This is a genomic window from Algoriphagus sp. AGSA1 (assembly GCF_021390545.1).
Taxonomy (GTDB): domain Bacteria; phylum Bacteroidota; class Bacteroidia; order Cytophagales; family Cyclobacteriaceae; genus Algoriphagus.
Genome location: NZ_JAJUWR010000018.1, coordinates 1 through 57671 on the forward strand (window position 1 = coordinate 1; position 57671 = coordinate 57671).

The following is a 57671-nucleotide window of genomic DNA, read 5'->3' on the forward strand; positions in this document are numbered from 1 at the left end:
CTACATTAGAACAGGCAGTCTGGATGAGGTTTTCCTTTTTTTTTCATGATTGATAAGAGTTAATAAATGATCTAAAAAGTTACCTCTTTCTGGCTGCTCTTGAAACTACCGCAGGTTTAGTGCAACAACATGAAACACAACTAATAAACAGGTATGCAATAACAGCGAGCGTCTTACAAAAATCAGGAAGCATATTTTTTAGGGTGAAGTGAATGTTGGTAGAACTGAACATGTATCAAGCTGATGTTAGTGCAATAGAATCTATATAAGCGAAAATCCTGACTTGTACTAAAGCAAGCAAAAGAGACCGCCAATCCCCTTTGCCGTCACTGTTAACAACTAGCACCAATAATAACTAGAGGAATCAGAAGAATCACAGTAGTAGTTATGACAACCACTCGCGGTTGGGGAGTATGTTCCAGTGTCTGTACGCATGTCATTGTCTTGGTGGCAATATCGGGTGCAATTTGCTATATATTCCACTCCATATTCCTCTAGGGTATCCGATATAGCAAGAATGCTGAGATAATGGGGATGGGTGAGGATTTTTTCTTTAAGGTATTTACCTGTATAAGGCACCTTAAATGTTTCCAGTAATCTCTTGCAAATGACCAAACAGTTATCCATTGACTCCTAATAAAAATTCAACTAAAATTTTGATGTTTAAAATGATTCAATAAATTTGAGTATTAAGTTTTTAAAAGACTATACCGTGTTTACTAATTTTCAGTAAATTTTTACTAACCCAATTAACCTTTTACCTGATGAAAATTGGACATAAATTGAAAAAAGCCAGAGAATCCAAAAGACTAAGCCAGCAGGAAGTATCGGATCGCTTAGGGATTTAACAAAAAACACTATCCAATATTGAGAGCAACAAATCTCAGCCGACTGTTGCGCAACTTGCTTTGATGGGAGAGATTTATGGGATGGATATGCTGAAACTACTATCTGAAAATGGAGTAGATTTTTACCCGCCTCCACCAATCTCTCTGAGGCGGATAAAGAATTATAAAATTTAAAGAATGAGTTGAAGTGAATCGTCGTGGAATTTCCAACCTAAAACCCTTTAAGGGTTAATATATTTGAAAATACACTTATTTTGTTGGTGACCCCTTGAAGGGTTGTAAACTTGCTCCCCCTTTTTGGCAGAAATCTAATTGTTTTTCACTTATCCAGCAATCTCCTGTGATAGTTGATCTGTCCCAGGTGGTAGCTGAAATGTCCGAATAAGTGGATTAGGAAGAAGCCATGCGTCATTTTGTAGCCAAATACTTCCAGCGGATAATCCTTCCCTAGCATCTCCTCTCCCATTCCTTCCAGACTGGCGGTTACCATTTTTTGAAGCTTTTCTATACTTGAGATCAACTCAGTTTTTGGGACATGCTTACCGGCAAATTCAAAGTCCCGATCCCGGACGTATTTAAATTTTCCCATCTCCTTGCCCACAAAATGAGACATGTTTCCTATAAGATGCAGGCATAGATTCCCTCCTGAATTGGCTATATTTGGTTCTACTATCCAGAGGTTCTCCTCTTTTGTGTAAGCGTCGATTTCTGCTTTTAATTTCGCTATATCCCGCTCAAAAAGCTTGGTAATTTCTTTTATACTCATTTCTTATGCTTTGAAAATTTAAGGCATGAAGTATCATCTTTTCCTAGTTTATATTTACCATATCCTGAATCGTTCCAGCATCCGGTAAATTTTAACCAGTTTTCACGGCTTTGATTACTTATTCAATCAGGGTCAATAACATTTTTTCTATTACCAAATCTACTTGATTTGGAAGACTGGGAGCTAGCTGGATTTGCTGCTATGTTTTTTTTTGATTCCACTGCTTTCCCTTCTGTTTTCTCTGGTGCTTCGGTTTCTGGATTTTTCCGCTTAGGGAACGGTTTTCTCTTGCCATTAGAGCCGGTATTTTTATTTTTATTGAATCCGGGTTTCTTTCCACCACTGTTTTTTGAATGAAGGTCAGACTTGCGTTTCTGGGGCTTCCCAGTGTATGCAGGGCCTTCCTCAAACCCTTCAGGTAAGGGGTTTTGGGTGATCTTCATACCGATCAGCTTTTCTATGTTGTCAAACTTATACTGGTCTTTAGGGTTGACAAAGGTGATGGCTTCCCCTTCCATATCTGCTCTCGCAGTACGTCCCACGCGGTGAACATAGTCCTCAGGATCGGAGGGCGTGTCGTAATTAATGACCAGTTCTATACCTACTACATCTATACCCCGCGAAATGATGTCGGTTCCTATCAGGATTTTGACGGTTTTATTTTTAAATGCGGACATGATCTTCTCCCGCTCTACCTGCTCCAGATCTGAGTGGAATGCTTCTATTTCGAATTGCTTCTTTAATACTTTATAAAGTGACTTTACTTTATCTTTAGTAGAGGCAAAAATGATCACCGCTTCGTAAGCTTTCTGGGAAAGAATATGTCTGACCAGTTCCTCTTTCTGTGTATCATATACCGAATACATGGATTGTGTCACTCCTGCGGCTGTTTTGCCGATTGCTATGGATATTTCAGCAGGGTTGTTCAGGAATTTCATGCTAAACTGCCGGATTTTAGGAGGCATGGTAGCGGAGAAAAGAACAGTTTGTCGGTTTTTGGGAAGGTAATTGACGATTTTCAGGATGTCATCCGAAAAACCCATATCCATCATGCGGTCAGCTTCATCCAGTATCAGGTGCTCTAGCGTAGTCAGGTTGATTTTTCCTCCTGCCAGCAGTGCGATCAACCGGCCCGGTGTAGCTACAATAATCTCGGCACCTGTTTCCAATGCCTTTTTCTGTTGCTCCCAGACGATCCCATCCCCTCCTCCATAAATAGGTATAGAGCTTATGCCCAGAAAATAGGCAAAGCCCTGGATTTGTTGGTCTATCTGAATAGCAAGTTCACGTGTAGGTGCCAGAATAAGTGTATTCAGGGTACTGGTACCGCTCTTACTTATTTTATTGAGAATGGGAAGTATAAACGCAGCGGTCTTGCCTGTCCCCGTTTGGGCACATGCGATAAGATCCTTGTTTTCCATAATGACCGGTATGGCCATTTCCTGGATGGGTGTTGGTTTTTCGAAACCCATGGCATCCAGGCCTTCCTGAAGCGAGGTTTCGAATTTAAATGATGAGAAGTTCAAAATGTGGTGAGTGAAGTATTGTAAAAAGAGACGTGTTTATTTTCCTACGTCTTCCCAAATATAGCCCTTAATTGTACAGAAATACAACTAGTTATCCGAAAAGCTTCTCCAAAATCTTATAGGTGATCAGGTAAGTAGGCCTCACTCCTTCCATCCCCAGTGCCCCAGACGCCAAGGTACTTCCTGTTTCCAGAGGATTGTCCGAAGCATAGTAGGCGTAAAGTACTTTGACATTTGACCTGATGGATCGGCGTATTTTGGAGGCAGACTGAATGGCTTTCTGGTAGTGGGCACCCTCCATCTCCAGACCTACGGCGTTCCAGGAAGATTCCATAAAGTAAGTGAGAATATCCTTGTTCTGCAATGATGTGCCCAGAACAGAAATCATGGTCCCGGAATACACCCCTAAACCAAATCCCTCAAAATCCCTCTTTTTGAGCTCATTTTTGAAAGGATAATTATCCGCGGTACCCTCAAAGACATGGGCATTTGGGATCATCAAATCCCCTTTTCCTCCATAAAGTATTCCAGCCTTCCCCATGATGGAAGTGGATACTACATCTAATGGGATGGACTTGTCCCCTTTATTATAAGGCTTCAGCAGCTCATCAAAGCATTCGTATGCCTGCTCTCCGAAGGCATAGTCCATCACCACGAACACAGGTCTTTTCCCTTTTTCTTTGGGCAGCTTCACCCCTGGAATCAACTCATCCTTTTCGAGCAGTGCCGTATCAATAATCTGGGCACCAATGTTTGTCCCCGATTCATCTGGGAGATTGATAAATCCATGTTGAGCGGCATATTTTTCTATCGCTGCCCCTTTATTGTTTTTGGCTTTGACAGAAATATCCATAACCACATTTTCCAAGGCTTGATAGTCTTTCAGATGGAGCAGCTGGAACCCATAAACCGTATTGACTACTGAATGGAGATTGGCGGAGATAATATGGATAGGTCGCTTCAGTAAATCGTTTTCATCCAAGGCAACTTTTATTCTTCTTGCCCACATTTCACCATACACATGATGGCCAATACGTTCTCTAAGTGTGGTGGAGAATGATATCTCACGATCCAGATTTTTGGTGGCTTCTTCCTGAGCTAGTTTTCCCATGTGGTAAACGATAGAAAAAAGACTGTTGGAATTGCTGCTTTTTTCAAACTTATCCACTGCCTGAACAGTTTCCTCGTAAGTCCTGCCAATAAGATGGCTCAAATAGGCACTTGCGGCTTCTTTTTCAAATTCCTCTCCCGCTGCTTCTTTCTGCACGAACTCTTCCAGCATTAGCCAATTTGTGGAGATTTTTCCTTTAGGGTCGGTGCTGTTGTTGTAGATTTTATTTGACTCTATATACAGAAATGTAAGATGGGTCAGGATATCATAGATATCAGATCGCCCCCGGGTCATCTCCACATACATGATATGTTCATCCAGCCGATAGCAATTCCGCTTACGTTTGGCGGGTACTATGGCATCCAGCTTGGATGTTTCATAGCCTTCACGACTGATCAGACGGACAAAGCGGCACTCTTCGATGCCCCTAGGGAGACGTTCCATGACATAAAGCAGACCGTCCAACTCGATCTTTTCATTGTCGGTGACCAGACCGTAAATCTCAGGACTGAGAACGCGTAAGGCATCTATCAGACTTTCTCCCGAAACCCCCATTGGTTTGTAGCTTCCTCTGGTAAAAAGGTGCCTCATCGTAATGTACAATCGCTCTATGGCGGCCCTTGACTCGTGTGCTCTGGTTCTTTTCATGTGTTTATAATTGTTTTTCAATGGTCACATGGAATCTCGCAGCGATTATAATCATGCCAGTGTGTCTCGCTTACGTCATGCCTGTCTGCCTCAGGCAGGCTCGATTTCATAATGCAAATGGGTTTTGCAGGACAAAAGTACAGAAATTACCTAAAGTATGCAGAGCGTCATGTCTCAATGGCACTAGAAAGGCTTCCATTGATCACCATGGACTGCGGACTCTGAAAACTCAGCAACTCTCTTCTCGGACACCCAAATCTTTGACTCTTCTTGATAACCTGAGTTCGATTAATTAATCGATAATTATACCGCATGGTATATGTTCTGACTTACTTTAAACAAACCTTTTCCAAAGTTTCAATTAATTTTAAGAGTTTAATGCAACTATAAATTCAGACAGATATTAAGAAATGTCAACTAAACATCAACTTTGGAAAAGTTGATCAATAAATTAAGGCCGAACTCAGGCTGATACTAAATCCACATTCTTGATTCTTAAATCTTGAGCTTTATTACTGAGCACCGCGCCACCGCTCGTGTCCCAAGAACGGTATCTGCGGACTGTTGACCTTGGATAACGGCTTGCCCTATCTCCGGTCTTATCTCTCTCCCGCTCCACTTCTAATTTTTCAACTTTTCAGAAAAGTACTTCTTCAATTTATCCACCTTAGGCTTAACCACGAACTGGCAATAAGGCTGTGTTCCATTCTGATTATAGTAATCCTGATGGTAATTCTCTGCCGGATAAAAATTGGTAAAATGCGTGATCTCAGTCACAATCGGGCTATCAAACACCCCAGATTCATTAAGTTGCTCCTTAAGAGTACGGGCTAGTTTTTCCTGCTCAGGAGTGTGGAAAAAAACAGCAGACCGATATTGCGGGCCTACGTCCCCTCCTTGCCTGTTCAGTGTGGTAGGGTCATGGGTTGCCCAGAAGACTTCCAAAAGCTCTGGTAAACTTAAAACGGCTGGATCGTAATACACTTGAATCACTTCTGCATGTCCAGTGGTTCCGGTACAGATCGCGTTATAAGTAGGGTTTTCCACAAAACCTCCTGAATAGCCGGATACTACTTTCTCCACGCCATTTAACCGCTGAAAAACAGCCTCAACACACCAAAAACAACCCGCTCCAAGTGTAATTAGATCCAATCCTTCGGGTATGATAACTTCTGTGGCAGGAAGATTAAACTCATTTTCCATAGTAAATGCTTTTTATAGTACCCAACCGATATGATACTACTTAAGTTTGTTTGGTGGTAAAATTCTCAAAGCATCGCCGATGTCCTCCTTGCTGTTATTGTTTACTGAAGGCTCTTCTATTTTTATCAGCCCCTCGATGCTTAACAACCTAGTTTCCTTGTTTATCTCTGGCATAAAGTGTTTCCAGTCTTCAGGATACATCTGTTTTACTACTTCAGCGGAAGTGAATCCTTCTCCTTTTCTTTGCCTGAGCATATCCAAAATTGCAGTTCTGAGAATCTCCATACTGTCACCTTATCTGCACACCATCACAAATGCAGGTGGTAGGTTTTTAAGCGTGAAGCTGGTATTCACATGATCAAAGTATTTTTTAAATAATGTCTTCAGCATGTAAGAATAACAAATCTGAATAAAAAAGCCATTCTGATTCAATGCAATCTTACTTTGGGTAAGTATTTGATTCTTTACCTCTTGCGCGATAAAGCTGAACGGAAGGCTCGATAAGACATAATCCACCTTTCTTCCATCGAGGTATTTGGCTATATTTTCCGCAGAATCATTGATGATCCTGACATTCTTCTGGGGAAACAGTTTTTCCATGGAATCGCAGAAGGATTTGCTTATTTCAAAGACCAGAAGTTCAGCATCAGGGTCTAGTCTATCCACTATGCCTTGGGTAATGCTACCGTCACCACCCCCTAATTCAACAATTAATTTTGCATCTTTGAAATCAGCATGTGACAGCATTTTATTGACAAGTGCTTTAGAACTGAAAGACAACGCACCTGTAGTACTTAAGTTGGAATACAGCTCCAACAACAAATCTGATTTACCCATACAATATTTAATTCTATGCTTGAAGATACCTGATTTTACACTATCTTTTCAGTCTTCACCGAAAAAGTTAACGCGTAAATATGGCCCAAAAGGCTGAAATCCGATCCAATCTCCCAGTAAAGATCCAAACTACTCTGAACAACTTTTGGAGTATGTCCCTGATCTTCTCGTCTTTGATGATTTTACTGAGGCTTACTGAATTGATTTTGATCTTCCGGACACAGGTGATCCAGCTGAGGATCAAAGATGTGGTGCTCTTCAGTTTTTTTGAGGATCTAAACTGGATTCTGTATTTCCTAGGCTTACTCTTTATATTCCATACAATTAACAGCCTATTGTCACTGGGGTTGGCCAAACGCTTCACCCAAGTCTTGTTGGTCCTGGCACTTCTTATACACATTACCCTTATCTTCTACTTCCTCAAAACACTTCAACCGCTGGGCAAAGATCTATTTGGATATAGCCTAAATGATATAATCATTACAGTACAATCATCCGGTCAGCTAAATTTAGTTTCCGTCCTCGTAGGTATAGTGATTTGCACAGCTGTATTCCTATTGTTCAATCTGGCAAATAAATACTTCGCATTTGGGCTGAAAACCACGTTGGTTCTCAGCATTGCCATGTATTGGTTTTTGATACTGGTGTACTTTATACCTATAAAAGACCCAGACCACTTAAATGAGACCAAAGCAAATATTCAGCTGAATAAATCAAAACACCTATCAGAGCAGGCATTTGACTTCCTGATCTATAAGGATGAGTATTATTTTGATTTTTATTTAAGAGAGGTGAAAGACGGACTCTTCGTAAAAAAAGAATACACTGATCCATCCTACCCTTTTCTATACTCTGCGGATTACCCAGATGTACTCAGTCCTTATTTTGACAGTTTATCGGCACCCCCAGATATAGTTTTTGTATTGATAGAAAGCCTGGGGAAAGCCTATTCAGGCAAGGGCGCTTATCTGGGGAGCTTCACTCCTTTCCTTGACTCTCTGGAACAACACAGTCTTGTATGGACAAATGCCCTCTCATCCACTGGCAGGACATTTGGACTGCTGCCAGGGATCTTTGCGGGATTACCTTATGGTGAGAGAGGATTTTTGGAGCTTTATGACGATTTTCCCCACCATAACAGTCTCATTAGTGTGTTGAATACCAATGGTTATTCATCTAGTTTCTTTATTGGTGCGGACATCAGTTTTGATCATGAAAGGGAATTCTTGGATTATGCTGGAGTGACCCATTTGACGGACATCCACAGTTTTGAATCAAAGTATAAGAAAATGCCATCTTCTCCCAATGGGTTCAGCTGGGGCTATGGCGACAAGGAGTTGTTCATGCAAGGGCTTTCTTTGTTTCCCAGAAGGGATGGGAAACCACAGTTAGGGATCTTTCAAACCATCACCTCCCACGATCCATACGTGGTTCCTGAGCCTGAAACTTATTCACAGAAATTTGAAAATCACCTGGAAAATTATCTCCATCTCAGTGAGGCTGAAAAAAAAGACTATAGACCCTATAAAAATATATACCAGACAATTCTGTATGCTGATGATGCGATAAAGGCTTTTGTCACTTCCTACAGTGAGAAACCTGAGTTTGCCAATACCATCTTTGTGTTTACAGGAGATCACCGCTTACCGGAAATACCTATGGCTTCCCGTCTGGATAGGTTTCATGTGCCGCTGATTATCTATTCACCCCTACTCAGAAGGCCTGCCTACTTCAAGGGGTTGGTAAGCCACTTCGAAGTGACTCCTTCACTACTCGCAATGATGCAGGCCCAAGTTGGTGTGGAGATACCAGGTAAGAAAATATGGATGGGACAAACACTGGATACCTCGAGCGTTTTTCAGTCAACTATTGTGATGCCGCTCATGCGAAATAAAAGTCAGTTGATTGAATTCTTAAGTGGAGAATATTTCCTGTCAGATGAGCAGTTATTTGTCATCACAGATGGGATGAATATAGATCCCATTGAGGATCAGAGCCTCAGGAATAAATTGACTGGGGAATTTGAGGATTTCAAAAACAAAAACAATTACATCATACAAACAAGAAAGTTGTTGCCGGAGCCTTAATTTGCCGCTGCTTGTTTGTTCTCGTATGACCTATCCAAGATCTGGGATAGCAAGGGATAAAAATAGTTCCAGTAAAAACTCTTTCTATCCGTATAGTCGGTAATCAGATGTAGTCCCCGCCACAGGGCCGGTACCCCTTGGAAGCGGGAAGAGCCTAAGGAATATCGCATATCAGAAAAATCACCAGCCAGGTAGTAATATTGTCCTTCTCCAATATCTTTGACGACGGCGGCCGGGAAGAACCGGGGCAACCCCATTTCCCTGAGTTTTTCTTTTCCCAGCTCAGAAGGGTCAATATCGTAATAGGAAATCACCTGATAATCACGTTGTATAAGCACTATGTCAAACCAATCCGGGTAAGGCACCACTTCAGGAAGTTTAAACCCATGTTTATTGTTTTTTTGGGTTCGGATTTTAGGAATACCACCATAGTAATCCCTATTATTGGAGAAGGCATTCACCCTGCCGTCTTCATGGACAAACACTATCCCCGGCCCTGAAGGCATCCATGTGTTGGCATGCTGCTCACGGTATTGGCTGATAAACCAATCAGGGATGTCATTATTGATGGTAGTGTCCATTTCATCAAAATACCTGGCGATCCACCCTGTCCACTTTATCCCCATTAAGTTTTCGAATTCTGCCCTGATCCCAACCGATGTAGGAGAGGCCATGGTATTGAACTCCGCAATGATGGTCTTATGAAGGCTTGCCGCTTCACGTAGCAAATTAATGTCTCCCCTGTTCAACCCGCCATAAATTTTCTTAGACCTTTCCTCCGAATTGAATTCTTTAAAATCATCTTCATATACTCCATAGGTATCTGCAAAATACAATACATCCAATCCGGCGGCTTTTTCACCGATTTCTATTTCGGATAGGTCTCGCAGATCTTTAGAAGTGCCAAAGGTGGGTGTTTGATCAGGAAAAAAACCATAATAATCTTCTCCGACATCATAGAAATCACCTTTCTTGTTTTGAAATTTCAGATACTCCAGTGCCCAGAATATCCCATGATGCTCCTGATAGCTTTTGGAGGGTACAGTCTTGTCCACGACCACTACCTCAAGATGCCTGCCGGGAAAAAGAAGCCAAATCAAAAAGCTGATCAATGGGATGAAAATAACAACTATAGCAAGCGGCAATAAGCGACTTGTGTATATTCTGAACTCCTGTGTGAATATTCCTCTCATTAAAATCTATACTCTACACCCAAGGAAAGATTGAGGTTATCCCGATATCTATCAGGGCCTAGTTCATCATGACTGTAGCCGGTAAAGCCGTAAATCATAAAACGTTGGGTGACTAGCTGTTGGTAACCGGCTCTAACCCGATATGAATTAAGCAGCTGGGTAGGATCCCGGGTTTCCTCATCCGGGGATACACCAGTGCTCAACTGTAAGGAAAAGAAATCCTCCCCAGTTTTGAAATAATATCGAGCTTGTAAATTAGCCGAAGTCCCCAAGCTGTTACCGGTACCGGGAATCAGGTTTCCACGAATATTCAACCACCAGTTGCCCACATATTTCCCTAAAGAAGCGGTATAAATATGGGTGGGGTCCGAAAACTTCAGATACCTATACCCTGCTTCAATTTCCCATGCTTTAGGTAAATTATAAAAGGCAGAGACACCTAGTCTGAAATTGGGGAAAAAGCTGGCTGATGAGCCTCCTATGTTCAGATAAGCATAAGCATTTTCTCCTAAGGAAGGATAGGCGTCCAACTCCAAAAGAGTTCCACTGTCATCAAATCGGGAAGATTGGGTCACCCTTCCTATCAAGGTCCCTGTCAGATTGGTCCGGGTCCTGCCATAAAGGGAGAAGGTATTCCATGGCGTAATGTCTCCCAGAAATGAATCATAATCATAGGTGACACCTATGGCATTATTACTTTTGAGGCGGCGCAGAGTCTGCATATAATCCAGTAGATCTTCATTCTTATATTTCTTTTCAAAAAGTTCTTCTGCTATTTCATAGGCAGCATTATATTCTTCTTTGTAATACAGTAATCTGGATTCCTTATACCTGAGTAAATCAGGAAGTGGAGAGCCTAGGTTTTCTTTTGCCTTGGCCAGTACTTCATCTGCCTTATCGTATTGGTCAGCCCAGGATAAATTATCCAGATAGGCAGCGTACCCATCTTCATAGTCTGGAGAAGCTACGATGGCGCGCTCCAGATACATAGAGGCTGAATCATTTTTGCCTTCCCAGGCATAGCTTCTTCCCACCAGGATCAAAATATCAGCGTAGTCGGGGTGTTTTGACAGTGCCCGAAATGCGATTTTTCTACCTTCAGCATATTTTCCATCGAGAATCAGTGTTCTGGCGTCCACTAATAATTCATCTGGATCAAAGGAATCCTGAGCTTTTGTAGCAAGGGAAAAAGCCAAACCAGTAATAAGCAGAATGAGGGCTTTTTTCATGTGTTTATAATTTGACTTTTAAAGGCAATATGCCTGCCTGTCTTCGGACAGGGAATCTTTGACGGTTCAAATAATCATTGCACTGTATTATTAATCGTGTTGATTCCATAATCAGAGATTTAGATTGTTAGGCTCCATGTTTTTTTTATCTTCAGATTTTTTAAAGCCGGTACGGATCATCTGGCCCCAGCCGCCTTTCCCCTTGATAAAATCCCAGTGTCCACCTAGTCCCCAATAAACAATCTTGGGGTGGATAAACAGAGGCTCTAGAAGTATAGTGAGAATGAGCTTGTTCAGATCTTTCCTGTCCTTGTAATTGTTATAGGATATCTGCTCATACAGGATGCTAAAAGAAGAAACCAGAAGAGAAAGCAGATAAAGTACAATAAACAATGCAATAAAATAAAAAGCAGAAAAGTCACCGATGATGATGAGAATCAAGGTATATATTAGTCCCATAAGCTCCAAGACTGGAGCCATTTTCTCAAATACATTCCAGTAGGGATAGGACAGCATCCCCATGAAATTGTAATTCGGATTGAAGCGAATGACACGGTGTAGCTGGAGGGTTTCTATAGTACCCCGGATCCACCGGTTTCTCTGTCGGGAAAGTATTTCCTCGTTTTCCGGTACTTCTGTCCAGCATAGAGGGTCAGGCACAAATCCGACTTTATATGGGATATTGCGCTCTTCCATGTATCGCCGCATGCGGACCACCAATTCCATGTCCTCTCCTACTGTCTTGGGGAAATACCCACCTACTTCTATTACCAATTCCCTATTGAAAAAACCGAATGCGCCTGAAATCAGCATTAAACCATTCACCCTTGTCCAAGCCATCCTACCCATCAAAAAAGCTCTACAGTACTCGATCACCTGAAATCTTCCCAACAGCGTAGTAGGAATTCTATACTTGGTCACCGTACCATCCTGAACATCACAGTTGTTGGCAATTCCTATCACCCCTCCTACAGCTATCACTTTCCTGTTGGTCTCCTCCATAAAGGGCCTGACCATCCTGGTCAGTGATTCATGGGAAAGAATGCAGTCCACATCTATACATGCCAGTAGTTCTTTAGAGGAAACATTGATGCCTGCATTGAGTGCGTCTGCCTTGCCACCATTTTCTTTGTCAATAACGATCAACCTGTTGTACGATCGGTTCTTTGATTTATAAATGCCCCGAACAGGATTTGCTATTATCTCCTCATAATAGGCAAAATCCGTGACCTCTAATTCAAAAGCAGCTATCAATTTCGCAAGTGTGTCATCCTTTGATCCGTCATTGATGATGATTACTTCAAATTTTCCATAGTGGAGTGAAAGCAAGCTTTTGACATTCTGTACGATGGTCTGTCCCTCATTGTATGCAGGAGCCAAAATAGAAACGCCCGGAGCCATAGGTGAGGTAATAATGTCCCCATAATCCGAAAATCTATTTCTTCTTCTATGGTCTCGCATTTCCAGCGCACTGAGGATCATAAGAAATAAGTAAACCAATATCACCGAAAAACTAAGGAATAAAAAAATCATTCCCAAAACTTCCATAATAAGATAAAACAAGAAACTATACATCTAACAAAAGGGAATCTGATATGTGCTGGTTAATGCGATAGGTTTCACTGGAATCCTGTTCTTGAATGTATTGGTTATACCGAATAGCATCCAGACTGTGCAAACTTTTAAGTAGTGTCATTTTCAGTCTAAATCCAACCTCTTTAACCAACAGTCCGGAAATTATTTCCACAGAACTTTCATCTCCGATAGAACCGGCTGCCTTTGCCGCTGCTATTACCAATTGATTGTTTTCAGACTTCAAGCTACTGTTTACAAGCTCATTTTGGGCAGGCACTCCCAGATATTCAAAGGTTTTCAGGATTTCTATTTTCTCTTCGTCAGATACAGATCCGAATTTCTCATCCAGTTCCGCTAATAGCTCCACCAGCCCTAGTACCCGAACTAATTTATATCCAAAGAGCCTGATGCTTTTATTTGCTGAGTCAAATAAGGTATTGATCTGGAGGTTTCTAGTGGATTGCAGGTATTTAATGATCCGCAGATAATTCATTTGTTGCCATCGCGAAAGGGGAAAAGTCTGATCCCGGAGAAAAGACAGATCCACACTGTTCGACAGGTTAAGTATGGTGGCCACTGCCTGGGACCGAATATAAAAGTTCGGGGAATTGACATGCTTTTTCACCTCTCTCAGGGCATCATTTAAATCCATTTCATTAATCTCCACTAAACCAGTCACTACCGTGTCCCACTGCTTACTATTCAGTTTGTTCAGTGTGACCTTATCCAGGGCCAGTCTTTTGTAAAGAGCTTTAAGTTTAAGTTTGAAGTCCCCTTTCATTTTTTTGTTTAAAGCGATAATTCGCTCTATCAGGACTTGGTTATAAATTGACTTCTTCCGCAGCTTAGCAGGAAAACTATCGTTCAGCTCCTCCTCACTTATAGACTCCAGTTCTTCGAGGCTTTTAGTAAACAGAATCTCAGTCAATGGGTTTACAACCTGCTCGTCATAGATTGCTAATAGGGCTTCCTTTCTGTTTCTCCTGGTTTTATAGATGATCATAAAAACTATCATTCCTGATGCCACAACTAAAAACAGTAAAATTGCAACTGACACTACAAAAATCTTAAAGTCACTAAAGTATGCACGAAGCCCATTAAACATGGGTGAATAGTGCTCCTTACTGGCCAGTGATATCAAATCCTTCCTAGTCGATCCATTCTCTGTTTTCAGCTGTAAATCCCCGTTTCCAATGAGGATTGAGACATATTCCAGGGTTGCTTCGAATGTAGCAGGTTCATTGTATATGAAAAATTCGACTTCAGGGTGCTTGTTTCCTGACAGCAAGAGACTATCCATACTTCCCAGTACGGCTGAAAAGTCAGTAAAAAAGGCGTAAGACGATGTGTTTTCCCCAGCATTGCCCGAACTGTTTTCCATTCCTGGATCTGACAATCCAAACTGTAAACCGGGAATTTCACCCTGATTTGTCAAAAATTCCGCAAATGAAACGGAATCAGTAAAAACCACCTCTTGCTGACAATAGACTTTTGCTGTTACTAACAAAAAGAACAAAAACACAAGTGTAGCTGCGTTTTTATAGCTCATGGATTATGATCTGAGGACACGTTTGACCCTAATAGCCAGCTCATTGGGATTAAAGGGTTTAGGGATAAAATCCGCCACACCGAGATTAAAGGCTTCCAAAACTATCTTTTCTTCCTCTCCTAATGAGCTTAGTACAATTATAGGGGTTTCTGGTTTTGTTTTCATCACATAGTGGATAATTTCAATTCCATTTTTAAAAGGAATCATCACGTCTGTAATGATCAGATCCAAGCTTTCGGTATCTATGGCATTGATTCCGGCATTGCCATCCTTTACCAAGATAGTTTCATACCCATCCTTTTTTAGACGAAACTGAACTAAGCTGGAAATAAGCAAATCATCCTCTATGATTAGGATTTTTTTCATTCTTTTTTTGGTGACACTATTCTCAAATATAATAGCTAATGCCCAAAACAGAACGGTATTTACCAGTCAAATAAATTTAGAATAAACCGGGTGTTTTTTATAGAGTGTAAATCGAATTTCAGACCTATTATCCTGCCATTGATCAAATAATACGCTGTAAAAAATAATTCCAAATGGATACTGAAATAGCTTTTACTAGCTTGCTTTGATTAAATGAACCACCAACATAGAAGAGGTTCACACGGATGGTACATCTCAAATAAAGATTCAACCGTGCTTCTAAATTTTAAAACCAATTCCACCATATGAAATCGACAGGATTAAAATCATCATTAAAACACACAGGGCAATGATAAGTTTAACAGTCGAACCTGCCTACTGCAGACAGGTGTGACCTCTGAAAATCAAATTACAATCACATGAAAAAAAAATTACTCTACACAGGTGTGTTTTGCTTAGGGGTATTAGGGTTTCTTTCTACTAATCCTACTAATGCCCAGAGTGATCCATCGGGCAAAAAAAGAATCACTGATACATATGCTATCACCAATGCAACTGTATTCACAGCACCAGATCAAAAAGGTATTAAAGCAACCGTGCTGATTAAAGACGGCTTGATCCTCGACATAGGAAGCAAGCTAAGCCTTCCCAAAGAAGCAAAGACCATTGAAGGTGATTCACTTTATATTTATCCTGGCTTCATAGCAGGTGCAAGTGACGTAGGGATCACCAAGCCCAAAGATCCGGACAGACCAGACGACTTTATATCCTCTAATCCTCCAGATGAGATCGCGGGAATCACCCCATGGAGATCGTCAATGGATCAGTTTTCTATTAAAGATGGTAAGATAGATGATCTAAGAAAAGCGGGTTTTACAATTGCCCAGATCAAACCAGAGGGTGGTATGCTGGCAGGTAAGACCGCTGTCATCCTGTTGGGAAATGAACTTTCAACCAATCTTTTAAAAGATAATGCCGCATTGGCCGCCAGTTTCAGCGGTTCTAGAGGAATGTATCCGGCTACGGCTGTTGGGGTCATGGCAAAATTCCGTGAGGTATATGATAATGCCAAACTTACTGACGAACGTTCCCAAAAATATACCACTGTGTCCGGACTGAAACGACCCGAGATCACACCTACTTATAGTGCCATGCAGGAAGTCATCAATGGTCGGATCCCTGTGTTGTTTTCTGCTTCCACGGAATTGGAAATCAGACGGGCAATCAGTTTACAGAAGGAAAAAGGATTCAAATTGATCCTGACTGATCTGGAAGAATACGAAACTGTATTGGATGCGATTAAGGCCTCCGGAGCCCATGTCTTAGTGAAATTAGAAATCCCGGATGACAAAGCTATAAAAGCACAGAAAGATGAGGCAAGCAAAGAAGCCACTGAGCTTTATGCCCGGGTGAAAAAAGCTTATGATGATGCAATTGCGCAAACTGCCAAATTGGAAAAGGCTGGTATTCCATTCGCTTTTACCACAGTGGGCGTGAAATCCAAGGATATCATGAAATCGCTTCAGGTTATGATAGAAAATGGCCTCTCGGAACAGGCTGCACTGGCAGCTCTCACGACTAATCCTGCTTCCATTCTGGGTTTGGACAAAGTGGCAGGTACAATCGAAAAAGGTAAAATGGCTAATTTGATTCTAAGTACAGATTCTATTTTTGCAAAGGATAGTCAAATCAAACATGTGGTGGTAGATGGTTACATCTATGACTATGAGACTAAAGCAAAAAAGAAATCCTCCAAGGAAGGTGAAAACGGCGATACTGTTCAAATTGAAGGGGATTGGGACTATACCTCAGAAAGTCCTGCCGGATCCTCGGGGGGAATCCTTTCAATAAAGAAAGAAGGTTCAGAATATACCGGTACTATTTCATACGATGATCCATCCGGCTCGGACAAGGCTACTTCCCCAATTAAAAATGTGACATTGGAAGAAGGGACACTTTCTTTTTCATTCGACGTCACCGCAAATGGTATGCAGATTACTGTGGACGTTTCCGGAGAAGTCAGTGAAGGCAGCTATGATGCTACTATGACAGTCGGTGAATTCGGATCATTCCCATTCAAAGGCACACTTACCCCAACCCTAATCGCAAATAACTAAGCAGATGAGAAAAGCAAATTATATTCTTGCGGCGCTATTGGGTCTAAGCATTCAATTAGCCTCAGCCCAAGTGAAAAAAGGCAGTGTATTGATAAAAAATGCGACTGTACTGACAGTTACCAACGGAACACTTGAAAACTCAGATGTACTCGTACAAGATGGGATAATCAAGAAAGTGGGTCAGAATCTAAATGCACCCAACGGGATAACCACTATTGATGCTTCTGGTAAATTCCTAATGCCTGGGATCATAGATGCCCACTCCCATCTGGGCTTGGATGTAGTCAATGAAGCTACAGCTCCGATTGTATCTGAAGTGAGGATGAAAGATGTCGTAAACCCCTATGAAGTGGGGCTCTACAGAGCACTTGCAGGTGGAGTGACCATATCACACGCCATGCATGGCTCAGCCAATGTGGTCGGTGGGCAAAATGCAACTCTAAAACATAGATGGGGTTCCATAGACCCCGCGGAAATCATTATGGAAGATGCCCCGCGTACCATCAAATTCGCGTTGGGAGAAAATCCGACGAGAGTTCATGGAAGAGGGAATGGTATCCAACCCCGTACTAGGATGGGAGTGGAAGCGATACTTAGAAATGGGTTCAATGAAGCCATTCAGTACAAGAAAGCCTGGGAGGAATACAATAAAGTTTCCTCTCAAAAAGGAAACACCGCCTCACCTCCTGTTCATAACGAACGGCTTCAGATCCTTTCCGACATCATAGATGGTAAGATAATTATCCACTGCCATTCCTATCGGGCAGATGAGATTTATATGTTGATTAATGTGGCAAAGGATTTTGGTATTACAAAGCTGGTATTTCAGCACACAAATGAGGGCTTCAAAGTAGCTCCTGAAATAGCAGAATACACCATGGGAGCTTCAGTATTTGCCGATTGGTGGGCCTATAAATTTGAGGTTTATTATTCCACGGCATACAATGCTGCTATTCTTACTGAAAATGGTGCCATTACTTCCATTAATTCAGATGATGCGGAACTGATCCGTCACCTTTATCATGAGGCTGCCAAGACCCAACGCTACGGCGGGATGACGGATGAGCAGGCACTTGCCATGATTACTATCAATCCTGCCAAACAACTTGGTATTGATGACAAAGTAGGTTCAATAGAAGAGGGTAAACAGGCTGATTTGGTGGTTTTCGAAGGCCATCCTCTTTCATCCTATGCAGTTCCGCAGATGACTTTTGTGGATGGTGTGAAATACTTCGATAGAATAGAAGATGCGGATGATCAGCGGATCAAAGTGAGTCCTACCCAGATGGTAGAAGATGTCATTCTATATACTGACCATGAGGAAAGATGTATGCAAGGGACTGAAGACCTGTTTGCAACGGCCAATTTCCTATTCCATAGACATTCTCATACACACTGATCACTTTAAATCACAACGGAGACAAGAATAGGCGACATTAAGATAACCTGTCATGGGATATACCACTTCGCTGACTTCATGTAACCGATAATAAACGTCCTGAAAATGAAAATTATAAACAAAACCTTTATCGCCTTTATCCTAGCCTTAATGCCGTTTTTGGCAATGGCACAGATCGATGGAGAAGTGATCAAACCACGAGCGGGAAAGTTTTTATTACAAAACGCAACAGTGGTAACTATCACCAATGGCATTTTAAGCAATACTTCCGTATTGGTGGAAGATGGGAAAATCAAGGAGGTCGGGGCTGATATTTCCGCAGATGGTGCCGAAGTGATCGACTGTACCGGTAAATACATTTATCCAGGCATGATCGACGGAGGTACTAAACTTGGTCTGGTGGAAATAAACTCCGTTCAGGAAACTGTAGATTATGCGGAAATGGGGAATTTTACGCCTAATATGCAGGCTTTGACAGCCATTAATCCAAATTCCGTGGCAATTCCAGTCACCAGAGTATCAGGTGTAACCACAGTACTTTCTGTACCTACGGGAGGATTATTCCCAGGTACAGCGGCCCTGATCAATCTCAACGGTTATACACCGGATCAAATGTATGCCGGTTTCAAAGGAGTAGTAATGAACTTTCCTAGTTCTGGACGCCGTGGAAGATATGATCGTAGATCTGATGAGGATATCAAAAAAGCCATGGAGAAATCCTTGAAGGAAGCAGATGAACTGTGGGAAAACGCAATGAATTATGCCTCATTGGCAGCCAATGGAGCGGAACTGGAATATTATCCCGAGATGGCCCAGCTAGCAAAAGCCACTACAGGGGAGCTGCCACTCTTGATCGAAGTCAACACGGCAGCTGATATTCAGGCCGCACTCAAATGGCTTGAGGAAAAAGAAGCTAAAGTGATTTTTACTGGTGTAGCCGAAGGATGGAGAGTCGCTGAAGAAATCGCCAAAGCTGGAATCCCTGTAATAACAGGACCAATACAGGCACTTCCCACCAGAGAATCTGACCGCTATGATGCTGCTTATGCCAATGCAGGAAATATGGCCAAAGCAGGTGTGAAAGTAGCCATCCGAACCAATGGTCAGGAAAATGTAAGAAACCTCCCCTTCTTTGCAGCCTTCGCCGCGGCATATGGTATGGGTAAAGAAGAAGCTTGGAAGGCTGTGACGATTACGACTGCTGAGATCTTTGGACTGGATGATCAATACGGCTCCGTAGAAGCAGGCAAAGTAGCCAACCTGATCGTGGCTGATGGTGATCCATTCGAGACCAAAACCAATATACTGCATGTATTTATAGATGGCTATAGAATGCCGCTTTCTAACCGACAGATACGCTTATACCAAGAATTTCTGGACCGTTCTCCAGGATTAAAAATGGATTAATATCCAGCTTTAATTGATTATAACCACAAGTAGAGTCTATGAATAGAGCTTTTCTTGTGGTTTTCTTTTATTTTGCCCCAGCTATGAAGTCGAGCCAGCTTGACGCAGACATGCCTGCCTGCCGTAAGAAAGGTATATCGAACGCGACAAAGAAGGATGTTTTTCCTACTTGGGAGATTTCACCTGCCTGCTGGCAGAGATGGCCTTAGAAAAACAATTATAAACAGATGAAAAGAATATACATCCCAATTTTTGTATCTCTGATCATATTTCAATTTTCCTGCAAGCGGGGTGAAAATAACGATCGGGTAACCGAACTCATCGAAGCCAAACGGGCGGAGGTAGCACCGGATAAACGGGTTGCCCTATGGGATTTAAGGTTTGAAAATGATTCCTTAAAAGGAGAGACTAATCAGCTGGAGGCCTTAGATGGACTTATTGATAACTTAAAATCACATCAAATCAGTTTTACAGATGCTGTTTTGCGGTTACCTGATGCCTCTTTGGGTGGACAAACCCGAGCTTTGGTCACCATCTCCGTGGCGAACATACGAAGCCAGCCAAGGCATTCTGCCGAGCTTGCTACCCAAGCTCTTATGGGAACTCCGCTGAATGTACTAAAGGAAGATGGAGGATGGTATCTTGTTCAAACCCCTGACGGCTACCTTTCATGGGTGGATCGAGCAGGCATACATTTGATGACGGAACAGGAAATGCAACTTTGGTATCAAGAACCAAAGGTGGTATTTACATCACTTACAGGACATGTATGGGATAGCATAGCTCAAAAAGAAATGGTATCCGACTTGGTGGCCGGGAATATTTTGACCCTAATTGAAGAGGCCGGTGATCAACTTAAGGTAAGTATTCCCGATGGACGTCAAGGATGGATTCCTTCAGGTCATGTTCAGGATTGGGAAAATTGGATTGCCAGTAGAAGTACATCACCGGAAAAATTAATCAGCACGGCTAAGCAAATGATGGGAACTCCTTATCTCTGGGGAGGGACATCTATCAAAGGTGTGGATTGCAGTGGATTCACAAAGACGATCTATTACCTCAATGGTCAGATCATTCCGAGGGATGCCAGTCAGCAGGTTCATGAAGGGCAGCTGGTGGATTCAGATCAAGACTGGGAAAAGCTCCAGGTGGGCGATTTGTTGTTTTTTGGTGAAAAAGCCACTAAGGAAAAGGAAGAACGGGTAGTCCATGTAGGAATGTGGATAGGAAACGGAGAATTTATCCATTCCAGAGGCTTGGTGAGAATTTCTAGTTTTGATCCAGCCAGCCCAAACTATGATGAGTATGAACTAAACAGGTACTTGCGTACCAAAAGAATTGTAAATGTTCCGTCAGAACATATCTTATCTGTTTCAAAGCTTTTATCAAATAAATAATATGTCAATACAAAAACCATTTTTTGCGGCAATCCTGGCCTTAGGCTTTGGACTCTCTGCAAATTCGCAACAGGTCACCGGATTTTATCTTAAAGACACAGCTGCACAGCGTGCACTGGAAGCCGAATACATCAAAGCTGTAAATTATGGTCAATTTAAGATTCATCTTCAAGAATTGACCAAGTCCCCTCACATAGTAGGAACACCTGAAAACGAAGCTGTTGCTGCCTATTTGACCCAAGTTATGTCTGCTGCGGGAATGGAGGTAACCCCCTACCCTTACGACGTGTATTTGCCAAATGATCCCGGAGAGTCTCTTTTGGAAATCATTACTCCTGACAAAATAACCTTATCCCAGCAGGAAGGCGTAGTTGATGGAGATCCATTCTCTTCGGATCCTAGACTTCACAAAGGATTCAATGCATATTCAGGTTCAGGTGATGTCACAGCCGAAGTGGTGTATGCGAACTATGGGGTAAAAGCAGATTTCGAAAAGCTGGCAGAAATGGGGGTTGATCTCACGGGGAAAGTGGTTATAGCCAGATACGGGGGCAACTTCCGGGGCTATAAGGCTCAGTTTGCAGAGCACTATGGAGCTGCGGCTTTGATCATTTATACTGATCCTAAGGATTCTGGCTATGAAAAGGGCGATGTCTATCCAGATGGGCCGTATTATAATGAAACCACCATACAGCGTGGTTCATTACTGGCTTTGAATTACACAGGAGATCCCCTGACTCCATTTGAGCCCGCCCTTCCTATGGACGGAGATAAGCAGGTGAAGCGTCTGGATCCTAAAGATGTAGCTTTTCATACGATTCCAGTCACCCCTATCGGGTATGGCGCAGCCAAAGAGATTTTAAGTAGAATGAAAGGCTCTTCAGTCCCTGAAGAATGGAAAGGCGGGTTGCCAATTGACTACAGAATTACCGGGGGGGAAGACTTGAAAGTACGTGTAAAAGTAGATCAACCCATTGATTTTGTACGGGCAAATAACATAGTGGGCAAATTCCAAGGCAGTGAATATCCAGACGAATGGATCATATTGGGAAGCCACTACGATGCCTGGAGTTTTGGGGCTACAGATCCTAATTCAGGCACCGCTATGATGTTGACCCTTGCAGAAGCTATAGGAGAATTGGTCAAAAAGGGCGAGCGTCCAAAAAGGTCAATTCTGATAGGGCATTGGGATGCAGAAGAACAAGGTGTGATAGGTTCCACAGAATGGGTAGAACATTTCAAGGATGAGCTACAGGCAAAAGCTGTCGCATACATGAATTTTGATGCTGCGGTTTCAGGAAGAAACTTCGGTGTTTCTGCAGCTCCAACACTTAAGAACCTAATAATTGAAGCATCCAAAGAAGTTGTTTATCCTGATTCATCGAAGACGGTTTTCGAAGTTTGGGCAGGACAAAATGAGGAGCCCAAAATAGGGAATTTAGGTGGAGGATCTGATCACATTGCCTTTTATATGTATGCTGGTGTGCCAAGCTTGAGTGGTGGTACAGGAGGGGTTTCTGCCTATCATTCCAACTACGACAACTTCTATTATTACAGCAAATTTGTTGATCCTACTTTTCAGATGGGAGGAACTTTGGCTTCCGTGATTGGGCTTCTTACGCTTCGTATGGCTAATGCCACTATTATCCCCTATGATGTGCCTAGGTATGCCCAAGATCTGCGTTTACACTTCGATAATGCAGTAAAATCTGTAAAGGAGTTGGACGCATCTTTTAACTTTTTTGGACGAGTGGATGATGCCTTGACCAAGTTACAGGCTACTACTACAGTTTATGAGGCTGCCATCAATACTGCATTGGAGGCAGGGAGGCTTACAGGTAAAGAAGTAAGCTCCATCAATAAAACATTGATTTCTCTGGAAAAGAGTTGGATAGATCCTAAAGGAATGTACTTCGGCAGCTGGTATAGATCACTTTATGTGAGTACAGATCCTTTCTCAGGATACGCCTCATGGATTTTGCCAGGTATAAGATATGAGGTAGAAACCAAATCTACCGACCGACTGGAAGAGTGGGATAAACGCTATTCAAAAGCAATCCTGGATCTGGATAAAAAAGTGAAGAAGATTGTCAATAGTCTGAAATGATAATTTAGATATTAGACAAAAGAGCCAAGAGTCAAGAGCTTCGGGCATCATTGAAATAGAATTAAAGGACTTGGATTTCTATCTGAGTCCTTTTTTAGTGAAACGTCTATCAGATAAGCATTTAAATATTACCTAACCCCCTTGTTTTTCTAGTGTCAAAAAATTAAATTCTGTGGAAAAAGAATGAAATTCAATTGTAATTATCATGGCAAGCATTTACGTAGGTTTACTTTTTATTGGAATAGGGATTTTGGTCAAATTATTCCCAAACCTGATAGCAGGTTACAATAATCTCTCACATAAGGAAAAAGAAAATGCGCTAACCAATGGTTTACCTACGTTTGCCTTTATTGTTTCTGGGATGATGGGTCTGATCATCTTTGCCGGACATTATCTTGGACTCTGGATGGATATGCCTTCTGTGGGCAGAAATCTGTTGATTATTAGCTCTTTGGCGGGCTCAGTGATTTTGATTGTTTTTGGAAATAGGTTTACCGTTAAAAAGAATTCTATCCAAAAAACCAAATAAATCCCTACCTCCGCTACTCTGATGATTGGATTACCTGTATTAGAGCTCTTTCGGCAAAATCTCTTGTCTAACCAAGGCAACTTAACCATTCATGCCTAACCTACATCCGCTCTTCTTTGCTGCCCTCAAACCGTCCCATTGACACATGGCCTTGTTGGGTTATACCTTTTCCGAGAAGCACATTGAATAAGGTTTGGAAGAGGATTCTTACATCCAACAAGAAAGTAAGGTTATCGACATACCAGATATCGTACTTGAATTTAGTATCCCAAGTAATGGTGTTTCTCCCATTGATCTGAGCCCACCCAGTCACTCCAGGTTTTACCTCATGCCGTCTCTCTTGGTTTCTGGAGTATAGATGGAGGTAATCATCCAGCAAAGGACGGGGACCCACCAGACTCATATCTCCTTTCAGTACATTGATCAGCTGCGGGATCTCATCCAACGAAGATTTTCTGATCATTCTGCCCAATCGTGTTATCCGTGCAGCGTCCGGCAAGGATTTTCCGCTTTCATCAGATAGATCAGACATGGTTTTAAACTTAAGAATCTTGAATGAGACATTTCCTTTGCCCGGACGTGATTGGAAAAAAAAGGGACTTCCCTTGTGATGGATGCTTAAAACGAGGAGCAAAACCACAAAAATGGGCGATAGCATCAAAAACATTAAAAAGGCAAGAACTAAATCCAACCCTCGCTTGAGGCAATTTCGGTATATCACTTATTTAAACGTTTTACTTAATTCTTTACGGATTATTTCTACAATGGACTCCTGATCCTGAAGGGTTAAATTAACAGAACTAGGCAAGCAAAGCCCATTTTCAAACAGTCTTTCAGCCAGGCTTCCCCCGTAGTAAGGTGTCATGTTAAATACCGGCTGTGTATGGAGCGGTTTCCAGAGAAACCTACTTTCAATATCATGTTTCAACAGAGCGGATTTTAGCTCTATATTAGAAAATCCGGTAATTTGTTTATCTATCAGAATAGTAGTCAACCAATAATTAGACTGTGAATCCGGTGATTCTGTCTGAAAACTAATTCCAGGGAAATCCTCCAGCAAGATCCTATATCGTTGATTGATAAGTCTTCTGGCTTGGATAAATGTATCCAACTGCTCAAGTTGGGCTACGCCTACAGCAGCTGAAAGATTATTCATTTTGTAATTATACCCTATTTCCAAGTGATGATAAAATGGTAAATCCTCCCTTGCCTGGGTGGAAAGTAATCTGGCATGCTGTACACTGGCAGTATCGTTGGCTATCAGTGCTCCCCCACCTCCGGCAGACATGATCTTGTTGCCGTTAAAGGATATTACACCGATTTTACCGAAGGTTCCACAGGGCTTACCTAAATATTGGCTCCCAAAAGCTTCCGCCGCATCTTCCAAAACAGGAATATTGTATTTATCTGAAATCTCCATTATTTCCTTCAACTTGGCAGGCATTCCAAACAGATGGACAATTACTATTGCTTTTGGCTTCTTCCCTTTAGAAATCCTACTGAGAATCGTGTCTTCCAAAATCTCAGGACAAATATTCCAGCTTTCTTTTTCACTATCCACGAAAATAGGTGTGGCTCCCAGATAAACCACCGGATTGGCTGAGGCACAAAAAGTAAATGACTGACAGATTACCTCATCTCCAGGACTTATGCCTAGGAGAACCATGGCCAAGTGCAGTGATGAGGTGCCTGAATTTAAGGCAACTGCTTCATGTGTCTTTAATCTTGTGGACAATCTCCTTTCAAACTCAGTAATAAACTCTCCGGATGTAGCGATATGCCGAGAGCTAATAGCACGCTGTAAATAAGCATTTTCGTTGCCATTAAATACTGGAAATGATAAGGGGATTTTAAAATCCATGAGCGAAGGTTAACTATTATTTTCAAAATATACCACACATTTTTTAAATGACAATAGTTAATGAGGTTATCTAGAACATTAAAAAAATCAAATTGACTTATACGTTTATTGGAATTGGAGATTTTGGCTTTCAAAGCTTTTGAAAAAAGAGCTATTAATCAAGTAATAAAATTATTTATATTATTCATATAATTGTCTTTAAATCAATATGTTAATAGTAATAACTATAACTTTTAATTTAATTTTTTTTAGCTGTATGTCGTACGCATAACTAAGAATGTTACTAAATAAAATAGAATAAGTAAAATGAATGAAATAAGAGTAACAAGTAAATACAAAATTCAAATTTAATGATGTAAAATATGTTTTTTTATATAAAAACATTCCCGACTAGGTGTAAACCGCATCAAGTAATTTCGATGTCCACGGAAATGATCCTAGCAGAGTTGTATGATAGCTGTGGGAAAATCAAGTTTAGGGCTTACATATAATTTATAGTTCTAAAGTTAGTGGGTTAATCGTTGGTGTTTAAAAAGTGTATTGGAAACTTTAATAGAAAGTGGAGTAATAAATTTCGATCTCACTATGCTATCCGCTTTATCTTTCCTACTGCCTGCACCAAAATCTCATAATTTTTCCCCAAAATCCCATAACATTTCCCTACCCGACTCTTCCTAAGTTTGTAATGTCAATCAAAGACAAACAACTCATGGAAGAATCCACTCAAACACTGCACAAAGAGACTTTCCCTGTCACAGGCATGACCTGCGCAGCCTGCGCATCCAGTGTGGAAACAATTTTGGCACATACAGATGGGGTGAAGTCTGCCCAGGTAAATTTCGCCTCAAGCACCGTGTTGGTAGAATATTCGGATGAAATAAATCCTGAAGGCCTGAACGAAGCGCTTGCAGCAATAGGATATGGGCTGATCACAGAAACTGAAAATGCAGATGAAACTGTCTCTGCAAACCAGGCTGAGCATTACCAAAAGCTAAAGAAACATACGATTGGTGCGACGATTCTTACCCTTCCTATTTTCATCATTGGGATGTTTTATATGCATTGGCATCCAGGGACTTGGATTTCCCTTGTTTTGGCTATTCCTGTGATGACCGTTTTTGGAAAGCGTTTTTTTATCAGTGCCTGGAAGCAAGCCACTCACAAAAGTGTCAACATGGACACACTGGTCGCGCTCAGTACAGGGATAGCTTTTACTTTTAGTTTGTTCAATACGCTGTTTCCGGAATTCTGGGTCAGCCGGGGTTTTGAGCCGCATGTCTATTATGAAGCGGCCACGGTGATCATCACCTTTATTCTTTTCGGAAAATTGCTGGAGGAAAAAGCAAAGTCGAGAGCGTCCACTGCGCTCAAGAATTTGATGGGACTACAGCCAAAAACCTTGAAAACCATTGTAAATGGTCAAGAACAGGAAATCCCCATTTCCGCTGTTCAGAGAGGGGATGAAATCGTCGTGCGTCCAGGTGACAAAATCCCAGTGGATGGTAGAGTAATATCGGGAAATTCCTTTGTTGACGAAAGTATGATCAGTGGCGAACCCATTGCCTTGGAGAAAGCAGAAGGTGATAAAGTGTTCGCAGGGACCATCAATCAAAAGGGCAGCTTCCATTTCAAAGCAGAGAAAGTCGGAAGTGAAACTCTTCTATCCCAGATCATCAAGCGGGTGCAGGAAGCACAGGGCAGCAAAGCCCCTGTCCAGAAATTGGTGGATAAAATAGCCTCGATCTTTGTCCCTGTAGTCATTGGCATTTCGATTCTGACCTTTTTTGTTTGGATGCTTATCGGAGGAGAGGATGCGCTTTCGCATGCTGTCTTGAATGCTGTCGCTGTGTTGGTGATTGCCTGTCCCTGTGCATTGGGATTGGCCACGCCTACTGCTATCATGGTCGGGATTGGTAAAGGCGCCGAGAACAATATCCTTATCAAAGACGCTGAAAGTCTGGAAATAGCCCACAAGGTCAATGCAATTATTCTGGATAAAACCGGGACCATCACCGCTGGAAAACCGACCGTTTCGGATATTGGTTGGGAAAATGAAACATTGAAAAACACTTTTGCCCCTATCCTACTTGCCATAGAGTCAAAATCTGAGCATCCTCTGGCAGATGCAGTGGGCAAAAAGTTAAGAGAAGATGGTTTCTCTGCAGAGTCTGTCTCAGATTTTCAAAGTTTGACAGGGCAAGGAGTGGAAGCCAAAAATCCCTCAGGCCAAAAGTTCTTTGTTGGGAATGCCAAATTGATCCAACTGAATGACATTTCGATTAGTCCGCACTTAAATAAGTTGGCTACAACCTGGAGTAATGAGGCCAGAACCGTGGTATTCTTTGGCAATGAGCAATCAGTCCTTTCGGTAATTGCTATTTCCGATGAGATCAAAGCCAGTTCGAAATCAGCAATCTTAAAGTTAAAAGAGCAAGGTATTGACGTGTATATGCTTACCGGGGATAGTCAACAGACTGCGGCTTCAGTTGCCCAACAAGTCGGATTGACTGATTTCAAAGCGGAGGTGATGCCTTCTGATAAATCAGAGTTCGTCAAAGAACTTCAAGCAAAAGGTAAAATTGTAGCAATGGTCGGTGATGGCATCAATGACTCAGAAGCATTGGCACAGGCAGATATCAGTATCGCCATGGGACACGGCTCGGACATTGCGATGGATGTGGCAAAAATGACCATAGTTTCCTCCGATCTTGAAGTCATTCCCAAAGCCCTCAATTTATCCGGTCAAACTGTACGGGGTATTAAGGAAAACCTCTTCTGGGCATTTATTTACAATTTGATCGGCATCCCTATTGCCGCCGGGGTTTTATATCCTATCAATGGATTCTTGCTCGATCCTATGATCGCGGGTGCCGCAATGGCCTTCAGTTCTGTGTCGGTAGTATTGAATAGCCTTAGACTAAAAAAGAAACGCATCTAAAGTTCATTATTCATCTGTAAAATTCATTATTCGACAATTAATCAAAAGACAAGAATCAAGATTTGAGAACCAAGAAATAAGTATAAAGTAGCTATTGTCAAGACGATAGATACAAAAGTCTAGAACCTAGAAAAAAGTACCAAGTATGAAGAAATAAGATTCAAGAGCCTAGAATCTGAAATAACCCCTCGACTCCCTGCCTACCGGGACAGGCAGGTGCTCAGGGTGATAACTTAAGTATAAAAGACCTTTCAACTTTACCACCTCCAAACCTTTGAACTAATATTTCAATCTTTCAATTTTCAAATTTTACAATCCATAAAATGAAAACTCAAAAATTCAAAACTAATATCGCTTGTGGCAATTGTCTCGCCAAGGTCACTCCTGTTTTAAATGCCGAATCCAAGATCAATTCATGGTCTGTGGATTTGCAAAGTGAGGACAGGATTCTAACTGTGGAGTCTGACGACATCACTTCTGATGAAGTATTTAAAACTGTCCTAAAAGCGGGATTTATCGCAAAACCGGAGTAAATTAATTGTGAGAATTAAAACCTTCGAGGTTTTGAAAACCTCGAAGGTTAAACAACGCATGCATTCTGCTATCTGCAGCACGGGATTTGCAATCCCGTGCTTTTATCCAATTCTAACCTCTAACCCCCCATGTACTTCCTCCATCAGATTTACCTTCCCTCTAACAATAGTTCGATGTTCCCTTATTCTATTAAATCTTTGACTGAATTGGGATCTATGACTTTCGGAAATCCGGTGACGGTTTTTGTTGGAGAAAATGGGTCGGGAAAGTCAACGCTACTTAAAGCACTGGCGATCAAGTTGAATTTACCTGCTATTGGTAGCACTGATTTGGAGCAAGACGAAACACTTGATGGAGTCAAATCCTATGGAGAAAGTATAGTTACCCGATGGAACAATAAAGCATATCGTGGCTTTTTCTTCAGAGCTGAAGATTACTTTGGCTTTGTGAAGCGCCTTCGGATCCTGGACGATGAACTAAAAGGGGACATCGTCGATTTCGAAAAAAGATTGAGCGGATCTGGATTAAAATTGGCTGTGGGAGCTGTACAGGGGCAAAAAGAAGCTCTTCTACGTAAATATGGGAATCTTACCGAAGTTTCCCACGGAGAGGGTTTTCTAAAAGTCCTGGAAGGCCGATTGCAAGCAGAAGGAATTTACCTGATTGACGAACCTGAGGCAGCCCTTTCGCCCCAGCGGCAACTGGCACTTTTCTCCCTGATCAAAAATCTGGCTGAAAATCATGGTTGCCAGTTTATCATAGCCACACACTCCCCTATCTTAATGACTCTTCCCAATGCGACGATATTCCAGTTTGGAGATAAAATTCAGAAAGTTAATTATCAGGAAACAGAGCACTTTACTATTTTGAAAAACTTCCTTAATAATCCAGATGTTTTCCTGCGGCATTTGTAGCTGTATGGAATATGCGATAACATTCTAATACGTACAGTGAAAATCTTCGGGGTTTTAGAAATCCCAAAGGTTAATTACCTTCAGGTTCCAAACAAGAAAACAGTCTCGTAAAGCATCAATGAAAATCCTGTTACTTTCCTTCCTGGCATTAATTTGCAGCCAAGTTTTAGCCCAACAAGCTCCTTTGCTTCCAATTGTAAGATCAGAAATAAAGGGAATAAACATCTATGGCAAAACTGTCGATAACCAGACCCGATGTCAGCACTGGCATTCGGATCTGGATATCATTGCCATCAAATTCAAATGCTGCGGGAAGTACTATCCATGCTTTTCATGTCATGAGGAAGAAGCTGATCACAAGCATGAAATCTGGCCTAAAGCAGAGTTTGGTTCCAAAGCAATCCTTTGTGGAGTATGTGGTACTGAACTGACAATCTCGGAATATCAGTCCAGTGGCAATACATGCCCAAAATGTACTGCCGCTTTCAACCCAGGTTGTAGCAAGCATTATCATTTATACTTTGAGACAGATTCGGATAATTGAACCCATTAAACATTTGATAGCTAATTAATTATCAATAAATTACAAAAAATTCTAATTTATAAGATTCATTAACTGGTTGGAAAAATCAAACCTACTGAACATTAATCCGTAATTTTAACCTGTTGAAATCGAGCATGTCGTAGGCAACACACAAAGAGATGATTATTAACCACGCGAGATTCTCCCGAATCAAGTTCGGGACAGGCTATGTGGCTGATAAAAATCAATTATAAACACATGAAAAAGCAAATTTCCATAGCCCTGGCACTTCTGCTGATGTTCTCAAACATCGGAATGGCCAAGAGCACCCATCTATGCATGGGTTCAGAAATGATGGCGGAATTTGGAATCGCAATTAAGCATCTGGATTGTGGAATGGGCAACTCGCACGAAGAGGAGTTGCCAGACTCAGAACAAAGCATAAACCCTATTGAGTGCTGTCAGAATCAATTCGAGCTGGTTCAAAACGATAAGGATCAAAATCTCAAGGTCCTACAAATCGATGCTGCCCAACTGGTTTTTATAGCAGCATTTACACAATCGTTTATCTTCAACATTGCCGTAACGTCTGATGACAGGCGACCACAACCCTACTTAATCCCCCCCACGATTGAAAAGGACTTTAATGTTCTGTTTCAATCCTTCTTGATTTAATTCTTCCTGGTAGTAGGTCATAAGACCTCTTTTTAGCTAATGGAATAAATCCATAGCTCCTTCTATTTTATTTCTTTATACCAGGATTAAATCATGCTTAACTCGATTATCAAATATTTTCTGGAAAATAAACTTGTTACTTTTCTTCTGCTGATCGCTTTGATTGCCGGAGGAATTGCAACAGCTCCTTTTGGATGGAAAGTAGGCGCCCTGCCTTCTGATCCAGTTCCCGTGGATGCTATTCCCGATATTGGTGAGAACCAACAGATTGTCTTTACCCAATGGCCTGGCCGATCCCCACAAGACATTGAAGATCAAATTTCATATCCCTTAACAACCTATTTGCTTGGGCTCCCTGGAGTGAAATCAATTCGTAGCTCCTCTATTTTCGGTTTTTCCAGTATCTATATCATTTTCGACGAAGGCACCGAATTTTACTGGTCCAGGTCTAGAATCCTGGAGAAACTCAATTCATTACCTTCAGGATTACTTCCTGAAGCGGTACAACCTGCATTGGGACCGGATGCCACTGCATTAGGTCAAGTTTACTGGTACACCTTGGAAGGAAGAGATGCCGAAGGAAACCCAACAGGTGGGTGGGACTTGCATGAGATTCGATCTGTTCAGGATTTTTTTGTGAAGTATGGGCTCAATGCCGTGGAAGGAGTTTCCGAGGTGGCTTCCATAGGTGGTTTTGTGCAGGAATATCAAGTTGATGTGAATCCGGATGCCTTAAAAGCGTACAACATCCCTTTGGACAAAGTGATGCTGGCCGTCAAACAGAGCAACCGTGATGTGGGTGCCAAGACCGTTGAGATCAATCAGGCCGAATACCTGGTAAGAGGCCTGGGCTATCTCAAAAACGTCGAAGATCTGGAGCTGGCAGTAGTAGATGTCAAAGATAATGTTCCCATCAGAATCAAAGATATCGGAGTGGTAAGTCTTGGCCCTGCAAATCGAAGAGGGCTTTTGGATAAAGATGGCGCAGAGGTAGTTGGAGGTGTCGTAGTGGCGCGATACGGTTCCAATCCACTTCAGGTAATCAACAATCTGAAAGAAAAGATCAAAGAAATTGCCCCAGGCCTACCACGTAAAACACTGGATGATGGAAGGGTAAGCCAACTCACAATAGTTCCGTTTTACGACCGCTCTACACTGATCCAAGAAACATTGGGAACCCTGGAAGAAGCACTTTCATTGGAAATCCTTATTACTATTCTGGTAGTGATAGTGATGGTTTACAATCTCAGAGCTTCTATCCTGATATCAAGTTTATTGCCTATTTCAATATTGATGGTATTTATAGCCATGCGGTATGTAGGAGTAGATGCAAATATCGTTGCGCTGTCAGGGATAGCAATTGCGATTGGGACCATGGTGGATTTAGGAATTATTCTTTCCGAAAACATCCTAAAACATATAGACGAAGCACCTGCAGAGCAGAAATTAATTACCACAATCTATAAAGGTTCATCAGAAGTAGCCACCGCCATTCTTACGGCAGTCTCTACCACTATTGTCAGTTTTATACCCGTGTTCACTATGGAAGCTGCTGAGGGAAAACTTTTTGGCCCTTTGGCTTATACGAAGACTTTTGCACTGATTGCAGCGCTGATCGTCTCGCTATTGATCTTACCCATGCTTGCCCATCTTTTCTTTGGCTTTAAACTAACCAGTAAAAGAAGTAAAATAGCAGGCAATGCAGTGCTGGCAATTTCAGGTATTCTTGCCTTGATTTATGGATATTCTTGGTCAGGGATCATGCTTCTGGCCTTTGTAGTAATTGGTCTTTTCAAATACATCGTAGAAACCAAGCCTATTGACCTACCACTACAAATACGGCCTGTCTATAATCGCCTAGAAATCATTTTAGTAATAGCCGGAGTGATATGGCTTCTGGCAAGCTATTGGTTACCCTTAGGCCCAGGCAAATCCTTACTGACAAATGTGATTTTTGTGGGTATTTTGGTAAGTGTGATACTTGGGGCATTCAGTGCTCTCGAAATCTTCTACAAACGCATACTCATCTGGTGTCTGGATCATAAAGCGGCTTTCCTTACTATTCCAACCATCCTGATCTTACTTGGGGGAACCATATGGATGGGCTTTACTAAGATTTTTGCTTTTATCCCGGCAGTCACCCATGTGGTCGGATGGAATATCGAATCAGGCAAATTCTGGTCTAACCTGGATCATATGTTTCCCGGTATGCAGAAAGAATTTATGCCCTCCCTGGATGAAGGAAGCTTTCTGCTAATGCCAACAGCCATGCCCCATTCCGGTATTGCCTTTAACAGGAAAGTAATAGGACAGCTGGACATGCTGCTTACCAGTATCCCGGAAGTAGCACTTACAGTCGGGAAATTGGGGCGGGCGGAATCGGCTTTGGATCCGGCTCCCATTTCCATGTACGAAAACATAATCAATTATAAACCGGAGTATCAACTTAATAAAAAAGGCCATCGACAACGCTTCAAAACGGACAAAGAAGGACGTTTTATTTTTACTAGCGGGGATACACTAAGCAATCAGGAAGCTATAGAAAAAGCTACACCTACAACTGGACTAATTGAGGATGAAGACGGACTCTACTTTAGAAACTGGAGGGAAACTATCCATTCTCCGGATGATATATGGAACGAAATCATAGCGGTAACCAAAATCCCTGGCATCACTTCCGCGCCTAAACTCCAGCCGATTGAAACCCGTCTGGTCATGCTCCAAACCGGTATGCGTGCGCCAATGGGGATTAAAGTCTATGGTCCAGACCTTCAGACTATCGAAGACTTTGGCATACAGGTGGAAAATATTCTCAAAGAAGTGCCTTCGGTCAAGCAGGAAGCAATTTTTGCAGATCGGATTGTAGGCAAGCCCTATTTGCAACTGAATATTGACCGTGAGTTAATCGCTCGGTATGGTTTGAGCATAGAATCGGTTCAGCAGGTGATAGAAACTGCCATTGGGGGCATGAATATCACCAACACAGTAGAAGGCAGACAACGGTTTCCTGTACGTGTACGCTATCCCAGGGAACTCCGGGATGATCCCGAATCGCTGGGGAAAATTCTGGTCCCCACTCCTACCGGAGCACAGGTTCCGCTTAGTCAGCTCGTGAAATTTGAATACCTACGTGGTCCTCAGGCAATCAAAAGTGAGGACACCTTCTTGGTAGGATATGTTCTCTTTGACAAAAAAGATGGTTTCTCAGAAGTAACTGTAGTGGAAGATGCCAGAGAGCTCATCCAAAGCAGGATTGATTCCGGAGAATTGGAAGTGCCACAAGGCGTGAGTTATAAATTCTCTGGAAGCTACGAAAATCAGGTACGTGCAGAGAAAAGACTCAGTATTATTGTTCCGGTGGTCCTTCTGATCATATTCCTGATTTTATATTTCCAGTTCCGCTCCGTGGCTACTTCATTGATGGTTTTCACAGGTATTGCCATGGCTTTTAGTGGGGCTTTTATCTTGCTTTGGTTATACGGTCAATCATGGTTTGGAGACTTCAGCTTCTTTGGGACGAATTTCCGCAACCTCTTTCAAATCCAAACCATCAACCTAAGTGTCGCTGTATGGGTTGGTTTCATCGCTTTGTTTGGTATTGCCACAGATGACGGTGTGCTGATGGCAACCTATTTGGACCAAAGTTTTGCCAAAAACAAGACTGACAATTTCAGAGGTATACGAATAGCGATAGTTGAAGCCGGTCAGCGCAGAATCAAGCCAGCTATTATGACTTCAGCCACCACAATTATTGCCTTATTGCCAATTTTGACTTCTACAGGCAGAGGTTCTGATATCATGATCCCTATGGCCATCCCTGCTTTCGGGGGAATGATCGTAGCGGCTATCACCTACTTTATTGTTCCCGTGCTGTACTCCATCCGGGAGGAACGAAAACTTAAAAAAAGCTGAAAATGAAAATCATCACACTTTCCCTTCTTTTGCTTCTGGGAGTTAGTTATTCAGCAGCTGCGCAAAGCTTAGCCGACTATTTTCAACTAGGTGCCGAAAACAATCCAGGACTAAAAGCTAAATACAAGGCTTTTGAAGCAGCATTGGAAAAGATCCCCCAAGTAGGCTCTTTGCAAGATCCAAGCTTGTCATTTGGCTATTTTATCTCTCCTGTGGAAACCCGTGTAGGGCCGCAAAAAGCCCGTTTTTCGCTGACCCAGCTATTTCCTTGGTTTGGCACCTTAAAGGCACAAGAGGATGTGGCGGCCTTACAGGCCGAAGTGAAATATCAGGAATTTCTTGATGCAAAAAACCAGCTTTACAACCAGCTGGCCGCTGTGTATTATCCTCTTCTGGAGACCCATGAGTTAATTGCTATTGAGGAGGAAAACCTCCGCATCCTTGAAACCTACTATTCCCTTGCCACTTCCAAACTTGAAAATGGAACGGGATCACTCACTGATGCCCTCCGTGCGGACATAATGATCCAGGCCGCCAAGACGAACCTCGAGGTACTAAAGGTTAAAATAGAGGGAAGCAACTCATGGCTTAACTCATTGCTTTCACGGCCTCATGATTCCCCCGTTGAGATCTCAGAAAAGTTAGAAATCAAAGCTGAGGAACGGGTGATTTCACCGGATTCTATCCCGTCCAACCCCTTGTTGGAGGGTGTGAACCTAAAAATTCAATCCAGTGAAGCCAGTAAGCGGGTAGCCCAAAAGCAAGGCATGCCAAAGCTAGGGGCGGGAGTGGATTATGTACTGGTGGGAGAACGAACAGATATGGTCATGCCTGATAACGGCAAAAATGTATTGATGCCCATGGTCACGATGAGTCTTCCGATTTTCCGTGGAAAATACAAGGGGGCTCAAAAAGAGGCTGAACTGACACAGGAGTCCTATAAACTGGAAAAAGAGGAGTTAAGCAATAAGCTTTACGGTTCCTATCACCGCTATTCTTCCGACATGAAAATCCAGGATGACCTGATCTCACTGTATGACAGACAAGTGTTGACTACCCAGCAAAACCTAGATCTTCTTTATAATTCCTATAGCAACTCGGGGAAGGATTTTGAAGAGGTTTTGAGTGTGCAACAGCAATTGCTGGAATTAAAAAAAATGAAACTCAAAGCTATGGTAGCTTATAAAACATCCTTGGCGCAGATCAATTACATAACCGCCAAAACTTACTGACTATGAGAAGTAAGAGCTGCCTGAACATCGCGACAATGCAGAAGATTTCATTTGTCATCCTATATGCAGTGGTGTTTTTGAACCTATACATTCTAGTAAACCCCATACACTATGGACCATTCAGATCACAATCACCAACAGCATGATTCCCATAAAAAGGGAAAACATGCTATGAAAGGAGCGCAAGGCCATGACCATGGCATGCATCATATGCATATGATCCAGGATTTCAAAAAACGGTTTTGGGTTTCTTTGGTCATCACCTTGCCGATAGTAGTCCTATCACCAATGATCCAGAGCCTTGTTGGCTATGAATTCAGATTTGAAGGGGATCGATACCTGCAAGTTGCACTTTCCTCCCTGGTGTTCTTCTACGGTGGCTGGCCTTTCCTGAAAGGCATGGTAGATGAACTAAAGGACAGGAAACCCGGAATGATGACCTTGATTGCCCTGGCCATTTCGGTAGCCTATTCCTATAGCTCCGCGGTAGTGTTTGGTCTGTCGGGGAAAATATTTTTCTGGGAGCTCGTCAGTTTAATCGACATCATGCTTTTGGGACATTGGATAGAAATGAAATCAGTATTGGGCGCCTCGAATGCCTTACAGGAACTGGCTAAGATGATGCCCTCAGAAGCCAGAAGAATTAAGGAAAATGGAGATTCTGAAGATGTTCCTATTGCGGAGTTAAAATCAGGTGACATAATTCTGGTGAGGCCAGGTGAGAAAATCCCCGCCGATGGACAAGTCCTGGAAGGAAGCAGTCATGTAAATGAATCCATGCTTACGGGTGAGTCCAAGCCGGTAGTCAAACAAAAAGACAATGAGGTAATTGGCGGTTCGGTGAACGAGAACGGTGCCCTGAAGATTAAAGTCAGGCACACCGGCGAGGATTCCTATTTATCCAAAGTAATCGGATTGGTTACAGAAGCGCAGAAAACCAAGTCCAAAACCCAGAACCTGGCCAATAAAGCCGCGGGTTGGTTGTTTTACATTGCGTTGGCAGCAGGGATCGTCACGTTGGTAGTTTGGTTAAGTTTAGGTGAAGACTTCAACTATGCGTTGGAGCGGATGGTTACCGTCATGATCATCTCCTGCCCCCATGCCCTGGGATTGGCGGTCCCCCTGGTGGTCGCAATTTCTACTTCAGTCTCTGCCAAGCATGGATTATTGATCCGCAACAGAACTGCTTTCGAAAACTCCAGAAAACTGACCACCATCATCTTTGATAAAACAGGAACCTTGACCAAAGGAGAATTCGGAGTAACCCGGTTCAAAAGCGTAGATGCTGGAATGGATGATCAAGAATTACTTTCTATAGCTGCCACCGTCGAAAATAGTTCAGAGCATCCTATCGCGGCTGGGATAGTAAGAAAATCCAAAGAGTTAGCTCTTAAACTCGGTGAGTCGGAAAATTTCCGGAATATAACTGGAATGGGCATACAAGCTAAACTCAACGGAAAGGAAATCAGTATTTTGAGTCCGGGAGGATTAAAACAAAAAGGCATAGCGCAACCGGAAGGAGCTTTTAAATCTGAAGATGAGACAGTGGTTTTTGTTCTTTCGGACGGGAAACTAATCGGTTTTATCGCTTTGGCCGATGAAATCAGGGAGGAATCCCAGGAGGCCATAGACACACTCAAAAAACAGGGGATAAAAATCCTTATGGCTACAGGCGACAATGAAACAGTCGCTAAAGCAGTAAGTAAAACACTGGGGCTGGACGGCCATTATGCTGAAGTAATGCCGGAAGACAAGCAGCAGATTATCAAAGACCTACAGTCAAAAGGTGAATTTGTAGCAATGACCGGGGACGGCGTCAATGATGCCCCTGCTTTAGCACAGGCAGATGTAGGCATCGCCGTAGGATCAGGCACCGACGTTGCAGCTGAAACAGCAGATATTATTTTGGTGAACAGTAATCCAAAAGACATTGCCAATTTAATCCTTTTTGGGGGCGCGACTTACAAAAAAATGATGCAGAACATCTGGTGGGCGGCAGGCTATAATATAGTGGCCGTTCCACTGGCTGCCGGTGTATTGGCAGGAGCAGGGATAATCCTTAGCCCGGCCATTGGTGCAGCTCTGATGAGTCTGAGTACTGTGATCGTTGCGTTAAACGCTCAATTGTTAAAAGGACAAATTAAATCTTAACTGAAACCGAGAATGAAGAAGAAAGACACACAGCCAGATGATTATCCACCGTGCGAGTTTTCGTGTGACCGATAAAATCAAAATATAAGCAGATGAAAAATATATTCAACAATAAATTTGTCCTGATAGCCATAACCTTGGTGGCAGGACTGGCCATTGGTTGGCTGATTAAGCCTACTCCCGAGCCAAAAAAAGAAGTCGATGAACATGACCATATCGAATCCATTGCGGGAATTCCTATCACTTACACCTGCTCAATGCACCCTCAGATCCGACAGGATGAGCCCGGTGACTGCCCTATCTGTGGGATGGATCTTATTCCACTGGAAAACAATAACACCGAAGCTGATCCTATGTCCGTGACCATGTCTCCTACCGCTATGCAGTTGGCAGGAGTTCAATCCATGGTAGTCGGAAATGCCAGCGCCAGAAAGTCCATTAGGCTAAATGGTAAAATCCAGGCGGATGAGCGGCAGAATTATACCCAATCGGCCCATATTCCCGGAAGAATCGAAGAGCTGCAGATCAACTTTACAGGGGAATACGTCAAAAAAGGCCAAGTGCTGGGGCAAATTTATTCACCGGAATTGGCAACAGCTCAAGAGGAACTTTTTCAGGCGGAAAAAATCAAGGACAGTCAGCCGGCGCTTTTCAATGCAGCTATAGAAAAACTTAAAAACTGGAAACTCACAGCTGTACAGATTGAACAGATTTTGGTTACGGGAAAAGTGACTGAACAACTTCCTATTCTAGCCAATGTCTCTGGATATGTCACCGAAAAAATGGTCAATCTGGGTGATTATGTAAACCGTGGTCAAGCAATCTATCAAATCGCTGATCTGAGCAAAGTCTGGGTACTTTTTGACGTTTATGAATCTGAGCTCCAATGGATCAAAAAAGGTGATCCTATACAATTCACAGTACAATCATTTCCGGGAGAGAAATTCGCGGGCAAACTAAGCTATATAGACCCGGTCATTAATCCCCAGACCAGAGTAGCGAAAGCCCGGTTGGAGGTAAGCAACCCCAATTTGAAATTTAAACCTGAAATGTTTGTTTCTGGGGAAGTTGACAGCAAAACCCCTTCCAACGAAGACAATAGCATTGTAGTACCAAAAACAGCTGTCATGTGGACAGGGACCCGTTCGGTGGTTTATATAAAAAATGTAACTGATCAGGCCGTGACCTTTCAACTTCGGGAAGTTACCCTTGGTGCATCATTGGGCTCGGAATACCTCATTACCTCAGGATTGGAACCAGGGGAAGAAATTGCCGTAAATGGCACCTTTAGTATCGATGCGGCTGCCCAACTGGCGGGAAAACCGAGCATGATGTCACCAGAGGGCGGCGCTGCGATGACCGGACATAATCATGGCGAGATTACTGAAAGTAAAACAAGCACCAAGGTTTCTACCAGTCACACGGAGGTTTCTGCCAAAGCGAAGGATGAGCTGAAACCCGTTTTTGATACTTATTTCAAGTTGAAAAATGCATTGACCAAGGATGAGCTAGCCGGATCCAAATCCAGCGCAGATGACATGCTGACCTTGTTGGAAAAGGTGAACATGGCTGAATTCAAAGGTGATGCCCACACTGAATGGATGAAATACAGTGAAAGAATCAAAGCGGCACTCGCTCAGATCAGTTCCCAAGAAAAATTAGAAGAAATCCGAAAATCATTTGGTTCCATATCCGATGAGATGCTTGGATTGGCAGAGAACTTCAAGCCCTTAACTACCAAAATCTATGTACAGCATTGTCCCATGGCAGACAGCAACAGAGGTGCGGATTGGTTGAGTTTGGAGGAAAAAGTAGTCAACCCATACTTTGGGAATGCGATGCTTACATGCGGTGAGGTCATCAAGACAATACCTTAAAATTTATAGACGTAACAATTAAGAATAGATGCGCAAGAACAATCAGTATTACGCACGCAGGATCCATAGATTTTTGGGAGTGCTTATAGGAATTCAGTTCCTCTTCTGGACCATTTCAGGGCTCTATTTCAGCTGGACAGATATTGATGAAATCCACGGCGATCATTATCGTACCGAACATATGATGCATGAAAATGCAAATGGGCTAATCGATATAAACAGACTTGATACTACCCTAATGATATCATCCCTTGAGCTTAGGTTTGTTAACCACAGACCTTACTATTGGGTAAATCAGAGCAAGTTGTTTGACGCTAAAACAGGGGAACTTCATCCCGGGATTTCAGAAGCAGAAGCAAGAGAAATCTCCCGGATTTATATCAAGGACGATCTCCAAATTAAGGAAATGCAATACCTGACCAAGGCAGGGGCTCACCATGAGTACCGTGGAACTTCCCTACCGGCTTGGGCTGTACATTTTGACCATCCTGAAAATCTTGTGGCCTATGTAGATGCCAGGAGCGGACAGTTCACCAAGGTGAGGCACAGATCTTGGCGTTGGTTTGACTTTCTATGGATGTTTCACACTATGGATTATGCCGGAAGGGATAATTTCAACAACCTTTTGCTGCGGATATTTTCCCTGGCAGGATTGGCAGCCGTGGGTTCAGGCTTCACCTTATTCTTTATGACAAGACGGAAAAATAAAAAACCAAAAAAATAAATACCTATCAAAATGAAAAATCTAAGAACACCTTTTGCAATTTCTCTACTGATTGCCCTTTCAATTGCCTGCTCAGGTAAATCCGGTGAAAATCATTCACAAATGAATGATTCGGACTCGCATGGAATGCATGAGGCTGAACCAGCGGAGAAAATCGCCGCAACAACCTCAACAGTCGCATTCAAAGAAGAGTCAACCACCCAGATTTTCAGTGCATACTTGGCATTGAAAGATGCCCTGGTACAAACTGATGGTGAAAAAGTAAGTGTAGAGGCGAAAAAACTGGAGTCTTTGCTGACTGAAACAAAGTACAATTCTATCAGGGAAGATGCGCAGAAAATTGCAGAAAGCACTGATCCTAAGATTCAGCGAGAATCATTTATCAGTCTTTCGGATCAAATGATAACATTGGCCAAAAACAGTGAGCTGGTAGCAGGAAACTTATTTCTGCAACATTGCCCTATGGCAAATGGCAATAAAGGAGCAAATTGGATCAGCCTGTCGGAAGAAATCAAAAACCCGTATTTCGGGGATAAAATGATGAAATGCGGTTCTGTGAAGGAAAAGATTTGAACAGGCATGGTAGGGGCACAAATCTTTCGCCCCTACCCTTTTTACCCAACAGAAAAGCCCAGAGCTTATTTACGCTCTCCGTGAAACCCATATCATTCTCCGCAATTATTTTCATCAATCTGATACTGTAAACCTCACTCCCAAGAACCCTCTGATTCCCTGATTTGGCGCAAACACATACGTAGGATCAAAGGTGAGCGCATTTGGGTTACCCGGAGTTGGAATCACATTTCCATTTGGCCCAAAAAGCACCCCCTCGTCAAAGGGATCAAATGCCCTGGCTATTGAATTGGCAGGAGGTGTAAAATTCAACAGGTTTTTCACGCCACCATATATTTCCCACTTCTCCCCTATCTTTTTGGTCAACTGTATGTTCTGGAGACTGTACCAACTGGAAAATTCCGGTCTATCATCCAATGGGCCTAGCAAAGGCAAACGCATAGGGCTGTAAACATTTCCTGTATAATCCACCGTCAGCCCGAGGCGGAAAAACTCATAACCAACTGACCAAACCCCGGAAAAACGCTCCGTAAGCAATTGCCGTGATTTGATTCCCTCCTCCTCTATGCTCACATCCATCAGTGTGGCTCCCCCAGTCATATTCAAACCATTTGCCCAAGCAGCATTGAGATTCAGCGAAACACCCTTAGAAACCGCCGAGCCATCAAGATTGGCATAAATTATCTGATTTGGGTTTGACTCGTAGTCAGGGATGATACGGTTTGTGAAGTAAGTGTAGAAAGCTGAGCCATCCAATCCAATAAATGTTCCGTTATCGGTGTAGATTTTCTTCACCAGATTCGCATTTACATTCCAGCTTTGCTCAGGCCTCAACTCTTCTGTGAAGATCACTTCCCTTGCACCCGTCAGTGCAGCATGGTCCTCCGTAAACACATTGGCTACCCTAAAACCATTTCCCGCAGAGAATCTGAACACCATGCTTTTGTCTGTAGAAGAAAGTTTGTAATTCAAACGTGGCGAAAAAATAGAACCATGAATGGAGTTGTGATCGTAACGGACTCCAAGCAGTAAACTTTGATTGACGGTCAGCTTAATTTCATCCTGTAAAAAAGCTCCTGGAAGATGGATGATTGAAGGAGCGTTTTCGTCTGAATCTGACTTAGTGGTAGCGACCGTATTATCATCATAATACGTATATCGATATGCCAACCCGAGTAATAATCCATGTTTTTGAGCCGTTTTTGTCCAGGTCAATTGACTGAAACCTATGTATTGATCAGCGTTATAACGTGTGGTTCCATACGTTGAGTTTTGGTTGTGTCCATTCGCCGAAAACTGAAAGTTTATATTCTCTGTGGTCGGCAACTGCCATGTGCCAAAAGCCTCCCATCTACTGGTATAGATACTCTCTCCATACACTTCCTCTCCACCTCTGTCAGCAGTGGTCCAGTTCATCTGTCCTCCCCAACGATCTTCGTAGATATATCTTCCCGCTAGGGTGAACAACCTTTTTCCCGGTCTCTGTACATTGATTTTCTGAAAAACAGATATTCTTTTTGAAAGGGTCACGTCGGTAAATCCATCCGAGTTATTGTCAATCGGGTTATCGTAGTAAAAAGCATTCATACCGGTAAGTACCTGAATGTTTTTGCCCCAGTTAGAGCGCAAACCTAAATCAAGGTTCATCTCTCCCCAACTGGTACCAAAAAAATCCGTGGATAATGAAGGTGCGTTTTCTGGTTTTTTTGTAATTACATTGATCAATCCCCCCACTGCCTCTGAGCCATATAGTGTGGATGCGGGACCTTTTACCACTTCTATCCTATCTATCAGAGACTGGGGAATGCCCGTCAAGCCATAGACAGTGGCCAAGCCACTTACAATGGGCATCCCGTCAATTAGCACCATGGTATATGGACCTTCCAGTCCGTTTATATGAATATCCCCGGTATTGCAGACATTACAGTTGATTTGAGGTCGTACGCCGTTCACATTCTGCAAGGATTCGAATACGGAAGGTGTAGGATTGGCTCTAAAAAAATTAGCACTGTAAACTTCCACCGGCACCGGACTATCCAACTTTGATACTTCTTGCATCGTGCCACTTACAACTACCTCATCCAAACCTCCATCCATTTCTTTAAGGTCGAAAACCAAATCTGAATTACCGGAATTTAAAAGTTTCACTACCTGCTGGGATGTCTGGAACCCCACCATAGATGCTTGGAAGGTAAAGGTTCCGGTTTCATTCAAGGCGATTGTAAATCTACCTAGAGAATCTGTCACCGCTCCCTTGCCTTGTCCTTTCACATACACATTGGCATATTCTACAGGTTCTCCCTGGAATAGAACCTTACCTTTTATCAACATATTTTGGCTATAACAGCTATAAGGAATAAGATAAAAAAGTGCTATTACTAGTACGATCTGTTTCATTATCTGAATATTAAATTAGAATTAGATACGGCAAATCTACAATGTTAGATTTGTCTAACAAAATTGTTTTTAAAATTATTTTAGCATATTTGAATACTAAAGCAATAGGAAATGGCGTCACAGACCGAAGAGAACTATCTGAAATCACTTTTTAACCTTGCCAATGAAAAGGACGAGGTGAACATCTCCGAGCTTGCTGCCCAGATGCAAGTCAGCATGCCTACAGTAAACAGCATGGTCAAAACCCTTCAAAAGAATGGTTGGCTGATCTACGAAAAATACAAGCCTGTCATTCTTACTGCCAAAGGAAAGAGAGAAGCGGCCCTAATAATCCGCAAACATAGACTCACGGAAATGTTCTTGGTCAATAAAATGGGCTTTGGATGGGAGGAAGTACATGAAATCGCCGAACAGGTGGAGCATATCCATGCCCCCAAGTTCTTTGAGCGTATGGACGAAATGATGGGTTTCCCAACAATAGACCCCCATGGTTCCCCTATTCCTGACAAGCAAGGTAGGATCCAGGAAAGTAACTACATCGCCCTAAGCAAATGCACCAAGGGGCAACAGGTGAAACTTGCCGCCCTGACCAATTCCTCGACTGAATTTTTGGAATTTCTGAATAGTCGGGATCTTCAGCTAGGCACGGAACTTACGATCAAATCTGTAGAGTCCTACGATCAGAGTATGGTGGTTTCCTATCCAGGACATGACTCAGAGACCTTGAGCGAAAAGGTATGCGATCGGCTTCTGGTTGGGGTGGTTGGATAATAATTAGAACGATTATATTAATTCCATCCTGGTCTATGTCCTCACGATCTACTTGGCAAAAACTATCAGAAAATCGGCTTTTGGAGACAGTCACCGGGGTAAGAATTACAATTAAAAGAATAGGCTATGGGAGAATCTAAAAATCAGAGTTTCCTAGCCTCTTGTAATTTTTCCTTTATGGATTCATAACTCCCCTCGTGCTCCCAATAAACAATCCGGCCCCAAAGCTCTCTACAAAGCCAAAAAAAAACACCTGCTGATCGCTCAACAGGTGCTTTAGCTAAAGAATTTCAGCTCAGCTTAGCGCACAGTTTTCTTATAATCGGTGACCAGGTGCTTAATGAAAAACTCCATCATCCGGTCTCTGTTTAGGGCTGTATGCCCACCGTCAGGAGCAACCTGAACTTCTATACTCTTACCTGCATCCTGAAAGGCTTTGATCAGCATAAGTGAGTTGGATGGATGTACATTATTATCCGCTGTTCCGAAGAAGATCAATAATTCACCCTGTAGTTGATCTGCTTTGTTCATCAGGTTAAATCTATTGTAGCCTTCCTCATTATGGTCAAGCGTGCTCATAAAGCGCTCTGTATAGATGTTGTCATACAGTCTCCAGTCAGTTACAGAAGAGTTTGCGACAGCCGCATGGACCAGTTCAGGGAATCTAAGCAGCATGGAAGCCGCAGTAGTTCCACCATACGAAGTTCCGTAAACTCCCACCCTGTCCTTGTCGAAGTATGGACGATCATGCAGTGATTTGATGCCTTCGGCAAAATCATCCATCTCCACCAATCCCAAATTTCCATACAGCTGATCCAACAATTTCTTACCACGGCCTCTTACATTTCTACCGTCAATATTGAGTACCAAAAAACCGTATTCAGTCAAAGGATCAGGCAAAGTGAAGTTTTCTCTGAATGCATTTGTAGCTGGGCCGCCGTAGTTGCTTAGGATCACGGGGTATTTTTTGTTCGGGTCAAAATCTGATGGGAAATGAATCATGCCATGAAGTTCAGTTACCCCATCTTTGGAAGTAAATGTAAACACCTCTACTTTTTTCAGCCCCAACTCCTCAAACTTGCTCATGTCGCTTTTTGCCAGTTCAGCTACTACTTTTCCTTTCGCATCTACCAAATTAGTGAATGGTGCCACGTCATGCTTCTGGGCCACATCCACGAAGTATTTGCCGTCAGGGGAAATCGTCACGCTATGGTTATATGCAGGATCCGTTAACCTTTCATCTTTTTTGCCATCCAATTGTACACGGTGAAGCTGCATCAGCATGTGGTTTTCACCACTTCTACCCATATAGTAAAGCGTCTTGTTATCCTCATCTACTTTCACGATGTTAGACACTTCAAATGGATGGGAAGTAATAGCATTTACTAATGTGCCATCAAAATTATACAGGTAGTAGTTGTTGAACCCTGTTCTTTCGGAAGCCCAGATGAAGTGCTTACCATCTTCCAAAACCTCCATTTCTGGAGAATTCACTACGAAACTTGGAAGCCATTCTTCGCGGATCACGGTTCTGCTCTTTCCTGTTTCTGGATTAGCAGCCCGAAGCTCCAGGATATTCTGACGTCTATTGGTACTGTGATATAGCAATTCCTTGCCGTCAGGAGTCCATGAAATATCATAAATGTAAGTTCCCAGATCGCCGTCACTGTATGGCTTCCCATCCCTGATATCCAGTTCTATCATTTTCTTGGTCTCCAAGTCATAGACCATCAGATCCACTGGAAGATTTGGCTCGCCTACTTTAGGATAAGCTTCAATCTCAAGAGAGTCATACAAGCTCAGTTGATTTAACAGCACATAGTATTTTTTTACATCCTTTTCCACAAATCTGTAGAAAGCGATTTTACTCCCATCAGGAGACCACCACATAGCCGTATTTTGATCCAATTCTTCTCCATATACCCACGTAGCAATACCGTATTTGACTTGATTTTCTTCGTTGCCGTCTGAAGTAATGGCTACTACATTGCTTCCGTCAGCATTGGCTAAGAACATGTTACGATCCTTCGTAAATGCCTTATACTTTCCGTCAGGAGACTCCGCAGAGTCAAACTGGCGGCCGCGGGCAGGTCGATTCCAAGCTCTTCGCTCGGGTGCAGGGGCATCCCCTACTTCGGTCACTTTTTTTGTTTTTAGAGAGAATGACCGCAGTTTCCCGTCCTCTACATATTCAAAGGATTTCCCGTCTTCTGACCAGGTCACATTGAGGCTTCCGGGTTTTACCGCAGATCTAAGTTGGGGAACTGTTTTTTGGTATTGCTCATAGCCAGGCATGTTTTTCAGTTTGTCCTGGGCCTGGGAGGCTGAAATAGTCGCAGCCAAAGCAACGGCCATTGTAAAGAAGAACTTATTCTTCATATAATATTCGAGTTAAGTTTATTCGTGTTGCGATGATACTATTTTTAGCTGTAAAAAACAGGTATAAATCCATATATGGTATGCCAAAGGTTGAAATTGCGCTTGGCTACATTAACTTCATGTTTTCTATCCCTTGATTAGAAAATGCATTAACTATGGACTCTTTGAAATTACCTGAATTTACCCTGATGGGGATCATGCTGTCTGAAACCACCAATGAAAATGAGCAGGCAATGAAGGATTGTGGGGCACTTTGGCAGCGATTCGAAAAAGAATCCATCTATTCCCAAATTCCCGACAAACTTAGCGATGACGTATATGCCGTATATTATGCTTACCAGGGAGACCATACTCAGCCTTATTCTTATTTTATTGGCTGCAAAGTCCGAGATACTGCGGAAACTCCTATCGGACTGCACAAAATACAAGTTCCGTCGGATACTTACCTCAAAAAGACCGCATCAGGCAAAATGCCCGACTGTGTCGCCAATGCCTGGAGGGAAATCTGGAAATCTGATCTGGGCAGGGCATATCATTTTGATTTCGAAGTCTATGATCAGAGAAGCCAAGATTGGGAAGCAGCTGAGGGAGATGTTTTTCTGTCTATAAGGTGAATTTCCCTCCTCACAAAATCTCCATATATTGGTTTGACAAAGTCAACAACCCCGAATAATCTACAATATGGAATATAGAAAGTTAGGAAACACTGGATTGGACTTGTCCATACTAGGATTTGGAGCGTCCCCAATGGGAGATGTATTTAATGTTTCTGACGAAAAAGATGGCTACCGAGCCGTTCGCTATGCGATAGATCATGGTGTGAATTTTTTCGATGTTTCCCCATTTTATGGTCTGACCTTGGCGGAAAAGCGATTGGGAAACGCACTGGAAGGAAAGCGTAACCAAGTAGTTTTGGCTACCAAATGTGGGCGCTATGATCTGAAGGAATTTGATTTTTCAGAAAAGCGGATCCTCAAAAGCGTCGAAGATTCCCTTTCCAGACTGAAAACAGACTATGTGGATCTACTTCAACTCCATGACATAGAATTTGTGGACAAAGAACAAATCCTAAATGAAGCCTGGCCATCTTTAGTCAAACTCAAGGAATCAGGTAAAGCCAGATTCATCGGAATTACCGGTTTACCGGTAAACTATCTGGCTGAAATCACGCGGAATATTGATGTGGATACAGTCCTGTCCTGGGCACATTACAATTTGCTGGAAGATGAAATAAACCGTGAACTTGTGCCACTTTCGAAAGAAAAAGGCTTTGGCCTGATGAATGCGGCGCCATTAATGCAGCGCATACTTTCAGACGCCCCTTTACCTGAATGGCATAGATCTCCGCAAGCCATGAAGGATATGCAAGCTAAATTGCTTAGCCTTTGTGCTACGTACGGAGCCAGGCTTAGCGATGTGGCAATCCGCTATGCCTTGGATCATCCTGACATCACCACGACCATCGTAGGCATGTGCGATCTGGCAACCATAACTCAAAATGTAAGTGTTTTGGATTTTAGTATTCCCGATGGACTTTTGGAAGAAATCGAAACACTCGTCGCACCAGTTAAAAACCAAATGTGGTACGAAGGAAAGCCGGAGAATAATATTTAAGAAAAGACGGGAGACAGAAGACAGATGCCCAATCCAATTCAATAGTGTTTACTGGAAGAAGCCTTGTAATTCCAATATCTCCAATGAGGGGAATAGCAATATAAAATCTGGTAAACTCTAGTTATATGCTACTTCTGTCATCCGTCTTCCAGCCAGGTAAGCCAAGCAATAATCTTAATGGCATAATAAAATCTAAAAACAAATTAAAAACACATGAAAGCACTAGTCCTCACAGATATCGGCAAAACAGAACTCAGAGAAGTCGAAAAACCGACACCGAAAGCCGGGGAAGTCCTACTTAAAGTTGGGATGGTAGGCTTTTGCGGGGGAGATCTGAACAGTTACCGTGGTCTATTTCCCCTGCAGGAATATCCAAATATCCTTGGACATGAGGTTGGAGGTACGATAGAAGAACTGGGGCCTGAGGTGCCTGCTGATATCAAAGTCGGTATGAAAGTCACGGTTTATCCTTACTTGAATTGCGGGAAATGCATCGCTTGTCGCAAGGGAGCTAGGAATGCCTGCAAAGAAAATAAGACGATGGGTGTTCGTCGTCCTGGAGCGATGTGTAGATACATTGTTTTGCCTTGGCAGGATGTCTTTCCTTCAGAGAAATTGTCCCTGCGTGAATTGGCTTTGGCTGAACCGCTCACGGTAGGTTTTCACTCGGTGAACCGTGCAAAGGTCACTTCCACAGATCGTGTCGCGGTAATAGGTTGCGGAATCGTAGGCTTGGGTGCGGTGGCCTCAGCTGTGAATAAAGGAGCTGAAGTAATCGCAATTGATCTTGACGACACCAAACTTGAGATTGCGAGGAAAATCGGTGTGAAACACACCATTAACCCAAAAAGGGTCGATCTGCACCAAACCTTACAAGAATTGACTACCAATGATGGTCCCGATGTGATCATTGAAGCTGTGGGAAGTCCCATCACTTATCGACAGGCTGTGGAAGAAGTGGCTTTTACCGGTAGAGTTGTCTGCATTGGCTATGCCAAGGCACCTGTGGAATTCAATACTTCCCTATTCGTACAGAAGGAAATTGAAATCTTAGGTTCAAGGAATTGTACCACAGAATTCCCAGAGGTAATCAGCTATTTGGAACAAGGTAATTTCCCGGTGGAAGAGGTAATCAGCAAAGTAGTTACGATCGACGAATCGGAAAAGGCACTTTCAGACTGGGCTAAAGACCAGCAGGGAATAATTAAAATAATGATAGATTTTGACAAATAAGAAAATGATAAAATCCTGTGTAACGATTGCTCTTGTCCAACAAATAAAAACAGGGCCATGGATATTTTGGGATGATCTGCAAGCTGGAATGGAAAAAGCTTCCAAATTGGGCTTTGATGCGATTGAGCTATTCACTGCCTCAGCTGATTCGATTGAAATACCTGGATTAAAGGATCTTCTAACCAATTATAACCTGGAACTTGCTGCTGTTGGAACCGGGGCAGGCAAAGTAATCCATGGTTTAACACTTACTGACCCGGATCCAGAAATAAGAGAAAAAGCTGTTTCCTTCATTTTAGGTATGATTGACTTTGGAGCTGCATTCGGAGCTCCGGCAATTATTGGCTCTATGCAGGGAAATGTACTTACTGGAAATGACCGGGGAGAAACTTTGTCTTGGTTGGCAGAAGGTTTAAATAGATTAGGAAAGCATGCCGAATCTAAAGGAGTCATACTAATCTACGAGCCACTCAATCGATACGAGACCAATTTGATGAACACTATTGAGGCTGGGTCAAAGTTTATAGAGACATTGGAAACCAAGTCTGTTAAGCTTCTAGCTGACTTATTTCATATGAATATTGAGGAGGGAAACCTGGAAGAAAGCATTTTGAACTGGGGAAAATACATCGGGCATGTTCACTTCGCTGACAGCAATAGAAGGCCAATGGGATTTGGACATACTTCTATGAAGGAAATTGCAGAAGCACTAAAAACAGTTGGTTACCAAGGTTTTGCGTCAGCGGAAGCTTTCCCCTACCCGAGTCCAGATGAAGCGGCTGAGCAGACGATAGCGGAGTTTAGGAAATGGTTCCGTTGAAATTTTAGAAATACGATTGACGATTTAGGGGTGCATTAGGAATTCCAAACATAGAATTTTTAGATGAGTCAACTCCCCTCGTTAATGTGTTCTAATCTCTTCGCTTCCTTACTTCTTGACCCTTGATTCTTGGTTCTACTTTCTTAAATCTAAAATCTTGATACTTACATCTAGCTATTTGATATTTTAAAAAATGAAACGTTTCGCACTAACACTTGACCTCATTGACGATGAGGAATCAATCAAAGAATATGAGCAGCACCATGCTCCTGGAGCCGCTTGGCCCGAAGTAACCCAACACGATATCGATGCTGGTATCCTGAATCTTGAGATTTTTCGCACAGGCAATCGCATGTTTATGCTGATGGAAACTGTGGATGAATTTGACTTCGAAACAAAAGCAAAGTTCGATGCTTCCAACCCCAAAATTGCTGAATGGGAAGCTTTTATGTGGAAATACCAACAACCTATCCCCTGGGCAAAACCCGGTGAAAAGTGGGTTCTCATGGATAGGATCTTCAAGTCAGGAGAGTAATTAACAAAGATTGACTGTCTTCTTTCATGTGTTTATAATTGTTTTTTTAATGGTCACATAGCCTGTCCCGTCCGCCTCGGCGGATCGGGAGAATCTCGCAGCGTTCATAATCATGCCAGTGTGGGTCGTTATCGACATGCCTGCCTGTCCGGTAGCAGGCTCGATTTCATATTTTATCCCTACTTTACTAGTCAACAAATCTCTTTTCCTCTAATGAAAAACTATATAACAAACCCTCTTTCGATCACTCTGATTTTACTCAGTTCTAGCCTAAGCTTTGGACAAAACACCATTAATAAATATAAAAAATATGATTTATTAGATTATAGTTGGTGCAATACTACCTTTCTTGACGCTAGTTGTTAAAGCTGTTTTTATCAAGAAAAAAATCACGATTTTTTTTATTTCACCTTATTGTAAAATGTTCATCAATTCTAATAAAAGGATATTTTCTTGATTTTTATCATATTTATATACACTTAAAAAAACTATAAAATCTCTGGTAAAATAAAATAACCACTTTAATGAAAAAAATAGACCGTATTACATCATTTTTTCCTTTTGTTCCCTTACCAACAACAATTCTTGGTACTTATACAATGATATATTTTGATGTGCCAATTAGTATTTGGTCATTAAACCTGTCTATTGTTTGTGTTGGTGTTTTTATTGCACTGTTCTTTTTGAAGAAACCGGTCCCACTGAAGGACATCAACCCGATTATCGTACTAGCCACTTCTATGATTTTACTGTTAGGCACTTTTTATGATGAGGGGATTATGAATGTGCATCGCTGGATAAATATAAAATCTTTGCAAATAAATATTGGTTTAATAGCTTCGCCTCTACTGTTGATACAAATTTCAAGGGTTACTAGTCATACTTTTGCAATTGTATCTAGTGTTATAGTAATTATTATTTTTTCATTACAACCAGATTCCTCACTGGTTTCAGCATTTTCAATTTCTGTTTGTATTATTTTGTTTAGGAATCATAAGTCCAAACTTGTGAACATTTCATTCTTTTTATTTGCCTTGATTTCGATTGGTTACTCTTGGTACCATTTAGATAATCTTGAACCAGTTAGCCATGTTGAAGAAATTGTTGATTTAACAAAGAGAATTTCAAAGACTTTGTTTTTTGTGTCAGTGATTTCATTATTGTTATTAGTGATCCCCTTTGTATATGATTATCCTAAGAAAGATGACATGTCTGTTTCATTGGGAATCTATTACTTAATTATACTACTTGCCACCTTCTTAGGACATTTCCCTGTCATGCTTATGGGCTATGGAATCTCACCTATAATTGGGTATTTTATCGGTTTGATTTGGAAAATTAACACCAACACTAAAACAGAAGGTACTACTAAAGAAGATATGGTAAATAATAATACCAGCCAAAATCGGGTCGATTCAAGCAATGGTTCTGTGCTTTGAGCACAAGTTTTCGCTTTGAAGAAGGTCTTATGAGCACCCATTTTCGTCAAGCTATAATGATGGGTTTACCCATGTTTTTTTCGTGATACTTTGCTATTTCACTGCAATTTCAAAAGTCTTTTCAAATGCCAAACCGTTTTTTGTCAATCCCTCGACTCTCAGATTCATACGTTTGAGAGCTTGGGGGATTTTCACTTTGAATGAGTAAATCCCTTTCTTGCTTTCAGCAGTTGCATCCCAATAGAGGGTTGGTTTGCTTTCTACTGGTTGGTTATTTTCAAAACTATTAGGGAAAGGAATTTCGCGGGAAAAACCGCGGACTCTAAACTTCTGGAATTCAGAATGGTTAAAAGCTGTTTGTTCAACTGGGGCAATTCTGTTGCCTTTTTTCGTGGTGATCATAATCACCCCACCAAAACCTGCCATACCAAAGGAAGTAGAGTTAAAGGTGTAAACTTTAATCGATTCCAATTCAGCTGGAATGAAGGTGCCCATTAAGGTCTCAAAGGCTTCATCATTTAAGAATGGATACTGTGTTCCATCTATGATTACTAAAGGATTTGACGCATTGAGGCCGAAATTGTAGTTCCCAATGCTTTTTCCTCCGCGCTTAAATCCAAAGTATCCTGCCAGTGCTTCGGATGAAATAGTTTCCAACCTATCCCCACTTAGTTCCCTATCCGGCGTTCCATAGCCATAATTACGCTCCTCCAAAGTCACCATCTTCGTATCCTCCTTTACAAACTCTTCCAGCAAGACAAAATCGCCGGTAAAGTCAAACTTCAATTCATCATTCTTTCTTTGAAAAGTCTGGTAGTTGAGCTTGGGATAAGACCCTTTGAAAGTTGGCTTGCTCTTTTCATTGATAGTGACCGATCCATAGTGCCTTTGCCTTGAATCCAAGGCGGCAATTGAAATCGTAGCAGTATCTGTGAAATACAGTCCCGTGACCCTGAAATATCCTGAGGAATCAGTGTTGACTATTCCATAATCAGCTAAATCATCTCTGACGACAGTAATAGGATTGACCAATGGGTCACGCTTTTTATCTCTTGTAAACTGACCCTCTATTGTAATTCCAAACTCGATTTGATGATTGCCCATAGCTAGTTTTTTTGGTGGTTCTTTTGCATCAAGCCATTCCATAGCATCCAAAATATTCACCTGTCCATCGAGAGTTGAGACCAAATCCGCATCTGTCAAGGAAACTGTAAACTGAGCGTCTGTCAATTCCTCCGTTTCATCTAAAAATGATAGCTGGAACTCCATTTCTTTATCGGAATCTCTGAAAAACAATGAGTCGGACAAATTGATTGTCAACTCTCCGACAAGATCAGGGTTTACAATGGCGACAGTTTGGATACTCTCTTCTTTTTCCAAAACTGGAAGCGCTCTCAGAAAAATATCCCTGTTCGGAAAATTACGCATCCACTCAGTGTATGCTCTCAGGAAGTAGTCATCGGCTTTAAGTTCATTTGGCAAAATAAATCCCCCTGCAATTCTTCCTTCTTTGATGGGAAAAATTTCAGATTGAATGACTTTTGAGTCTTTATCCATCAAGTCAATATAAACCACTCTGCTGAGTGTATCGGACATAATACTATTTTGATAGAGCATTTGCCCACCTAGCCACACCGTTTCCCCTGGATAATAGTAAGGCTTATTCGTATTGAAATAAGGCTTTTCCCGAAGGTTGTTCCAACGGGAAAATCTCATCTGGGAGCTATCAACTTCCGCCAGGTATCCGTATCCCTCTAAACTCTTTGCTGGCTCATAGTCATGTGGCAAAAATCTACCCATGCGTTGCCTCCCCATGTATCCGGACAAAATAACCTGCGATGGAACTACAGGAATCCCATTTCGATCAATATCGAAATATCCTAGAGGAGCAGAAACCCAGCTTACTGGGTAGTAAAGATCTGTGTAATAGTCATTTAACCAGAATTTCTCAGGGTAATGGATTTCGGCTTTAAACGGCCATATAACTCTATAATTTCCATTTTCCAGGGGAATTCTTTGGATGGAATCGGCAAATACTCTTCTAATGGATTTGTCAACTTCCTCGGTAAATACATTTGTACGCACCCTAAAATGATCATCAGGTAGTACCTCGAAAATCTGGAAATTTTCTTCATGTACTTTAGCCAGTAAAACTGATTTTAACAAATGTCTAATAGACCCCATGTAGCTACTCACCTTATTACTCTCTATTTTGGCAAGTTCAACAGTGTCTGCCAACTCTTGGGAGTCAAAAAACACAAATCCCACATAGCTGGAGCGATTGTGATAATAACGGTAATCCTTCAAATAATAAGTCACATCATACCCCAAGGCGTGGTTTACTATATGCAAAGGTTCCTGAGCAGTGGCACGTACATAATTAGGCCCATCCGCTTTGACAGTTTCAAAATCCAGTACCCAGGGGTTTTTAATGTCAAGTTGGGACGCAAAAGGATCATTCGGAAGAGCCAAAAAAACCTGCTTGAATCTCCGCAAATCCCGCTCCCACTTCTTGTCCCTACGGCTTTTTAGCTCCACCTCAGTGAGGACAGATTCCAAAGGCTTCAGTTTAAAATCGACTTTTGTAGAGCCAGAACTACCGATACTAAGTGTCTTCGTATCCGTCTCAAACCCTACATAGGAAGCAACCAACTCTACATTTCTGGGTAAACTCCCAGAAATGATAAAATTACCTTTATCATCCGTAGTGCTTCCCAGTGTTGTATTGTTGATGAAAACATTGGCAAAAGCCATAGGCTCACCGGTTTTTGCATTTTTGACCGTTCCGGAGATAGTCTGGGAATTTGCCAGAAAAACTGATAGCATAGCTACACTAAAGAGCACGCACCGGATCGGTGATAAAAATGTAATCATTTGGCTTAGATTGGGTTTCGCCTCTTAAGATAACAGTTTTGACGAAAAGGAACATGGACTTTATAGAATTAGGTGAAATACTCAGAACCCTTGTCAGGTAATGTTTGAAGAAGTAAACCCTAGCTAAGAGGCTGGAATTTCTCAAGTGCAGTCTATAAATCTTTGGACAATCATCTAAATGATCTTATTTTGTCTGATTATTTTAAGACAATTTCAAAAGGATGCTGCTCAGTAAGCTGGAGATTAAGGGATTTAAGAGTTTTGGGGACAAAATGGTGATTAACTTCGACAAGGGGATCACCGGCGTCGTTGGGCCTAATGGCTGTGGAAAATCCAATGTAGTGGATGCGATCCGCTGGGTGCTAGGCGAGCAAAAAACCCGTTTGCTCCGCTCTGACAAGATGGAGAACGTGATTTTCAACGGTACCAAAAACCGTAAAGCATCCAACCTGGCTGAGGTATCCCTGACTTTTGAAAACACCAAAAACCTCCTTCCTACAGAATATACCTATGTCACGGTAACCAGGCGCTACTATAGATCTGGTGATAGCGAATACCAGATCAACGGCGTGACATGCCGACTGAAGGATATTGCCAATCTTTTCATGGACACGGGAATCAACTCGAATTCCTATGCCATCATCGAACTGAAAATGATCGATGAACTGCTGAATGATAAGAATAACTCACGTCGGGATTTATTTGAGGAAGCGGCAGGAATCTCAAAATTCAAAAACAGAAAGAAAGAGACGCTGAGAAAACTTCAGGATACGGACGATGATCTGGCCCGTGTGGAAGATGTGCTTTTTGAAATTGAAAAGAATCTAAAAAGCCTGGAAAAGCAGGCAAAACAGGCTTCCAAATATTTTGAAATCAAAAAAGATTACCGGGTAGCAAGTATCAACCTTGCCAAAAAAAGCATAGAGAAATACAGTAAGTCCTTAATAGATGCCAATCATAAAATTCAGGAAGAAGGCGACAAAAAATTACAACTTCAGACGAGAGTAGCAGATCAGGAGGCCTTGCTCAGCCAATTAAAAGCTGACTTGATCCAAAAAGAAAAGTTGCTTTCCAGCCGGCAGAAGGCGTTAAACGAACATGTAAATAAAATCCGCTCTTTCGAGTCTGAGAAGAAAATCAAAAATGAACGCCTGAGATTCTTGGAGGATCGGTCACAAAAACTCCGCGAACAGATCGATACTGACCGCAAGTCAAATGACCGTGCGGGATTCAGCATACGCTCACTTCAGCAGGAAAAAGAGTCAGCCGAAAAAATGCTTGCAGAGAAGGAGATGATCGTATCTGAGCTGCGAGAGGCTTTTGAAAGCCAAAAGCAAATTCAGGCCGAAAAGCAACAGGCTCAAAAGACAATAAACCTAAATTTTGAAACATTAAAGGAAAAGGTATATCAACTAAGTAAGGATATAGAAATCAAACAAATACAGCTCTCCACGCTGAAGCAGGAGCTGGAGCGTACATCCTCGGACGATTCCTCCCAGGAAGCAAGTTTAATGGACTTTGAGGAAAAGCTGATTGAGTTAAAATCAGAGTTGAACGAATCCACCAAAGGTTATGAAGACCTAAAAGCCAAGCAGGAGGATTTGGATCAGAAGATCGAGGAAACCAATCGGGTGATAGAGATGATCCGGGAGGAATTGACTCAATCTTCACGTAAGCTTGACTCCAAAACCAATGAATACAACCTCACCAAATCCTTGGTGGAGAATCTTGAGGGCTTTCCTGAAGCCATCAAGTTTCTGAAAAAAAATCCAAGTTGGGGAAAGGACGTGCCACTCCTCTC

43 protein-coding genes (1 of these 43 running past the window's edge) are annotated in these 57671 nt (G+C 42.2%); 26 read left to right on the forward strand and 17 right to left on the reverse strand.

Annotation, left to right across the window (positions count from 1 at the left end):
* Positions 1–1167: 1167 nt before the first annotated feature.
* The 6 genes from LZF95_RS15180 to LZF95_RS15205 form a co-directional block, all read right to left on the reverse strand.
* Positions 1168–1614, reverse strand: coding sequence for a DinB family protein (locus LZF95_RS15180; protein ID WP_233755948.1), 447 nt, complete (start codon positions 1612–1614; stop codon positions 1168–1170).
* Between the two features lie 122 nt (positions 1615–1736).
* A complete protein-coding gene (locus LZF95_RS15185) occupies positions 1737–3140 on the reverse strand; it encodes a DEAD/DEAH box helicase (protein WP_233755949.1) in 1404 nt (467 codons plus the stop codon).
* A 91-nt stretch (positions 3141–3231) separates the two neighbouring features.
* Positions 3232–4899, reverse strand: a complete 1668-nt coding sequence (locus LZF95_RS15190; RefSeq protein WP_233755950.1) for a hypothetical protein — start codon at positions 4897–4899, stop codon at positions 3232–3234.
* Positions 4900–5520: 621 nt separating this feature from the next.
* Positions 5521–6102 carry a peptide-methionine (S)-S-oxide reductase MsrA gene (gene msrA, locus LZF95_RS15195; RefSeq protein ID WP_233755951.1) on the reverse strand — a complete coding sequence of 194 codons (582 nt, stop codon included), beginning with the start codon at positions 6100–6102 and terminating at the stop codon, positions 5521–5523.
* Positions 6103–6138: 36 nt separating this feature from the next.
* Entirely contained in the window at positions 6139–6387 is a 249-nt protein-coding gene (locus LZF95_RS15200; RefSeq protein WP_233755952.1) for a hypothetical protein, read from the reverse strand.
* A gap of 9 nt (positions 6388–6396) precedes the next feature.
* On the reverse strand, positions 6397–6939 hold the full coding sequence (locus LZF95_RS15205) for a class I SAM-dependent methyltransferase (protein WP_233755953.1): 543 nt from the start codon (positions 6937–6939) through the stop codon (positions 6397–6399).
* 152 nt (positions 6940–7091) lie between these two features.
* Between LZF95_RS15205 and LZF95_RS15210 the strand changes: the two genes are divergently transcribed.
* Positions 7092–9026: an LTA synthase family protein gene (locus LZF95_RS15210; protein ID WP_233755954.1), complete on the forward strand. Its 1935-nt coding sequence runs from the start codon at positions 7092–7094 to the stop codon at positions 9024–9026.
* On the opposite strand, the gene LZF95_RS15215 is transcribed toward LZF95_RS15210, so the two are convergent.
* From LZF95_RS15215 to LZF95_RS15235, 5 genes are all read right to left on the reverse strand, one after another.
* Entirely contained in the window at positions 9023–10219 is a 1197-nt protein-coding gene (locus LZF95_RS15215; protein WP_233755955.1) for a hypothetical protein, read from the reverse strand. The genes LZF95_RS15210 and LZF95_RS15215 overlap by 4 nt on opposite strands.
* Positions 10219–11448, reverse strand: a complete 1230-nt coding sequence (locus LZF95_RS15220) for a YaiO family outer membrane beta-barrel protein (protein ID WP_233755956.1) — start codon at positions 11446–11448, stop codon at positions 10219–10221. Before LZF95_RS15220 ends, LZF95_RS15215 begins: the two co-directional genes overlap by 1 nt.
* Before the next feature lie 111 nt (positions 11449–11559).
* Positions 11560–12981 carry a glycosyltransferase family 2 protein gene (locus LZF95_RS15225; protein ID WP_233755957.1) on the reverse strand — a complete coding sequence of 474 codons (1422 nt, stop codon included), beginning with the start codon at positions 12979–12981 and terminating at the stop codon, positions 11560–11562.
* 34 nt (positions 12982–13015) lie between these two features.
* Complete coding sequence (locus LZF95_RS15230) at positions 13016–14572, reverse strand: HEAT repeat domain-containing protein (RefSeq protein WP_233755958.1); 1557 nt, start codon at positions 14570–14572, stop codon at positions 13016–13018.
* 3 nt (positions 14573–14575) lie between these two features.
* Positions 14576–14938, reverse strand: coding sequence for a response regulator transcription factor (locus tag LZF95_RS15235; protein WP_233755959.1), 363 nt, complete (start codon positions 14936–14938; stop codon positions 14576–14578).
* Positions 14939–15357: 419 nt separating this feature from the next.
* Between LZF95_RS15235 and LZF95_RS15240 the strand changes: the two genes are divergently transcribed.
* From LZF95_RS15240 to LZF95_RS15265, 6 genes are all read left to right on the forward strand, one after another.
* A complete protein-coding gene (locus tag LZF95_RS15240) occupies positions 15358–17055 on the forward strand; it encodes an amidohydrolase family protein (protein ID WP_233755960.1) in 1698 nt (565 codons plus the stop codon).
* A 4-nt stretch (positions 17056–17059) separates the two neighbouring features.
* A complete protein-coding gene (locus LZF95_RS15245) occupies positions 17060–18454 on the forward strand; it encodes an amidohydrolase family protein (protein ID WP_233755961.1) in 1395 nt (464 codons plus the stop codon).
* 105 nt (positions 18455–18559) lie between these two features.
* Entirely contained in the window at positions 18560–19861 is a 1302-nt protein-coding gene (locus tag LZF95_RS15250) for an amidohydrolase family protein (protein ID WP_233755962.1), read from the forward strand.
* A gap of 227 nt (positions 19862–20088) precedes the next feature.
* Positions 20089–21258, forward strand: a complete 1170-nt coding sequence (locus LZF95_RS15255) for a C40 family peptidase (RefSeq protein ID WP_233755963.1) — start codon at positions 20089–20091, stop codon at positions 21256–21258.
* Between the two features lies 1 nt (position 21259).
* Positions 21260–23365 carry a M28 family peptidase gene (locus LZF95_RS15260; RefSeq protein ID WP_233755964.1) on the forward strand — a complete coding sequence of 702 codons (2106 nt, stop codon included), beginning with the start codon at positions 21260–21262 and terminating at the stop codon, positions 23363–23365.
* Positions 23366–23570: 205 nt separating this feature from the next.
* Positions 23571–23894, forward strand: coding sequence for a DUF3784 domain-containing protein (locus tag LZF95_RS15265; RefSeq protein ID WP_233755965.1), 324 nt, complete (start codon positions 23571–23573; stop codon positions 23892–23894).
* 100 nt (positions 23895–23994) lie between these two features.
* Here the strand turns inward: LZF95_RS15265 and LZF95_RS15270 are convergent, their stop codons facing one another.
* Together LZF95_RS15270 and LZF95_RS15275 are read right to left on the reverse strand one after the other, a co-directional pair.
* Positions 23995–24615 carry a sugar transferase gene (locus tag LZF95_RS15270; RefSeq protein WP_368670783.1) on the reverse strand — a complete coding sequence of 207 codons (621 nt, stop codon included), beginning with the start codon at positions 24613–24615 and terminating at the stop codon, positions 23995–23997.
* On the reverse strand, positions 24616–25755 hold the full coding sequence (locus tag LZF95_RS15275; protein WP_233755966.1) for an aminotransferase class I/II-fold pyridoxal phosphate-dependent enzyme: 1140 nt from the start codon (positions 25753–25755) through the stop codon (positions 24616–24618).
* Between the two features lie 709 nt (positions 25756–26464).
* On the opposite strand from LZF95_RS15275, the gene LZF95_RS15280 reads away from it, so the two are divergent.
* The 11 genes from LZF95_RS15280 to LZF95_RS15330 all read left to right on the forward strand — a co-directional run bounded on the left by LZF95_RS15280 (position 26465) and on the right by LZF95_RS15330 (position 41808).
* Entirely contained in the window at positions 26465–28693 is a 2229-nt protein-coding gene (locus LZF95_RS15280) for a cation-translocating P-type ATPase (RefSeq protein ID WP_233755967.1), read from the forward strand.
* Between the two features lie 323 nt (positions 28694–29016).
* Positions 29017–29226, forward strand: a complete 210-nt coding sequence (locus tag LZF95_RS15285) for a heavy-metal-associated domain-containing protein (RefSeq protein WP_233755968.1) — start codon at positions 29017–29019, stop codon at positions 29224–29226.
* A 174-nt stretch (positions 29227–29400) separates the two neighbouring features.
* A complete protein-coding gene (locus LZF95_RS15290) occupies positions 29401–30141 on the forward strand; it encodes an AAA family ATPase (RefSeq protein ID WP_233755969.1) in 741 nt (246 codons plus the stop codon).
* A 118-nt stretch (positions 30142–30259) separates the two neighbouring features.
* Positions 30260–30685: a CHY zinc finger protein gene (locus tag LZF95_RS15295; protein ID WP_233755970.1), complete on the forward strand. Its 426-nt coding sequence runs from the start codon at positions 30260–30262 to the stop codon at positions 30683–30685.
* 237 nt (positions 30686–30922) lie between these two features.
* Complete coding sequence (locus tag LZF95_RS15300; RefSeq protein WP_233755971.1) at positions 30923–31339, forward strand: hypothetical protein; 417 nt, start codon at positions 30923–30925, stop codon at positions 31337–31339.
* 93 nt (positions 31340–31432) lie between these two features.
* Positions 31433–35251, forward strand: coding sequence for an efflux RND transporter permease subunit (locus LZF95_RS15305; RefSeq protein ID WP_233755972.1), 3819 nt, complete (start codon positions 31433–31435; stop codon positions 35249–35251).
* Positions 35252–35253: 2 nt separating this feature from the next.
* Positions 35254–36483 (forward strand): TolC family protein, encoded by a 1230-nt coding sequence (locus tag LZF95_RS15310; protein ID WP_233755973.1) that lies wholly within the window; start codon positions 35254–35256, stop codon positions 36481–36483.
* Between the two features lie 171 nt (positions 36484–36654).
* On the forward strand, positions 36655–38634 hold the full coding sequence (locus LZF95_RS15315) for a copper-translocating P-type ATPase (protein WP_233756044.1): 1980 nt from the start codon (positions 36655–36657) through the stop codon (positions 38632–38634).
* 92 nt (positions 38635–38726) lie between these two features.
* Positions 38727–40511 (forward strand): efflux RND transporter periplasmic adaptor subunit, encoded by a 1785-nt coding sequence (locus tag LZF95_RS15320; protein WP_233755974.1) that lies wholly within the window; start codon positions 38727–38729, stop codon positions 40509–40511.
* Positions 40512–40539: 28 nt separating this feature from the next.
* Complete coding sequence (locus LZF95_RS15325) at positions 40540–41235, forward strand: PepSY domain-containing protein (RefSeq protein WP_233755975.1); 696 nt, start codon at positions 40540–40542, stop codon at positions 41233–41235.
* A 12-nt stretch (positions 41236–41247) separates the two neighbouring features.
* On the forward strand, positions 41248–41808 hold the full coding sequence (locus tag LZF95_RS15330) for a DUF3347 domain-containing protein (RefSeq protein ID WP_233755976.1): 561 nt from the start codon (positions 41248–41250) through the stop codon (positions 41806–41808).
* Positions 41809–41922: 114 nt separating this feature from the next.
* On the opposite strand, the gene LZF95_RS15335 is transcribed toward LZF95_RS15330, so the two are convergent.
* A complete protein-coding gene (locus LZF95_RS15335) occupies positions 41923–44205 on the reverse strand; it encodes a TonB-dependent receptor (protein WP_233755977.1) in 2283 nt (760 codons plus the stop codon).
* Positions 44206–44316: 111 nt separating this feature from the next.
* Here LZF95_RS15335 and LZF95_RS15340 point away from each other — a divergent pair, with 111 nt between their 5' ends.
* Complete coding sequence (locus LZF95_RS15340) at positions 44317–44976, forward strand: metal-dependent transcriptional regulator (protein ID WP_233755978.1); 660 nt, start codon at positions 44317–44319, stop codon at positions 44974–44976.
* Positions 44977–45276: 300 nt separating this feature from the next.
* Here LZF95_RS15340 and LZF95_RS15345 read toward each other — a convergent pair whose 3' ends face one another.
* Positions 45277–47355 (reverse strand): alpha/beta fold hydrolase, encoded by a 2079-nt coding sequence (locus tag LZF95_RS15345; protein WP_233755979.1) that lies wholly within the window; start codon positions 47353–47355, stop codon positions 45277–45279.
* Positions 47356–47510: 155 nt separating this feature from the next.
* Here LZF95_RS15345 and LZF95_RS15350 point away from each other — a divergent pair, with 155 nt between their 5' ends.
* The 5 genes from LZF95_RS15350 (at position 47511) to LZF95_RS15370 (ending at position 51557) form a co-directional block, all read left to right on the forward strand.
* On the forward strand, positions 47511–47969 hold the full coding sequence (locus LZF95_RS15350; RefSeq protein ID WP_233755980.1) for a GyrI-like domain-containing protein: 459 nt from the start codon (positions 47511–47513) through the stop codon (positions 47967–47969).
* A gap of 67 nt (positions 47970–48036) precedes the next feature.
* Positions 48037–48969 carry an aldo/keto reductase gene (locus LZF95_RS15355; RefSeq protein WP_233755981.1) on the forward strand — a complete coding sequence of 311 codons (933 nt, stop codon included), beginning with the start codon at positions 48037–48039 and terminating at the stop codon, positions 48967–48969.
* Between the two features lie 213 nt (positions 48970–49182).
* Positions 49183–50202, forward strand: a complete 1020-nt coding sequence (locus LZF95_RS15360; RefSeq protein ID WP_233755982.1) for a zinc-binding alcohol dehydrogenase family protein — start codon at positions 49183–49185, stop codon at positions 50200–50202.
* Positions 50203–50206: 4 nt separating this feature from the next.
* Positions 50207–51022: a sugar phosphate isomerase/epimerase family protein gene (locus LZF95_RS15365; protein ID WP_233755983.1), complete on the forward strand. Its 816-nt coding sequence runs from the start codon at positions 50207–50209 to the stop codon at positions 51020–51022.
* A 193-nt stretch (positions 51023–51215) separates the two neighbouring features.
* Positions 51216–51557: an L-rhamnose mutarotase gene (locus LZF95_RS15370; protein ID WP_233755984.1), complete on the forward strand. Its 342-nt coding sequence runs from the start codon at positions 51216–51218 to the stop codon at positions 51555–51557.
* A 24-nt stretch (positions 51558–51581) separates the two neighbouring features.
* Here the strand turns inward: LZF95_RS15370 and LZF95_RS15375 are convergent, their stop codons facing one another.
* The gene (locus LZF95_RS15375) at positions 51582–51752 is read right to left on the reverse strand and encodes a hypothetical protein (RefSeq protein WP_233755985.1); all 171 of its coding nucleotides are present in this window, start codon (positions 51750–51752) and stop codon (positions 51582–51584) included.
* A gap of 329 nt (positions 51753–52081) precedes the next feature.
* On the opposite strand from LZF95_RS15375, the gene LZF95_RS15380 reads away from it, so the two are divergent.
* Positions 52082–52996, forward strand: a complete 915-nt coding sequence (locus tag LZF95_RS15380; RefSeq protein ID WP_233755986.1) for a hypothetical protein — start codon at positions 52082–52084, stop codon at positions 52994–52996.
* Positions 52997–53089: 93 nt separating this feature from the next.
* On the opposite strand, the gene LZF95_RS15385 is transcribed toward LZF95_RS15380, so the two are convergent.
* On the reverse strand, positions 53090–55870 hold the full coding sequence (locus LZF95_RS15385; RefSeq protein WP_233755987.1) for a carboxypeptidase-like regulatory domain-containing protein: 2781 nt from the start codon (positions 55868–55870) through the stop codon (positions 53090–53092).
* A 221-nt stretch (positions 55871–56091) separates the two neighbouring features.
* Here LZF95_RS15385 and smc point away from each other — a divergent pair, with 221 nt between their 5' ends.
* On the forward strand, positions 56092–57671 hold the start of the coding sequence (smc, locus tag LZF95_RS15390; RefSeq protein WP_233755988.1) for a chromosome segregation protein SMC. The gene runs 1960 nt beyond the window's last position; the window shows 1580 of its 3540 coding nt (coding positions 1–1580); its start codon is at positions 56092–56094; the stop codon falls past the right edge of the window.

What these genes read in the sequence shown, in the direction of transcription:
- LZF95_RS15335 (WP_233755977.1), bottom strand. Translation starts at nt 44,205, where the DNA reads ATGAAACAGATCGTACTAGTAATAGCACTTTTTTATCTTATTCCTTAT.
- LZF95_RS15245 (WP_233755961.1), top strand. Translation starts at nt 17,060, where the DNA reads ATGAGAAAAGCAAATTATATTCTTGCGGCGCTATTGGGTCTAAGCATT.
- LZF95_RS15235 (WP_233755959.1), bottom strand. Translation starts at nt 14,938, where the DNA reads ATGAAAAAAATCCTAATCATAGAGGATGATTTGCTTATTTCCAGCTTA.
- LZF95_RS15215 (WP_233755955.1), bottom strand. Translation starts at nt 10,219, where the DNA reads ATGAGAGGAATATTCACACAGGAGTTCAGAATATACACAAGTCGCTTA.
- LZF95_RS15350 (WP_233755980.1), top strand. Translation starts at nt 47,511, where the DNA reads ATGGACTCTTTGAAATTACCTGAATTTACCCTGATGGGGATCATGCTG.
- LZF95_RS15310 (WP_233755973.1), top strand. Translation starts at nt 35,254, where the DNA reads ATGAAAATCATCACACTTTCCCTTCTTTTGCTTCTGGGAGTTAGTTAT.
- LZF95_RS15370 (WP_233755984.1), top strand. Translation starts at nt 51,216, where the DNA reads ATGAAACGTTTCGCACTAACACTTGACCTCATTGACGATGAGGAATCA.
- LZF95_RS15275 (WP_233755966.1), bottom strand. Translation starts at nt 25,755, where the DNA reads ATGGATTTTAAAATCCCCTTATCATTTCCAGTATTTAATGGCAACGAA.
- LZF95_RS15225 (WP_233755957.1), bottom strand. Translation starts at nt 12,981, where the DNA reads ATGATTTTTTTATTCCTTAGTTTTTCGGTGATATTGGTTTACTTATTT.
- LZF95_RS15285 (WP_233755968.1), top strand. Translation starts at nt 29,017, where the DNA reads ATGAAAACTCAAAAATTCAAAACTAATATCGCTTGTGGCAATTGTCTC.
- LZF95_RS15255 (WP_233755963.1), top strand. Translation starts at nt 20,089, where the DNA reads ATGAAAAGAATATACATCCCAATTTTTGTATCTCTGATCATATTTCAA.
- LZF95_RS15340 (WP_233755978.1), top strand. Translation starts at nt 44,317, where the DNA reads ATGGCGTCACAGACCGAAGAGAACTATCTGAAATCACTTTTTAACCTT.
- LZF95_RS15330 (WP_233755976.1), top strand. Translation starts at nt 41,248, where the DNA reads ATGAAAAATCTAAGAACACCTTTTGCAATTTCTCTACTGATTGCCCTT.
- LZF95_RS15295 (WP_233755970.1), top strand. Translation starts at nt 30,260, where the DNA reads ATGAAAATCCTGTTACTTTCCTTCCTGGCATTAATTTGCAGCCAAGTT.
- LZF95_RS15315 (WP_233756044.1), top strand. Translation starts at nt 36,655, where the DNA reads ATGAAAGGAGCGCAAGGCCATGACCATGGCATGCATCATATGCATATG.
- LZF95_RS15360 (WP_233755982.1), top strand. Translation starts at nt 49,183, where the DNA reads ATGAAAGCACTAGTCCTCACAGATATCGGCAAAACAGAACTCAGAGAA.
- LZF95_RS15230 (WP_233755958.1), bottom strand. Translation starts at nt 14,572, where the DNA reads ATGAGCTATAAAAACGCAGCTACACTTGTGTTTTTGTTCTTTTTGTTA.
- LZF95_RS15190 (WP_233755950.1), bottom strand. Translation starts at nt 4,899, where the DNA reads ATGAAAAGAACCAGAGCACACGAGTCAAGGGCCGCCATAGAGCGATTG.
- LZF95_RS15365 (WP_233755983.1), top strand. Translation starts at nt 50,207, where the DNA reads ATGATAAAATCCTGTGTAACGATTGCTCTTGTCCAACAAATAAAAACA.
- LZF95_RS15380 (WP_233755986.1), top strand. Translation starts at nt 52,082, where the DNA reads ATGAAAAAAATAGACCGTATTACATCATTTTTTCCTTTTGTTCCCTTA.
- LZF95_RS15220 (WP_233755956.1), bottom strand. Translation starts at nt 11,448, where the DNA reads ATGAAAAAAGCCCTCATTCTGCTTATTACTGGTTTGGCTTTTTCCCTT.
- LZF95_RS15180 (WP_233755948.1), bottom strand. Translation starts at nt 1,614, where the DNA reads ATGAGTATAAAAGAAATTACCAAGCTTTTTGAGCGGGATATAGCGAAA.
- LZF95_RS15265 (WP_233755965.1), top strand. Translation starts at nt 23,571, where the DNA reads ATGGCAAGCATTTACGTAGGTTTACTTTTTATTGGAATAGGGATTTTG.
- msrA (WP_233755951.1), bottom strand. Translation starts at nt 6,102, where the DNA reads ATGGAAAATGAGTTTAATCTTCCTGCCACAGAAGTTATCATACCCGAA.
- LZF95_RS15345 (WP_233755979.1), bottom strand. Translation starts at nt 47,355, where the DNA reads ATGAAGAATAAGTTCTTCTTTACAATGGCCGTTGCTTTGGCTGCGACT.
- LZF95_RS15290 (WP_233755969.1), top strand. Translation starts at nt 29,401, where the DNA reads ATGTTCCCTTATTCTATTAAATCTTTGACTGAATTGGGATCTATGACT.
- LZF95_RS15260 (WP_233755964.1), top strand. Translation starts at nt 21,260, where the DNA reads ATGTCAATACAAAAACCATTTTTTGCGGCAATCCTGGCCTTAGGCTTT.
- LZF95_RS15385 (WP_233755987.1), bottom strand. Translation starts at nt 55,870, where the DNA reads ATGATTACATTTTTATCACCGATCCGGTGCGTGCTCTTTAGTGTAGCT.
- LZF95_RS15205 (WP_233755953.1), bottom strand. Translation starts at nt 6,939, where the DNA reads ATGGGTAAATCAGATTTGTTGTTGGAGCTGTATTCCAACTTAAGTACT.
- LZF95_RS15300 (WP_233755971.1), top strand. Translation starts at nt 30,923, where the DNA reads ATGAAAAAGCAAATTTCCATAGCCCTGGCACTTCTGCTGATGTTCTCA.
- LZF95_RS15250 (WP_233755962.1), top strand. Translation starts at nt 18,560, where the DNA reads ATGAAAATTATAAACAAAACCTTTATCGCCTTTATCCTAGCCTTAATG.
- LZF95_RS15325 (WP_233755975.1), top strand. Translation starts at nt 40,540, where the DNA reads ATGCGCAAGAACAATCAGTATTACGCACGCAGGATCCATAGATTTTTG.
- LZF95_RS15320 (WP_233755974.1), top strand. Translation starts at nt 38,727, where the DNA reads ATGAAAAATATATTCAACAATAAATTTGTCCTGATAGCCATAACCTTG.
- LZF95_RS15200 (WP_233755952.1), bottom strand. Translation starts at nt 6,387, where the DNA reads ATGGAGATTCTCAGAACTGCAATTTTGGATATGCTCAGGCAAAGAAAA.
- LZF95_RS15240 (WP_233755960.1), top strand. Translation starts at nt 15,358, where the DNA reads ATGAAAAAAAAATTACTCTACACAGGTGTGTTTTGCTTAGGGGTATTA.
- LZF95_RS15355 (WP_233755981.1), top strand. Translation starts at nt 48,037, where the DNA reads ATGGAATATAGAAAGTTAGGAAACACTGGATTGGACTTGTCCATACTA.
- LZF95_RS15280 (WP_233755967.1), top strand. Translation starts at nt 26,465, where the DNA reads ATGGAAGAATCCACTCAAACACTGCACAAAGAGACTTTCCCTGTCACA.
- LZF95_RS15210 (WP_233755954.1), top strand. Translation starts at nt 7,092, where the DNA reads ATGTCCCTGATCTTCTCGTCTTTGATGATTTTACTGAGGCTTACTGAA.
- LZF95_RS15305 (WP_233755972.1), top strand. Translation starts at nt 31,433, where the DNA reads ATGCTTAACTCGATTATCAAATATTTTCTGGAAAATAAACTTGTTACT.